This is a genomic window from Embleya sp. NPDC059237, assembly GCF_042754105.1.
Classification (GTDB): Bacteria; Actinomycetota; Actinomycetes; order Streptomycetales; family Streptomycetaceae; genus Embleya.
In genome coordinates this window covers 231,347-289,017 of sequence record NZ_JBHZAE010000004.1, presented here as the reverse complement: position 1 = coordinate 289,017, position 57,671 = coordinate 231,347, and the positions used below count along the sequence as shown (strand labels likewise).

46 protein-coding genes, 2 pseudogenes and 5 riboswitches (2 of these 53 running past the window's edge) are annotated in these 57,671 nt (G+C 71.5%); of the genes and pseudogenes, 22 read left to right on the top strand and 26 right to left on the bottom strand.

Translation table 11 applies throughout. The annotated features are described in order from the left end of the window. On the bottom strand, positions 1-227 hold the beginning of the coding sequence (locus ACFXKZ_RS15320) for a hypothetical protein (protein ID WP_380000474.1). The gene continues 229 nt to the left of window position 1, outside the view; 227 of the gene's 456 nt are visible here — the first part of the coding sequence; its start codon is at positions 225-227; the stop codon falls past the left edge of the window. Between the two features lie 137 nt (positions 228-364). On the opposite strand from ACFXKZ_RS15320, the gene ACFXKZ_RS15315 reads away from it, so the two are divergent. The 6 genes from ACFXKZ_RS15315 to ACFXKZ_RS15290 all read left to right on the top strand — a co-directional run bounded on the left by ACFXKZ_RS15315 (position 365) and on the right by ACFXKZ_RS15290 (position 5,962). Continuing rightward, a complete protein-coding gene (locus ACFXKZ_RS15315) occupies positions 365-973 on the top strand; it encodes a PadR family transcriptional regulator (protein WP_380000471.1) in 609 nt (202 codons plus the stop codon). Positions 974-1,098: 125 nt separating this feature from the next. After that, complete coding sequence (locus tag ACFXKZ_RS15310; protein ID WP_380000469.1) at positions 1,099-1,416, top strand: peptidylprolyl isomerase; 318 nt, start codon at positions 1,099-1,101, stop codon at positions 1,414-1,416. A gap of 134 nt (positions 1,417-1,550) precedes the next feature. Next, on the top strand, positions 1,551-2,342 hold the full coding sequence (locus ACFXKZ_RS15305; protein ID WP_380000467.1) for a S1 family peptidase: 792 nt from the start codon (positions 1,551-1,553) through the stop codon (positions 2,340-2,342). Between the two features lie 97 nt (positions 2,343-2,439). Further along, on the top strand, positions 2,440-2,964 hold the full coding sequence (locus ACFXKZ_RS15300; RefSeq protein WP_380000465.1) for a PadR family transcriptional regulator: 525 nt from the start codon (positions 2,440-2,442) through the stop codon (positions 2,962-2,964). Then, the gene (locus ACFXKZ_RS15295) at positions 2,961-3,641 is read left to right on the top strand and encodes an ABC transporter ATP-binding protein (protein ID WP_380000463.1); all 681 of its coding nucleotides are present in this window, start codon (positions 2,961-2,963) and stop codon (positions 3,639-3,641) included. Before ACFXKZ_RS15300 ends, ACFXKZ_RS15295 begins: the two co-directional genes overlap by 4 nt. 20 nt (positions 3,642-3,661) lie before the next feature. Then, on the top strand, positions 3,662-5,962 hold the full coding sequence (locus ACFXKZ_RS15290; protein WP_380001129.1) for an FtsX-like permease family protein: 2,301 nt from the start codon (positions 3,662-3,664) through the stop codon (positions 5,960-5,962). A 120-nt stretch (positions 5,963-6,082) separates the two neighbouring features. On the opposite strand, the gene ACFXKZ_RS15285 is transcribed toward ACFXKZ_RS15290, so the two are convergent. Beyond that, the gene (locus ACFXKZ_RS15285; protein WP_380000461.1) at positions 6,083-6,895 is read right to left on the bottom strand and encodes an SAM-dependent methyltransferase; all 813 of its coding nucleotides are present in this window, start codon (positions 6,893-6,895) and stop codon (positions 6,083-6,085) included. A 507-nt stretch (positions 6,896-7,402) separates the two neighbouring features. Further along, positions 7,403-8,500 carry a peptidase gene (locus ACFXKZ_RS15280; protein WP_380000459.1) on the bottom strand — a complete coding sequence of 366 codons (1,098 nt, stop codon included), beginning with the start codon at positions 8,498-8,500 and terminating at the stop codon, positions 7,403-7,405. Between the two features lie 129 nt (positions 8,501-8,629). After that, positions 8,630-8,765: riboswitch (cobalamin riboswitch) on the bottom strand. 376 nt (positions 8,766-9,141) lie between these two features. Beyond that, positions 9,142-9,323: riboswitch (cobalamin riboswitch) on the top strand. A 40-nt stretch (positions 9,324-9,363) separates the two neighbouring features. Here ACFXKZ_RS15280 and ACFXKZ_RS15275 point away from each other — a divergent pair. Next, a complete protein-coding gene (locus ACFXKZ_RS15275) occupies positions 9,364-9,957 on the top strand; it encodes a cob(I)yrinic acid a,c-diamide adenosyltransferase (RefSeq protein WP_380000457.1) in 594 nt (197 codons plus the stop codon). 136 nt (positions 9,958-10,093) lie between these two features. After that, positions 10,094-10,480 (top strand): annotated as a pseudogene (locus ACFXKZ_RS15270) (enoyl-CoA hydratase/isomerase family protein); the annotation flags it as partial. A gap of 214 nt (positions 10,481-10,694) precedes the next feature. Here the strand turns inward: ACFXKZ_RS15270 and ACFXKZ_RS15265 are convergent. From ACFXKZ_RS15265 to ACFXKZ_RS15205, 13 genes and pseudogenes are all read right to left on the bottom strand, one after another. After that, the gene (locus tag ACFXKZ_RS15265; RefSeq protein ID WP_380000455.1) at positions 10,695-11,591 is read right to left on the bottom strand and encodes an ECF transporter S component; all 897 of its coding nucleotides are present in this window, start codon (positions 11,589-11,591) and stop codon (positions 10,695-10,697) included. Next, the gene (locus tag ACFXKZ_RS15260) at positions 11,588-13,288 is read right to left on the bottom strand and encodes an ABC transporter ATP-binding protein (RefSeq protein ID WP_380000453.1); all 1,701 of its coding nucleotides are present in this window, start codon (positions 13,286-13,288) and stop codon (positions 11,588-11,590) included. Before ACFXKZ_RS15260 ends, ACFXKZ_RS15265 begins: the two co-directional genes overlap by 4 nt. Further along, positions 13,285-14,520 carry a CbiQ family ECF transporter T component gene (locus ACFXKZ_RS15255; RefSeq protein WP_380000451.1) on the bottom strand — a complete coding sequence of 412 codons (1,236 nt, stop codon included), beginning with the start codon at positions 14,518-14,520 and terminating at the stop codon, positions 13,285-13,287. Before ACFXKZ_RS15255 ends, ACFXKZ_RS15260 begins: the two co-directional genes overlap by 4 nt. Continuing rightward, a complete protein-coding gene (locus ACFXKZ_RS15250) occupies positions 14,517-15,557 on the bottom strand; it encodes a hypothetical protein (protein ID WP_380000449.1) in 1,041 nt (346 codons plus the stop codon). The genes ACFXKZ_RS15255 and ACFXKZ_RS15250 overlap by 4 nt, the downstream gene beginning before the upstream one ends. Beyond that, positions 15,554-17,050, bottom strand: a complete 1,497-nt coding sequence (locus ACFXKZ_RS15245; RefSeq protein ID WP_380000447.1) for a prenyltransferase/squalene oxidase repeat-containing protein — start codon at positions 17,048-17,050, stop codon at positions 15,554-15,556. Before ACFXKZ_RS15245 ends, ACFXKZ_RS15250 begins: the two co-directional genes overlap by 4 nt. 123 nt (positions 17,051-17,173) lie before the next feature. Next, positions 17,174-17,248: riboswitch (cobalamin riboswitch) on the bottom strand. A gap of 811 nt (positions 17,249-18,059) precedes the next feature. Next, positions 18,060-18,593: pseudogene (locus tag ACFXKZ_RS15240) on the bottom strand (5-methyltetrahydropteroyltriglutamate--homocysteine S-methyltransferase); the annotation flags it as partial. Continuing rightward, positions 18,551-18,688: riboswitch (cobalamin riboswitch) on the bottom strand. Its footprint overlaps the pseudogene before it by 43 nt. 273 nt (positions 18,689-18,961) lie before the next feature. Further along, a complete protein-coding gene (locus ACFXKZ_RS15235) occupies positions 18,962-19,495 on the bottom strand; it encodes a flagellar hook-length control protein FliK (RefSeq protein ID WP_380000445.1) in 534 nt (177 codons plus the stop codon). Positions 19,496-19,656: 161 nt separating this feature from the next. Then, positions 19,657-19,811: riboswitch (cobalamin riboswitch) on the bottom strand. Between the two features lie 435 nt (positions 19,812-20,246). Then, positions 20,247-20,783: a hypothetical protein gene (locus tag ACFXKZ_RS15230; RefSeq protein WP_380000443.1), complete on the bottom strand. Its 537-nt coding sequence runs from the start codon at positions 20,781-20,783 to the stop codon at positions 20,247-20,249. A gap of 109 nt (positions 20,784-20,892) precedes the next feature. Beyond that, the gene (locus tag ACFXKZ_RS15225; RefSeq protein WP_380000441.1) at positions 20,893-21,396 is read right to left on the bottom strand and encodes a hypothetical protein; all 504 of its coding nucleotides are present in this window, start codon (positions 21,394-21,396) and stop codon (positions 20,893-20,895) included. Positions 21,397-21,581: 185 nt separating this feature from the next. Next, positions 21,582-22,307, bottom strand: coding sequence for a hypothetical protein (locus ACFXKZ_RS15220; RefSeq protein WP_380000440.1), 726 nt, complete (start codon positions 22,305-22,307; stop codon positions 21,582-21,584). A 65-nt stretch (positions 22,308-22,372) separates the two neighbouring features. Beyond that, entirely contained in the window at positions 22,373-22,759 is a 387-nt protein-coding gene (locus ACFXKZ_RS15215; RefSeq protein WP_380000438.1) for a DUF5955 family protein, read from the bottom strand. Between the two features lie 54 nt (positions 22,760-22,813). Beyond that, positions 22,814-24,184: a hypothetical protein gene (locus ACFXKZ_RS15210; protein ID WP_380000436.1), complete on the bottom strand. Its 1,371-nt coding sequence runs from the start codon at positions 24,182-24,184 to the stop codon at positions 22,814-22,816. 1,342 nt (positions 24,185-25,526) lie between these two features. Next, positions 25,527-26,261, bottom strand: a complete 735-nt coding sequence (locus ACFXKZ_RS15205; RefSeq protein ID WP_380000434.1) for a DUF4232 domain-containing protein — start codon at positions 26,259-26,261, stop codon at positions 25,527-25,529. Positions 26,262-27,838: 1,577 nt separating this feature from the next. Between ACFXKZ_RS15205 and ACFXKZ_RS15200 the strand changes: the two genes are divergently transcribed. The 3 genes from ACFXKZ_RS15200 (at position 27,839) to ACFXKZ_RS15190 (ending at position 30,506) form a co-directional block, all read left to right on the top strand. Next, a complete protein-coding gene (locus tag ACFXKZ_RS15200; RefSeq protein ID WP_380000432.1) occupies positions 27,839-28,867 on the top strand; it encodes a helix-turn-helix domain-containing protein in 1,029 nt (342 codons plus the stop codon). After that, positions 28,857-29,495 carry a hypothetical protein gene (locus tag ACFXKZ_RS15195; RefSeq protein WP_380000430.1) on the top strand — a complete coding sequence of 213 codons (639 nt, stop codon included), beginning with the start codon at positions 28,857-28,859 and terminating at the stop codon, positions 29,493-29,495. Before ACFXKZ_RS15200 ends, ACFXKZ_RS15195 begins: the two co-directional genes overlap by 11 nt. A gap of 198 nt (positions 29,496-29,693) precedes the next feature. After that, positions 29,694-30,506 carry an SAM-dependent methyltransferase gene (locus tag ACFXKZ_RS15190; RefSeq protein ID WP_380000428.1) on the top strand — a complete coding sequence of 271 codons (813 nt, stop codon included), beginning with the start codon at positions 29,694-29,696 and terminating at the stop codon, positions 30,504-30,506. Positions 30,507-30,539: 33 nt separating this feature from the next. On the opposite strand, the gene ACFXKZ_RS15185 is transcribed toward ACFXKZ_RS15190, so the two are convergent. Further along, positions 30,540-31,466, bottom strand: a complete 927-nt coding sequence (locus tag ACFXKZ_RS15185) for a helix-turn-helix domain-containing protein (RefSeq protein WP_380000426.1) — start codon at positions 31,464-31,466, stop codon at positions 30,540-30,542. Between the two features lie 121 nt (positions 31,467-31,587). Then, the gene (locus ACFXKZ_RS15180; protein ID WP_380000424.1) at positions 31,588-31,821 is read right to left on the bottom strand and encodes a DUF397 domain-containing protein; all 234 of its coding nucleotides are present in this window, start codon (positions 31,819-31,821) and stop codon (positions 31,588-31,590) included. 525 nt (positions 31,822-32,346) lie between these two features. Between ACFXKZ_RS15180 and ACFXKZ_RS15175 the strand changes: the two genes are divergently transcribed. Beyond that, positions 32,347-35,265, top strand: a complete 2,919-nt coding sequence (locus tag ACFXKZ_RS15175) for a LuxR C-terminal-related transcriptional regulator (RefSeq protein WP_380000422.1) — start codon at positions 32,347-32,349, stop codon at positions 35,263-35,265. A 43-nt stretch (positions 35,266-35,308) separates the two neighbouring features. Here the strand turns inward: ACFXKZ_RS15175 and ACFXKZ_RS15170 are convergent, their stop codons facing one another. From ACFXKZ_RS15170 to ACFXKZ_RS15140, 7 genes are all read right to left on the bottom strand, one after another. Further along, complete coding sequence (locus ACFXKZ_RS15170; RefSeq protein WP_380000420.1) at positions 35,309-36,145, bottom strand: class I SAM-dependent methyltransferase; 837 nt, start codon at positions 36,143-36,145, stop codon at positions 35,309-35,311. Beyond that, entirely contained in the window at positions 36,142-37,572 is a 1,431-nt protein-coding gene (locus tag ACFXKZ_RS15165; RefSeq protein ID WP_380000418.1) for a cytochrome P450, read from the bottom strand. The genes ACFXKZ_RS15170 and ACFXKZ_RS15165 overlap by 4 nt, the downstream gene beginning before the upstream one ends. Positions 37,573-37,651: 79 nt before the next feature. Next, complete coding sequence (locus tag ACFXKZ_RS15160) at positions 37,652-40,639, bottom strand: NHLP bacteriocin export ABC transporter permease/ATPase subunit (RefSeq protein ID WP_380000415.1); 2,988 nt, start codon at positions 40,637-40,639, stop codon at positions 37,652-37,654. A gap of 96 nt (positions 40,640-40,735) precedes the next feature. Next, positions 40,736-42,997 carry an NHLP family bacteriocin export ABC transporter peptidase/permease/ATPase subunit gene (locus ACFXKZ_RS15155; protein ID WP_380000413.1) on the bottom strand — a complete coding sequence of 754 codons (2,262 nt, stop codon included), beginning with the start codon at positions 42,995-42,997 and terminating at the stop codon, positions 40,736-40,738. Then, positions 42,994-43,809 carry an HlyD family efflux transporter periplasmic adaptor subunit gene (locus ACFXKZ_RS15150; RefSeq protein WP_078978916.1) on the bottom strand — a complete coding sequence of 272 codons (816 nt, stop codon included), beginning with the start codon at positions 43,807-43,809 and terminating at the stop codon, positions 42,994-42,996. Before ACFXKZ_RS15150 ends, ACFXKZ_RS15155 begins: the two co-directional genes overlap by 4 nt. Then, positions 43,806-45,272: a SagB family peptide dehydrogenase gene (locus tag ACFXKZ_RS15145; RefSeq protein ID WP_380000411.1), complete on the bottom strand. Its 1,467-nt coding sequence runs from the start codon at positions 45,270-45,272 to the stop codon at positions 43,806-43,808. Before ACFXKZ_RS15145 ends, ACFXKZ_RS15150 begins: the two co-directional genes overlap by 4 nt. 176 nt (positions 45,273-45,448) lie before the next feature. Beyond that, a complete protein-coding gene (locus ACFXKZ_RS15140) occupies positions 45,449-47,749 on the bottom strand; it encodes a TOMM precursor leader peptide-binding protein (RefSeq protein ID WP_380000409.1) in 2,301 nt (766 codons plus the stop codon). A gap of 468 nt (positions 47,750-48,217) precedes the next feature. Between ACFXKZ_RS15140 and ACFXKZ_RS15135 the strand changes: the two genes are divergently transcribed. From ACFXKZ_RS15135 to ACFXKZ_RS15090, 10 genes are all read left to right on the top strand, one after another. After that, complete coding sequence (locus tag ACFXKZ_RS15135) at positions 48,218-48,598, top strand: hypothetical protein (protein WP_380000406.1); 381 nt, start codon at positions 48,218-48,220, stop codon at positions 48,596-48,598. A 37-nt stretch (positions 48,599-48,635) separates the two neighbouring features. Further along, complete coding sequence (locus ACFXKZ_RS15130) at positions 48,636-48,995, top strand: hypothetical protein (protein WP_380000404.1); 360 nt, start codon at positions 48,636-48,638, stop codon at positions 48,993-48,995. Between the two features lie 131 nt (positions 48,996-49,126). Then, positions 49,127-50,242, top strand: coding sequence for a hypothetical protein (locus ACFXKZ_RS15125; RefSeq protein ID WP_380000402.1), 1,116 nt, complete (start codon positions 49,127-49,129; stop codon positions 50,240-50,242). Between the two features lie 78 nt (positions 50,243-50,320). Beyond that, complete coding sequence (locus ACFXKZ_RS15120) at positions 50,321-52,390, top strand: radical SAM protein (RefSeq protein WP_380000400.1); 2,070 nt, start codon at positions 50,321-50,323, stop codon at positions 52,388-52,390. A 9-nt stretch (positions 52,391-52,399) separates the two neighbouring features. Further along, entirely contained in the window at positions 52,400-52,549 is a 150-nt protein-coding gene (locus tag ACFXKZ_RS15115; protein WP_380000398.1) for a hypothetical protein, read from the top strand. A 105-nt stretch (positions 52,550-52,654) separates the two neighbouring features. Then, positions 52,655-53,386: a response regulator transcription factor gene (locus ACFXKZ_RS15110; RefSeq protein ID WP_380000396.1), complete on the top strand. Its 732-nt coding sequence runs from the start codon at positions 52,655-52,657 to the stop codon at positions 53,384-53,386. Next, positions 53,383-54,279: a sensor histidine kinase gene (locus tag ACFXKZ_RS15105; protein WP_380000394.1), complete on the top strand. Its 897-nt coding sequence runs from the start codon at positions 53,383-53,385 to the stop codon at positions 54,277-54,279. The genes ACFXKZ_RS15110 and ACFXKZ_RS15105 overlap by 4 nt, the downstream gene beginning before the upstream one ends. 141 nt (positions 54,280-54,420) lie before the next feature. Next, the gene (locus ACFXKZ_RS15100) at positions 54,421-54,954 is read left to right on the top strand and encodes a DUF3060 domain-containing protein (RefSeq protein ID WP_380000392.1); all 534 of its coding nucleotides are present in this window, start codon (positions 54,421-54,423) and stop codon (positions 54,952-54,954) included. 82 nt (positions 54,955-55,036) lie between these two features. After that, a complete protein-coding gene (locus tag ACFXKZ_RS15095) occupies positions 55,037-55,546 on the top strand; it encodes a GNAT family N-acetyltransferase (RefSeq protein ID WP_380000390.1) in 510 nt (169 codons plus the stop codon). 451 nt (positions 55,547-55,997) lie between these two features. After that, entirely contained in the window at positions 55,998-56,726 is a 729-nt protein-coding gene (locus ACFXKZ_RS15090; protein WP_380000387.1) for a polysaccharide deacetylase family protein, read from the top strand. Between the two features lie 87 nt (positions 56,727-56,813). Here the strand turns inward: ACFXKZ_RS15090 and ACFXKZ_RS15085 are convergent, their stop codons facing one another. Next, a protein-coding gene (locus tag ACFXKZ_RS15085; RefSeq protein WP_380000385.1) for an MFS transporter crosses the window boundary here: on the bottom strand, positions 56,814-57,671 show its 3' portion. Its footprint extends 708 nt past the window's final position; only the last 858 of its 1,566 coding nucleotides appear in the window; its start codon lies beyond the right edge, outside the window; it ends in the stop codon at positions 56,814-56,816.

The following is a 57,671-nucleotide window of genomic DNA, read 5'->3' as shown; positions in this document are numbered from 1 at the left end:
CCGCTCTGCTCGATCACCGCGTCGTCGGGGACCAAGAGCTTGAGCATCGCGTGGTCCAGGTCGACCCGGATCTCGATGTCGCCCTCCTCGATCCGCGGCGAGCGCAGGTCGAGCACGGCGGCGGCCCGCCGTTCGCGGACCTCGAAGGTGGTCGCGGTGGTCCAGTGGCCCAGGTGCTTGGTGGTGGCGTGGTCGGCGTGGATGCGGACCGGGGTGGTGGTGCTCATCGGGAGGCTCCTTCGGATCGGTGCGGGGCTTCGGGATCGGTGTGGGGCTTCGATGAATCAATAGTTGCATGGCGACTAGTGTTCTGGCAACTAGTGCTGCCGAGGCTAGTTGCCGGGAATCCAGTAGGGTTGGCCGTATGACGACGACTTTCCGCAGGTCACCGCTGGCGCTGGCGCTGCTGGGCCTGCTCTACCGCGACCCGATGCACCCGTATGCGATCCAGCAGCGGATCAAGCAGTGGGGCAAGGACAAGGTCGTCAACGTGGGCCAGCGCGCGTCGCTGTACAAGACGATCAATCGGCTGCGCGAGGCCGGGTTGATCGCGGTGCGCGAGACCGAGCGCGATCAGCAGTATCCGGAGCGGACCGTCTACGAGATCACCGAGGCGGGCCGCGTCGCGTGCCACGCCTGGATGGCGGAGATGGTGGGTACGCCGCGCAACGAGTTCCCCGAATTCCCGGCCGCGCTGTCCTTCCTGGCGCTGGTCACCCCGGAAACGGCACGCGAGTTGTTGACCCGGCGTCGGGAGGCGCTGGTCGCCCGGCTCGCCGATCTGGATGCGGAGGCGGCGCAGACCACGCGGATGAACCTGCCGCGTGTGGTGGTGTTGGAAGACGAATACCTGCGCGCGATGACCGACGCGGAACTGCGCTGGGTGGACGCGGTATCGGCCGATCTGGCGGCGGGTCGGCTGGCCTGGGACCAGGCGTCGTTGGCCGCCTTCGTCGACGCGACGGCGGAGTAGCCGCCGCACGCACCGTCGGCGCCTCCCCGGGGTGCTTGTGCGGCGGCCGTATCATCCACCTGATCGACAACTCGGTGACCGCGCTCGGCCCGGGCGCGCCGGGTGGCGACGACCCGGGAGCGACCTTGTCCGACGCACTGGAATACCACGTCCTGCACATCGCGGTGGAGACGGAGAGCGAGGGGCGCGCGATCCTCGACGAACTGGCCCAACACCCCGGCCGGTTCGGTGAAATCGCGCGCAAACGCTCGAAGGATCCGCTGTCCGCGGCCAAGGGCGGCGACCTGGGCTGGGGGCAGGAGGACGACTACGCCGACGCGTTCGCCGAGGCCCTGGTGGCGCTGCGCCCCGGGCAGGTGAGCGACCTGGTTCCGGCCCAGTACGGCTTTCACATCATCAAGCTGGTGAACACCCGACCGGCCCGCTACGTCGACGAGGACTGAGTCGGCGCCCGTTCGGGTGACGGATCCCGCGCGGATGCATCCGGGCGGCGACGGTGTGCGTCCATGGGGCAGGAGCGTCGTCGTGCGGCGGGAACCCCCGTTGCGCCGGCGTGCGATCGAAAGGGGTACCCGGGATGACTCGTACTCGGCACACGTCGGACACCCGCCGGCCCGGCACGGCGAAGGTGTTCGGCGCGGCGGTCGTCGCCCTGGCCGCCGTCGGACTCTGCGCGCCGTCCGCCTCGGCGGTGCGCAACGGTACCGACGCGCCGGTCGGAGCCGCGCCGTACGCCGTCGCGCTGTACACCGCCGACGGCGAACTGCTGTGCGGCGGAACGCTGGTGGCCCCGACCAAGGTGCTCACCGCGGCGCACTGCGCCACGGCGGTGGACGACCCGACCGGCATCACCGTGGTCGCCGGCAAGGTGGAGTTGACCGCGCCCGGCGGTCGGACCCGGAAGGTGACCGGCGCGCGCGTGCACTCGAAGTACACCCAGGGCACGCTCACGTACGACGCAGCCGTACTGACGCTCGACCGGTCGCTCAAGGATCCGACGCTGCCGATCGCCGGCGCCAAGGACGGCGCGCTCTACACCCTCGGCAAGTCCGCGACCGTCTACGGCTGGGGCAAGCGTGACGGCGGCGTGCCCACCACGCGGCAGCAGCGGACCACGCTGGTGTTGTCGCCGGTGGCGTCCTGCGACCCGTACACCTTCCCCGGGGACACCACCGCCACCAAGGTGTGCGGCCTGCCGCCGGCCGCCAACCCGGGAACCAGTATCTGCCGGGGCGACTCGGGCGGGCCGCTGGTGGCCGGCGGCAAGCTGATCGGCATCGTGTCGTCGGGCAACAAGTACTGCGACGGCGCCCAGCCGCGCTCGGTCTTCACCCGCGCGAGCGCGGTCACCAAGGACCTGGGGCTCTAGCGCTTTCTCCGCCCGTGGGCCCGTCACCGCATGCGGTGACGGGCCCACGGCACCCCGCTATACACACGAGGTATACCTGGTGCGTATAGTGCTCGGCATGTCCATCGGTCACACCCTGCTCGGGCTCCTGGAGTCCGGACCCTGCCACGGCTACGACCTCAAGCGCAGCTTCGACGAGCGCTTCGGACGCGACCGTACCCTCGCCTACGGCCAGGTCTACTCGACCATGTCGCGGCTGTTGAAGAACGGCCTCGTCGAGATAGACGGGCTCGAATCCGGCGGTGGTCCCGAGCGCAAGCGCTACGCGATCACCGACGCCGGTGTCACCGACGTCGAACAGTGGCTCGGCCGGCCGGAGACGCCGGAGCCCTATCTCCAGTCGACGCTCTACACGAAGGTCGTCCTCGCACTGCTGACCGGCCGCGACGCCGCGGACATCCTCGACACCCAGCGTGCCGAACACCTGACCATGATGCGCGAGCTGACCCGGCGCAAGATCGACGGCGATCTCAGTGACCGACTGATCTGCGACCACGCGCTGTTCCACCTCGAGGCGGACCTGCGCTGGCTCGAACTCACCGCCGCCCGGCTCGGCGAACTCACCCTGGAGATCCGCAAGTGACCGACTCCCTGCTCAGCGGCCACGACCTGCACAAGACCTACGGATCGACGCCCGCCCTCGCCGGCGCGGAGTTCACCATCCGCTCGGGCGAGGTGGTGGCCATCATGGGCCCGTCCGGATCGGGCAAGTCGACCCTGCTGCACTGCCTGGCCGGCATCGTGCGCCCCGACTCCGGCACCATCCGCTACGACGGCCGCGACCTGACCGCCATGTCGGACGGCGGGCGCAGCGCGCTGCGGCGCAGCGACTTGGGCTTCGTCTTCCAGTTCGGCCAACTCGTACCCGAACTGACCTGCCTGGAGAACGTCGCGCTGCCGCTGCGGCTGAATGCGGTCAAGCGCAAGGAGGCCGAGGCCCGGGCGCGGGAGTGGATGGAGCGCCTGGAGGTGGCCGACCTCGCGCGCAAGCGGCCCGGTGAGATCTCCGGCGGCCAGGGCCAGCGCATCGCGGTGGCCCGTGCGCTGGTGATCCGTCCCCGGGTGGTCTTCGCGGACGAGCCGACCGGCGCGCTGGACTCGCTCAACGGCGAACGGGTGATGCACCTGCTGATCGGGGCGGCCAGATCCACCGACGCCGCGATCGTCCTGGTCACCCACGAGTCGCGGATCGCCGCCTACTCCGACCGGGAGATCGTCGTGCGCGACGGCCGGTCCCGAGACATGGCGCGCGCCGCGTGAACGTGTTCCGTGATCTCAGGATGGGCGCCGGATTCGCGGTCACCGGCGGCCGGGAAGGCTGGATCCGCACACTGTTGACCGCGATCGGCGTGGGCCTCGGAGTGGCGCTGCTGCTGCTGACCACCGCGATTCCGAGCGCGCTGTCGGCGCGGGACGAGCGGGGCCGCGATCGCAACGAACAGAGCGGGCAGGCGGCGCAGGCCGGCGACCACACGCTGCTGATCGCCAACGCCGACACCAGCTACAAGGGCGACGAGATCCGGGGCCGGCTCCTGCGGGCGCAGGGCCCGAAGGCGCCGATCCCGCCGGGGCTGGCCAAGGTGCCGGGGCCGGGGGAGATGGTCGTCTCGCCGGCGCTGGCCGACCTGCTCGATTCGAGCCGGGGGCGGCTGCTCCGGGAACGGTTCCCGTACCGCACGGTCGGCACGATCGGCGACAAGGGCCTGATCGGCCCGGACGAACTGGCCTTCTACGCCGGGAACGACACCGTGACCGCGGGCGACCGATGGAGTTCGGTGCAGCGGATCACCGCGTTCGGCAGTTCGTTTCCCGCCGATCCGATGGATCCCCGGCTGGTGTTGCTGGTCGTGGTGATGTTCGTGGTGCTGCTGATGCCGGTCGCGGTGCTGATCGCCACCGCCGTGCGGTTCGGCGGCGAACGGCGGGACCGGCGGCTCGCGGCGCTGCGGCTGGTCGGCGCCGACGCGCGGAGGACTCGGTGGATCGCGGCGGGGGAGGCGCTCGCGGGATCACTGTTCGGCCTGCTGTTCGGGCTCGGCTTCTTTTTGATCGGGCGGCAACTGACCGGCGTGGCCTCCGCGTTCGACCTGAGCATCTTCCCGGCCGACCTGGATCCGAGCGTGCCGCTCGCGGTGCTCGTGGCGCTGGCGGTGCCGTGTTCGGCGGTCGCGGTGACGCTGTTCGCGTTGCGTGCCGTGGTGATCGAACCGCTGGGCGTGGTCCGGGCCGGCACGCCTCCTCGGCGCCGGGTGTGGTGGCGCCTGCTGCTGCCGCTCGCGGGACTGGCCGCGCTGTACCCGCTGATCCGTCAGGGATCGGAGAGCGGGGAGTTCAACCGGGGACAGGTCGTGCTCGGCGTGGTGCTGCTCCTGCTCGGGGTCAACGCGCTGCTGCCCTGGCTCGTGGAGACGGTGGTGGCCCGGCTCGGTGCCGGTCGGGTGCCGTGGCAACTGGCGGTCCGGCGGCTCCAGGTGGGCAGCACTTCGGCGGCCCGGGCGGTCAACGGCATCGCGGTCGCGGTGGCGGGGGCGATCGCGCTCCAGATGCTCTTCCTGGGGATCGAGAACGACTACACCAAGGAGACCGGCGCGGATACGACGCGGGCCCAACTCTCGGTGAGCTCCGACGCGCTGGTGAGCACCGAGGGGATCGAGCGGATCGCCGGGCAGATCCGGGAGACGACGGGGGTGCGCAGCGCGTTTTGGCGATCCTCCACCCGCCTGGCCGAGCCGGGCGACGAGCCCGGTCCGGGCGCGTCGTTGACGATCGGGACATGTGACACGTTGCGCGAGTTGGCCCGGATCGAGGGATGTGCGGACGGGGACACGTTCGTCGTCGACCCGCGCACGTCGAGTTCCGTCGGGAGCATGCGGCCGGTGCCCGGGAAGAACGTGGTCATCGACATGGGCCACGGCCCGCGTGCGACGCCCGTGCTCACGCCGTGGGTGATCCCCGCGGCCGCGCGCACGGTCCCGGGTCGGGCGGACGGGAGCGGGATCGCCCCCGACGGGGTGTTGGCGACGCCCGGCGCGGTGCCGGCGGCCGTGAGCCGGCAGCTGACGTACTCGATGACCTTGGCGCTCGACCCCGCGGTGCGGGACGCGAGCGACCTGGCGCGCAACGCCATGGCCCGGGTGGATCCGTTGGCGCAGGTGTACACGCTGAACGAGACCCACGAGTCCCGGCGGTTCGCGAATGTGCGCACCGCGCTGTTCATCGGCTCGACGGTGGTGCTGCTGATGATCGGCGCGAGCCTGCTGGTGACCATGCTGGAACAGCTGCGCGAGCGGCGGAAGTTGTTGTCGGTCCTGGTTGCGTTCGGCACCAGGCGCAGCACGTTGAGCTGGTCGATCCTGTACCAGACGGCGATCCCGGTCGTGCTCGGCCTGTTCCTCGCGGCGGGCACCGGGGTGGCGTTGGGCGCGGCGCTGCTCGGCATGGCGCAACGTCCGTTCGGGGTGGACTGGGCCGGGCTGGCGTCGATGACCGGTATCGGTGCGGGTGTGGTGCTGTTGGTCACGGCGCTGAGTCTGCCGCCGCTGTGGCGGATGATGCGGCCGGACGGGTTGCGGACGGAGTAGACGGGCGAAGTGGGCGGACGAAGCTGCGCACGGTATGGCTGAACGCGCGGCGGCGTCGGGGTCGGAGACTTCGGGCCCGACGCCGCCGTAGTGTGTTCGTCAAAGCTGCGCGTGACAGGGTCAGGGCTTGCGGGCGACCGCGCCGAACTGCGGGACAATCGGCGGGAGTTCGCCGTCGACGGGGGCGGCTCGCCAGCGGGCGCAGGAGACGATGCCCGGGTCGAGCAGGTCCAGGCCGGCGAAAAAGCGGGTGAACTCGGCGAGGCTGCGGGCGGTGATCGGCGGCGTGGCGTTCTCGTTCCAGAACCGCATGGCCTCGACGTTGCCCTCGCCGCCGAGTTCGGTGGTCGGATGGGTGATCACCAGGTGGCTGCCGGACGGTACGGCGGCCATCAACCGGCCGACGATGTCCACGGCGGTGTCGGTGTCGAGGATGAAGTTGAGGCTGCCGAGCAGCATCACCGCCACCGGGCGGTCGAAGTCCAGTGTCGCCTTCGCGTCCGCGACGATGGCGTCGGGGTGGTGCGCGTCGGCGTGGATGTAATCGGTGGCACCCTCGGGGGTGCTGGTGAGCAGCGCCCGGGCGTGCGCCAGGACGAGCGGGTCGTTGTCCACGTAGACGATCCGCGCGGCGGGATTCACCCGCTGGGCGACCTCGTGCGTGTTGTCGGCGGTGGGCAGCCCGGTACCGATGTCGAGGAACTGGTCCATCCGGGCCTCACCGGCCAGGAAGCGCACCGCGCGACCCAGGAACTCCCGGTCCGCGCGGGCGACTTCGCCGATGCTCGGGAACATGCTCGTGACGTGGTCGCCGACCTTGCGGTCGATCGGGTAGTTGTCCTTGCCGCCCAGCCAGTGATTCCAGACCCGGGCGTTGTGCGCGACGTCGGGCCCCGAGATCGGCTGGCCCTCGGACGGTCGATTCTCGCTCACGACGGTGGTCCCTTTTCCTGTCCGCCGTTCACCCGGTGCATCCCGAACGAAAGGCTGCGCGCCCAAGCGCCTTCGAACCCGTTCCCGAACCATTGTGCCAGGCGCCGACCAATCGGTTCACCGCCACCGACCGTGTCGCCACGCGTGTCGGCGACGCAGTGAGTGTTGTGCGTGCCCATGGAAGGTGGTCGAAATCTGCAAGAGGCGCCGACCTGGGCTTTTGCCCTGGCCGGCGCCTCTTGAACACCGTCGTGCCCCTTGACCCCCAGTGCTCGAACGGGCGTTCCTGCCGTGCCCGTCGGTGCAGAAACCTTGGGCTGGACGCTCTCCTGTCCGAGTGTCATGGGGATTTTCGATGCCGCGTGATTCCCAATGCGTGAGAGGGCCCTGAGAGGGGTGCTGTTGTCGCGACATGCTTGCCGCCTCGGCAGGAGGGCCCCCGGGACCGACACCCGCACCTGTCGAGGCAGCGGCTACCGTGTCGACGGTGGCCGCTGGCTCGTCCGGTCAGGGTGTGGTGGGGCAGTGCAGTGTGGGGGCGTTCCGATGAGCGCCCGCGCTGCTCAGGTCGGCGAAGCCGGCGCCGGCCAGGCCGAGAACCGCCTGAGCGGTGGCCCTGGTGGCGGTGGCGGGGTTGTACCCGCCGGTGTCGTAGGCGATCGCGCCTCGCGTGGCCGTGGATGCCGAGCAACCGACCTGACGTTCGGTCAGGAAGTGCCGGGCGGTCAGGCCCGGTATCACGCGCCAGGACGAGAGCAGGGCCTGGGCGGCCAGGCCGGTGCTGTTGGCGTTCGAGGTGGTGGCGCCCACCGTACCGAAGCCGCCGTCGGAAAGCTGGTGTGAGGCGAGCCAGTTCAGTCCGGCGGCCGCTTCCTGGTGGCGCCCGGTGGCGGCCAGCGCCTGCACGCTCATCGCGGTCGAGTCGGCGTCGCTGGTGCAGGTGGACAGACCGTAGTCGAGGGGGAATCCGCCGTCGGCGCAGTGTGCGTCGGCCAGGAAGTCCACCGCGGCGGCGGGGGCGCCGGCCGCAGTGCGGTCGAGCGCCAGGAGCGCGAGGGACTGGCTGAAGGCGTTGCTGTAGTCGCCCCACGGCGAGGTGTCGGTGAAGCGGCCGGAAGGCTTTTGCAACGAGAGCAGTCGGGCCGGGAGGTCCACGCCGCCGAACGAGGTGGGGTCGACACCGCGCACCTCGGCGGCGAGGAGGATCTTGGCGGTGGCTCCGGCGTAGGCGTTGGTGGTGCCGTCGCCGATGTACCCCGACAGGATCTCCGGGCGGGCGAGCCACGTGGTGGCCTTGGCTCCGTTGTCGTCGGCGACCCCGGCTGCGGCGAATGCGAAGATCGCGTCGATCGTCAGGCCCTGGTCGGGGTAGGTCACTCCGTCGAAGGTGGTCTCGAAGCGTTCGCCGTCGACGAGTTGCCGGGCCAGCCATCCCGCCGCGGCCTGGGTGCGGTTGCCGGAGAGTATGGACACGTTTGCCTGGGGCGTCGTGTCGGTCGTCGGTGGAGCCGCCACGGCGGTGGACGGGATCAGGGCGGCCGTACCGGCGAGGGCCAGTCCGCCGAACAGCGCGGCGATCCGGCGTCCGGGTCGGGTGAGCGTCATCACGGTGCCTTTCCGGGCCCATGGCACGGCGGACCCGGGAGACCCGGCGGCCGAGCGGGCACACCGACGGCGGCACCGTCCCGACGCACGGGTCGCTGGGGCTCCGTCCCGCGGACCACGACGGGGATGGGAGACGAACACTGCGGCGACGGGCATTCGGGCTCGCCGTCGGGAGGGACGGATCACCGCTGCGGGTCAGCGCCGGATTCACACCGGACTTCCCCCGTCGTCGGAGCTACTGCGAGTCGTCACACAAGACGATCGAAACAGATGAAGACGCCCGGAATCGGTACGTCGACTGCTCAGACCTGCAGATCCCGCACTCTACGGATCGCTCACTCCGGAAGGAACTCTCTTTCCGGCCAACAAGATCGCCGGCACCTGAAGGATGGATCCGACACGGAATCCGGAAATCCTCCTTGAGGCTTCAGTAGTCACACGCCGCCTCTTGACCGGGGTCGGTGTGGGGGCGGGCCCGAGGAAGCAGCTCAGCGACCGAGCGGTGTCAGGCGCGGCCCGTGTGTTGGTGGGTGGCGCCGTCTCGGAAACGCTGCACGTGTGTGGTGCGCCCCGGTCGAGCAGGAGTGCGGTTGCCCGTGGCAGGAGGTCCCGGGTCGGGTCTGGTGCCGGCGAGGGCCGCGTGTCATGCTATGGCCTGCTGTGCGACGGCGAAGCCGAGGAAACCGGTGTGATTCCGGTGCGGTCCCGCCACTGTGATCGGGGAGCGACTCCCGTCAAGGCCACGGCCCCGCTTCGGGGTTGGAAGGCCGGGGGAAGTGTTGATCCGAGAGCCAGGAGACTCACGTCGTCGCCACCTCGATACAACCGGGGCGGATTTCCCCGAGAGAGGCCGGTGGTTCGCCATGTCTGTGGTGCTGAGCCGTATCTACACTCGCACGGGCGACGCGGGTACGACCGCGTTGGGCGACAACTCCCGTGTCCGTAAGACCGATCCTCGGATCGTTGCCTATGCCGACACCGACGAGACCAACGCCGCCATCGGTGTGGCGCTGGCGCTGGGTTGCCTGGACGCGGAGCTGCGGAACGTCCTGGAAGGCATCCGGCACGACCTGTTCGACGTGGGCGCGGACCTGTGCGCTCCGATCCGCGACGGGGACGAGCGCCTGCGGGTCCGGGACGAGGACGTATCCCGGCTCGAGCGTTTGTGCGACACGTTCAACGAACGGCTCGAGCCCTTGCGGTCGTTCGTACTGCCGGGCGGTACGCCCGGCGCGGCGCTCCTGCACACGGCGCGGACGGCCGCCCGCCGGGCGGAGCGCTCGGCGTGGGCGCTGATCGAGACGGACACGGAGTTGTCCGGCGGGGAGGCGGCAACGGTGAACCCGGTGTGCGTCCGCTATCTGAACCGTTTGTCGGACCTGCTGTTCATTCTCGCACGGTTGGCCAACGACGGCGGGCGCGGCGACGTGCTGTGGAGTCCCGGCCGCAACCGCTGACATCGCGCCGCCACCGTTCCGCCGGCCGATATCGCACCGGTTCTCGCAGGTGTGGCGGCACGAACGACTCGCTCGGGAGACAACCCGAATTGCGTTCCCGGACTTGCCACCCGGCCGCCGCCGCGGCCGGGTGGCAAGGCTCAACGCCCGCATCGCCCGCTACCCCAAGACCTACGTCGCCGTCATGGACGGCATCGTGATGGGCGGCGGCGTCGGCATCTCCGCGCATGGGAAGGTGCGCATCGTCACCGAGCGCTCGACGATCGCCATGCCCGAGACCGGCATCGGCTTCGTCCCCGACGTCGGCGGCACCGACCTGCTCGCCCGAGCCCCCGGCGAGTCGGGTACGCCCCTGACGCTGACCGGCTCCGCCATCGGCGCGGGCGACGCGATCGCCTGCGGCCTCGCCGACCACTTCGTGCCCTCGCACCGCCTGGACGCGGTGATCGAGGCGTTGGCCACCGGGACGCCGGCCGACGTCCTCGGCCGCTTCGCAGACCCGGCGCCCTTGGGCGAACTCGCCGAGAACGCCGAGCGGTTGCCCAGCCGCCCGCCGTCCCGATCGCATGCCCGCACCGACATCTGCTGTCGATCGCTCGGGAACTGAAACATACGGGGGATGGGAAGGATCCGGAGTCGATGCAGGACGAATGCGGGGATCCCGAATGTCTGCGGTGTCGTCTGCTCCGGGCGGTGGGCGCAAGGCAGAGGCGGTAGGCGCCACATACGGAACGCAGCTATGGGGCGGGCTTCGTCGGCTTGGTGGTCGCGGTGCCGACTTGCGTAAGGCCGTTGTCGGCCGGGGCGGGTTCGAACACGATTGGTGCCTCGAAGGCCGCCTTGCGGGATGCGCGCCGTAGGGCGGCCAGCACCGCCGGGCCGACGAGGACGATCGCGAGGCAGTTGGTGATGGCGCGGCCGGTGTCCCATCCGAAGGTCGAGGTGAGCACGGTGAACACGAAGAACCGGCGCAGGTTGTCCAGGATGCCGTCGCCGGGGACGAAGGCCGGGCCGACCATGGATTCGGAGTCGGCGAGGAACGGCCAGAACCACATGTTCATGAGGAACCCGAACGCGTAGGCGGCGAAGACGCCGTAGCAGGCGAGCATGACGATCTCGCGCCGCCCGCGCACCCGCCGGGGCAACAGGCCCGCGCCGAGTCCGACCCAGGCGGAAGCCAGCATTTGAAACGGCAACCACGGGCCCACGCCGGCGGTGAGCAGGGCGGACGCGAACAGTGAGGTGCAGCCGAGCACGAATCCGAACCCGGGGCCGAACACGCGTCCGGCCAGGACGAGCATGAAGAACACCGTCTCGATCCCGGCGGTGCCGGCGCCCAGCGGACGCAGTGCCGCGTTGATCGCGGAGAGCACGCCGAGCATGGCCAGCGCCTTGGAGTCGAGCCCGCCGCTGGTGAGTTCGGCCAGCACCACCGCGACCACGAACGGCAGGGTGACGGCGAAGATGAGCGGCGCGTCGCCCGAGTGCGCGGCCGATTCGGGGGAGGGGGAGGCGAACAGCGGCCACAGGAACATGGCCAAGCCCGCGATCGAGGCGATGGTGAGCACGATCGCGGTACGCGGGGTGATTCGGATCGCGTTGGTGCGTTTGCGCGTGTCGGTGACGGTCGTCATCGGGTGGGCTCCCTGTCTGCGGCGGATGCGCGAGCGTCGCGTGCGGTCGGGACGCCTTCCTCGGAGGCGGACTCCCGGTCGCTGATGTCCGTATCCGCAAGGGCGTTGCCGACATCGGTGACGGTCAGCCATTCGGCCGGTGCGAGGATCTTGGCCACCTGGGGCGCGAACGCGGGCGAGGAGACTACGACTTCGGCGGTCGGACCGTCGGCGACGATGTCGCCTTCGGCCATCACCACCACGCGGTCGGCGACTTGGGCGACGAATTCGACGTCGTGTGTGGCCAGTACGATCGCCCGCCCGGCGTCGGCGAGTTCGCGCACCACTCGGACGAACCGCCGCTTCGCGTGGTAGTCGAGGCCGCGCGTCGGTTCGTCCAGCAGCACCACCTGTGGCGCAGCGACCAGTTGGATGGCAAGCACCAGGGCGAGGCGCTGCCCCTCGGAGACGTCGCGCGGGTGCAGGGTGCCGTCGATCCCCGGCGCGATGCGATCGAGCAGCGCCCGGCACGCACCGGCTTCGGCGCCGGATTCCCGGTCCGCCTCGACGCATTCGGCGTCCACGGTCTCCAGGTAGAGCAGGTCGCCAGGAGTCTGCGGGACCAGAGCGACCAGCGCGCGAGCCCGCTTCGGCTCGGCCCGGCCCGGATCGGTGCCCGCCACGTCCACGGTGCCGCCCTGGCGGGGACCGGAGCCCTGGAGGGCCCACAGCAGCGAGGATTTGCCGGAGCCGTTGCGGCCCATCAGGGCGGTGACCTGCCCGGCCGGCAACACCAGGTCGAGGCCGCGTACGGCGATCACGTCGCCATAGCGCACGATGATGCGCCGCGCGGTCAGCAGCGGGTCGGCCGAGGAATGGGCCGATCGTGGTCCGGGTGGGGTACAGTCCGCCAACCGCGCCCGCAGTGGTGCGGCCAGTCGGCGGGCGTCGCGGACCGACAGCGGCAGCGGCGACCAGCCGGCGAGCCGCCCGAGTTCGACCACGGGCGGGGCGATGTCGCAGGTCTCCAGGATTTCGGCGGGCGAGCCGTCGCGCACGGTGTGGTCGCCGGGCAGGTGGACGAGTCGGTCGGCGTACTGCACGACCCGTTCCATGCGGTGTTCGGCGACGATCGCGGTGATGCCGAGGTCGTGCACGAGCCGGGTGATCGCGGCCAGGACGTCCTCGGCGGCGGTCGGGTCGAGTGCCGAGGTCGGCTCGTCCAGGACCAGTACACGGGGGTGCGCGGTCAACACCGAGCCGATCGCGACCCGCTGCTGCTGGCCGCCGGAGAGCGTGCGCAGCGGGCGATGGCGCAACTCGGCGATACCGAGCAGGTCCAAGGTTTCCTCGACACGTTTGCGCATCACCGCCGACGGGATAGCCAACTGCTCCATTGCGTAAGCGAGTTCCTCCTCGACCGTATCGGTGACGAAACCGGCGAGCGGATCCTGACCGACCACGCCCACCAGGTGTGCGAACTCGCGCGGTGGCTGTGTGCGGGTGTCGATGCCGTCGACCAGCACGCTGCCGCGCAACGTGCCGCCCGTGAAGTGCGGGACCAGGCCGTTGATCGCCCCCAGCAGGGTGGACTTGCCTGCCCCGGTGCGGCCGACGACCAGACACAACTCCCCTTCGGAGATGGTCAATTGCACGTCGCGCAGGGCGGGGGCCGGTGCGTCGGCATAGGTGATGGTGACGTCGCGGAATTCGATCACCGGACGGACTTCTCCCTGATGGTGGTACCGGTACCGGCTGGACCCGCCTTCGGCGCGACGGCCGACGCATCGGGTGCGGGCACGGTGTCGCCGATGCGAGGTGCGGTGAGCGGAGGTGGCGGTGCCAGCCACGCGGGCAGCACGCCGACGAGCAGCGCGAGGACCGGGAGCGGGGCCAGTTCGGGCCAGGCGAGTGGACTCAGCGACGGGTACAGGTTGCCCGCGTCGATCCGGCTGGTCAGGTAGAGCAGCGCGCCGGTGCCCAGACCGCAGCCGGCGACCGCGAATTCGGCCGGGCGCCAGCGGTCGGGGAGGTAGATGCTCCGGTTGATCCGCCGGCCGGTGAGCACGAAGCCGATGCCGGCGATCAGGAGGCCGCCGGGCAGCATGGTGGCGCCCAAGTAGCGGGGTGTGCTTCCGTCGAGGAGCGCGTAGACGCCGACGCACACGCCGATCAGCCCGACGAGGGTCAGGACGCCGGTCAACAGTCGGATCGCGCGTGGCAGATGCCGATTGCGGCCGTATCCGCGCGAGTCCATCGCGGCAGCCAGTGCCAGTGAACGATCCAGCGCGTCCTGAAGGACCGGGATCGCGATCGACCGCAACGCCCGCATGCCCTTCTGCGCCCCGCCGCGCAGTCGGCGGGCCCGGCGCACCCGCTGCACGCTCTCGACCAACTGCGGCGCGACCGACAGCGCGACGACCACCGCCGCGCCCACCTCGTACAGCGCCGCCGGCACCGCCTTGAGCATGCGCTTGGGACTGGCCAGCGCGTTCGCCGCACCCAGGCACACGATCATCGTGGCCAGCCGCAACCCGTCGTAGAACCCGCCCAGGACGTGTTCGAGCGCGACCGGCCCGAACAGGTGGATGCCCGCCGCCCACGCGGGCAGCGGGATCTCCGGCAGGTCGACGAGCACATGCCCGCTCGCCGCGCCCGCGCCGAAGACGATCCGGAACAGCGCCCGCATCATGACGATGAACAACCCAAGGAACAGGTACATCCGAAACGCCAGGGCCCACGGGGCGTCGCTGCGCCGGTTGGCGACGACGAACCCGGCCACCGCCAGGAGCAACGCGAGCAGCAGGGGGTTGGTGGTTCGGCCGGCGGCGGTGGCCAGCCCCAGGGCCCACAACCACCACGCGCCGGGGTGCACGGTGCGGGGCAGCCGGCCGCCGCCGCGGCGGAACGCCGCGGCGGTCGGCGACGGTTTCGGGTGGGGCACGTTCATCCCGATCCGTCGGCGCGCGTCCGGCGGCGCCACGTGGTGAATCCGGCTGCCGCGCAGATGGCAACGAGCAGGGCGATGCCGACGATGGTCATGGTCGGGATGCCGTCCCGCTTCTTCGTGGCCAACTCCTCGCCGCCGGTCCAGGTCTGGCCCTGCGGGGTGACGCCGGAGGGTTGCACGGACGGCGCGGCCGAGGCGGGCTCGGGCGCCGCGGACCCGGTCGGGGCGGTGGAGGGCACCTCGCTCGCCGGAGCGGCCGGCGGGGGTTCGGGCTCCATCGGATTTCCGGAGACGCCGGGCCCGGGGGCCAGTGGGTCGGTACCCGAGGCGGCGGTCCCGCCGGCCGCGTTCGAGGCGGACCCGGTCGACGCGGTGCCGCCTCCTGTTCCGGCCGGTTTGCCTCCCGATCCCGCCGACGTCGTGCCGTTGCCGGAGTTGCCTCCGTTGCCGGCCGGCGGTTGCGGGTTGTTCGTCCTGGGCGGCGGGTCCTGGGTGGCGGGCGTGGTCGGGCGTGACGGTGCCACGCGCGGCGAGGGGTTGGTGGTCTCGGTCTTGTTCTTGGAGAACGACCAGCCCTCGAAGCTGCCGAGCGGCGGTTTGCGGTTCATCACGCCCCACTGGCTGTACGTCCACGAACCACCGTTGGGGGAGTGCCAGTACGACCAGTAAGCGCTCGCCGGCGGCGTGTCGATGCACGCCTCGGAGTTGGCCCCCGGCTTGCCCTCGATCCGGCAGATGAAGGACTCGCCCCAGCGGGCCACGCCGGCGATCTCGATGCCGGCGTTCTTGAGCGCGGCATGGCCGGTGGCCTGATCGCCACGCGCACAGCGCACGATGGTCGTACCGCCCAGCTCCTGGAAGTCGATCACGACCGTCACGCCGTTGCCGTCCGGGCAGTATCCGGGCGTGCCCTTGGACGTGTCGACCGCGCGCGCGGTCGGTGCGGCGACGGTGAGCTGGGCGGTGGCGGGCAGGGCGAGCAGGGCCAGGGCGGCGACCAGGCGGGCCATTCGGCGTCTGCGGCCGAGGCGCCTCACGTGTGCTGTCCGTTCTTGCGGCGCGCACCCGCGCGGACGGCGAAGCCGGTGCCGACCAGGCCGACCGCGAGCAGCACCAGGCCGCCGATCTCCGCACCGGTACGGGCGAGGCTGCCACCGCCCCCGTTCGCGGTGCCGCCACCGCCGACGGTGCTTCCGCCGCCTGTGCCGGCCTGGTTCGTGTTCGTCGCGGACGCGGACGAAGACGCGGAGATCGACGCGCTAGCGGTCTGGCTGAGCGAGGTGGTGGGCGTCGCCGACGTCGAGGCCGATGGGCTCTCGGACCCGGTGTGGGTGGCCGAGCCGGTGGGCGCGGGAGTGTCGGAACGGGTCGGTACGGGAGTGCTCGTCGCGGTCCCGGTCGGTTCGGTCGGCGCCTTGCCCAGGTCGCCGAGCGGGACGCCCGCGAGCACGAGCAGGGCCTGCGGGGTCGCGCGGCGCCACTGGTCGCGCTGGAAGTCGGGGATGCCCTCCGCCCGAGCCGAGGTCAGCGCCTCCTCGTTGTAGGCGATCGTGCCGACGTTCTTGGTCGCGGCGCCGGCGTCGTCGGCGGTGATCTGGTGCTTGGCCACCCACGCGGCGGCCTTGTCCGCCTCGGCCGAGTAGCCGGCCGCGTGCAGGGCCTGCCCGGCCAGGCCGGTGCTGTTGGTGTTCGAGGCCGCCGTGGGACCCGAGCCGCCGAACGAACCGTCCGCTCGCTGCCGGGACTTCAGCCAGTCCGCGCCCTTCTTCGCGGCCGCCGCAGCGCCGGTCGACCCGTTCTCCGCCGCCGCGGACAGCAGTGCCTGCACGGCCATTCCGGTGGAGTCCGGGTCGAGGACGGTGGTCGGGATGTCCTGGCAGACCGGCCCGGTGCTGCCCAATTGACCCGGGAACAGCCGGAAGCCGCCGCTGGGGCACTGCTGCTTGATCAGGAAGTCCACCGCACTCTGCGGCACTCCGCCACTGCGGGCCAGGCCCAGCACGGCGAGCGACTGCCCGAAGGCGTTGCCGGAGTCCGGGCTGCCGGTGAGCTTGTCCCGGACCCGACCCACGTCGTCGCCCGCGTCCGGGCCGGCGACCAGATCGAGGGTTTCCGCCCGCATGTCCAGCCCGCCGAACGCGGCCGGGTTGCGGCCGGCCACGACCGAGGCGAACAACACCTTCGCGGTCGCCCCGGCGATCCGCGAGCCGGGCATGCCCCACTCCTCGGCGCTGTTGTACTTGCGGATGTTGGCCGCCACGGCGTCGGTCGCGGCCTTGAGCGCCGCGGGCTCCGAACGGGTGGCCGCCAGCGCCATGACGGTGTCGATGGTCAGGCCCCAGTCCGAACCGGAGAACCCGGGTATCCCGCCGTCGACCAGCTCCCCGGCCTGCCACTTCGCCGCCGCGGCGGCCTGCGCGGCATACGGGTTCGCGGCGTCGGCCGACGCGGAGAAGACAGGGGAGACCGCCACCAAAATCGCGCCGCAGACCGCGACCGCGCCGGTCTTTCGCACAGTGAGCCAGGACATCGGTGGAACCCTTCCGAGACCGACGCGTCCCGGGGCTCGCCCACGACACGACGCCGGTCGGGCGGTCCGGGCTTCAGCGTGTAGTCCACGACAGCTGGAGCCGACAAAATTCGTACGCACCCAGGTATTCCGACTCGCGGCGGCCTTGCGGCCACCGCCTACGGTTGCGGGTCAGCGCCGGATTTCGACCGGCTTCCCCTGGGTTTCGAACTATGGAATTGGAATGCCGATACGACTCGGCGTGCGGAGCATACGGAACATTCCGACCGTCGGACAACAGGATGAGCGCGAAATCCCTCGTGCCGTTCGTCACGACGATGGACATCAGACAACGGGACGGGGGCCGGAGGGTCGGCGGCGGCTCCGTACCGGTCTGTGGCGCATCGCCGAACTGCCAACGGGGGTGGTGGTCCCGACCGGCTCACCAGCCACCCCGATGCTCAGTGACGTCGCACGTAGGCACCCTTGCGATTGCCGGGCCGCGCCGAAGACGCCGCCACCGATGCCGAGCAGGATCAGCGATATCAGGACCAGTGTCGGCGCGTTGGTGCCGGTGAAGGCCAAGCCGCCGCCACCATGTCCACGGCCCGACCCGCCGCCGGACGAACCACCCTCACTCGCCGCGGTGTTCGCCGGCGTGGTGGTGCCTCCCGGACCCGGGCCGGGGTTGGTGCGCGGGTCGCGAATCAGCGTCGCGAAGGAGACGCCCACACTGCCGACGACCGCTCGGGTGGTGCTGTGTGGGTCCGACCCGGCTTCGTCCGCCGCGACATCGAAGCCGCCGTCGGCGTTCTGCCGCGTGGCCAGGAACGAACTCCTCCGGCGTCACCAGGATCATGCGTGGCCCCTCGACGACGATCGACCGTGGTTCGTTTCGCTGTGTCATCCGCAGCCTTTCGATCGGTTTGTCGGTGGTCCCCCGCATCGATCCGGTCTGCTGTCCGAGGCTCTCATGCCGCGGCCGAGTCGGCGGGGTGGGAGCACGTGCTCCCACCCCGGCGAGCTCAGGTCAGGAGGTCGTGTTCGGCAGCGTCGCGCGCACCTCCCGGGCCGCCGCGACCAGGTTCTCCAGCGAGGTGCGAACCTCGGGCCGGCCACGGGTCTTGAGGCCGCAGTCGGGGTTGACCCAAAGACGTTCGGCGGGGATTGCGGCAAGTCCCTTGCGGAGCAGGCCCACCACCTCGTCCGTGCTCGGGACGCGTGGGGAGTGGATGTCGTACACGCCGGGGCCGGCTTCGCGCGGGTAGCCATGGGCGGCGAGTTCGCCGGCGACCTGCATGTGCGAGCGGGCCGCCTCCAGGCTGATCACGTCGGCGTCGAGGTCGTCGATGGCCTGCACGATGTCGCCGAACTCGGCGTAGCACATGTGGGTGTGGATCTGGGTGGCCGCGCGTACGCCGGACGTGCTCAGGCGGAATGCCTCGGTGGCCCAGGCCAGGTATTCGGCGTGGTCCACGGCGCGCAGCGGCAGCGTCTCGCGCAGCGCGGGTTCGTCCACCTGGATGACCGAACTCCCGCCCTCCTCCAGGTCGTTGACGCCGTCGCTTCCCGGATCCGACACGGGTCCAGTGCTGTTGACGGCGGTCGTTCCCACTCACCGCTGCGGGGCAGTCCCGGATTCGCACCGGGTTCCCTCTTGCGACGCGCCTACCCGGATGGCAGGGCGAACCGACTGCGTGCGACAGCTTTGACGCACAAGGGGCACCCGGGGGAGAGCGGTGCTCGCGCCTGACGGCGAGAGCACGCCTCGGAGATGTGGACGCAGTCGGCGTCGCTGTGATCGAGTCGGTCCCAGTGCCGCGTTCGTCCCGGGCGGCGTGCCCCCACGGGCGGTGATCCTGTCGGAACGAACGCGGCGGTCGCGACACCGAGGGCGAGGCTGCGTCGGAGTCTTCGGCGGTTCGGCCGGTGCTACGGGCGCGTCGGGGCCACGCGCGGCGGCGGGTTGGTGCTTGTCGTCTTGTCCTTGGAGAACGACCAACCCTCGAAGCTGCCCAGCGGAGGCTTGCGGGCGCTCGCGCCCCACGAACTGTAGGTCCAAGTGCCGTTGCCGGGCGCGTGCCAATAAGACCAGTAGGCGGATGCCGGCGGGGTGTTGACGCACGCTTCGGTGTCCACGCCGGGCTTGCCCTCGATCCGGCAGATGAACGCCTCTCCCCAGCGGTTGGTGCCCTGGATCCGGAAGCCGGCGTTCTTCAGCGCGGCCAAGCCCGTGGCCTGGTCGCCGGGCGCACAGCGGGTGAGCGTGGCCCCGCCGAGTTCCTGGAAGTCGACGATCACGGTCACCCCGTTGGCATCCGGGCAGACACCGGCGGAGCCCTTGGTGGGATCGATGGCGTAGGCGGGCGGGGCGTTCACGGTGATCTGGGCGGTGGCGGGCAGCACAAGCAGGGCGAGCGCCCCGACCAGCCGACCTGTTCGAGCCTTGTTTCCACGAATCTTCACGCGCGGATCCCTTCGGGCGACGGGCGTCGGCACGAGCGGCGAGAGCGACGCCGACCGGGCCGAGCGATGTTCCTCTCGGGACCGCGCACCCCCGGTATCCACCGACAAGACATCGCCTTACGTGAAATCCGGGCCTCAGCGTGCAGTCCACGACAGCTGGAGCCTCAAACTCGTACGAATCCAGGTGTTCCGACTCGCGGTGGCCTGCCGGTCACCGCCTACGGTTGCGGGTCAGCGCCGGACTTCGACCGGCTTCCCCTGGACTTCGAACCATGCGGTTGTCGCCGACTTGAAGAGAGCCGGCTTGCGGAGCGTACGAGACGCCCTGTTCGTCGGACAACGGGTCATACGATGAATCCGCGATGTCGTTCATCACCTTCTTGGGTGCTCAACGCTGGTTTGCACAACGGCGGTTTCGGTCAGCCGGGGCGCACTGGGCCCCACGACAGGGGACCTGGGAAGCACGGCCGGGAGGCGTCCTGCGAACTGCCCACCAGGGAGGTTGGGAGGTTCCCATGCATGGGGGCGTCGCTCGGGTGCCCTGACTCGCGTGATGTGTCCCGCTCGCCGAACCTCCGAACGGCCGGACGGAACACAAAGGGAACCTGAGGACCGAGGAAGCCACTGACATGGTCGCGGCGCTGCCGGTTGCCACGCCCGCGAAGCAGTGCGGCGACCTGGGCCTACCCGAGGAGGACGCCGTCGAGAGTGCGTCCTTCCTGGTTCGTGGGAATCGGGCCGCCGGGATACGTCAGTCGCGATCCCATGCGGACAGGGTGTCGGTGACCATGCGGGTGGCGAAGTCGGGGTCGTCGGTGAGGTGATTGATGTGTGCCGCGAGCAGGAAGGCGGTTGCCTCCAAGGGAGTCATCTCGTCCTCGGTCCAGCTTCCGTACTGTGCGCGCCACAGACTTGGGCTCAGGCCCGTTCCCGCGGCGACGACCAAGCCGGCCATGGTGGGGATGGCTTCGGGGCGGATGCTCACGGGCATCCTGCGCAGCGTGGCCACGAGGTTGGGCACCACACGTTCGATGGCGTCCATGCCATGCTCCGCGTAGGCGACCCGCAACCACTCCATGAACAGAAGGATGAGCGTGCATGCGCCGTCCAACACGGCCGCCGCTCCCTCGGGGCCCAGCGACGCGACGAACCGGTCCGTCAACTCCTGCTGCTCCGGATCGGTGTCGATCCGGTCGCCGTGGATGCTCTTGAGGCGAGAGTCCACCATCATGAGCGCCGCACCGACGTCGCCGACGGGGGCGTGTAAAGGATCGCAGGGTGATGACACGGAACACCTCCTCGCACAGCCATTGGACCTCGAGTGGGGTTCGGACGTCGCGAATCTCGATACCGGCACCGTGGGGAAGCGGTTTTCCGTGACGCGACGCAGGTTGCGTTCAGGTGGCGGTTCGCGGGTTCAGGTAGTCCAGGAACAACGATTGCAGATCCGGGGTCAGGGCGATGACGTCCTCGCTCGTCGGGACCAACGTCAACCCGCCTCCCTTGGGGATGCCGCGGTGAAATGCGGCGTCGACCCTGCGCGCTTCGAGCAGACGCCCATCCGGAGACAGTACGAGGCGGTGTTCGCCGGAGCCGGTCTCCGGTGCGAACGTGGCCAGTTCCCAGCCCTTCCCGACCTCCTCGAAGACCCGCACCACGTGTGTCTTGCGGCCGAACAGGCCGGCCTTCTCCGTGCGCGTGTCGACGTGCAGGAACAGTGATACGAGCTTCCGTGTCGGCAGCCGCCCGGCTACGTCGGCCACGAAGGCGGCGAGCTCGGGAGTCATCCCCACGCCCCGGCGCGACTCGATGCCCGAGAGCCTGAGGCGCTCCCGCTCTTCCGCGAACTCGATCTGTTCGATCTCGTGCTCCTGCCTTCGAGCATCGTCGACCGGCCTCATCCGCCACCCCCACGTCCTTGGTGTCCGGCACGTTAGCCCGCGATGGGCCGTCGTGACTCACGAATGACGAAGAACCACCGCGCGAAGGCGCGGAACCCGGTGGTGGTGTACGCGTGGCCCGCCCGTAGGAGGTCCTGGCCAGGCCGGCCGCGCGCGGACGATTCGCAAGCGTGGTCGGCGCGAGTTCACGGGCGCGTGGTGCCCGTTGCGCGCAGGGTGCCCTTGGCGATGGTGCCGTTTCGTATGGTGTAGGACCCCGCGAAGAGGTGGACGCTGCCGTCGGTGCGCTGTGCGGCGACTCGTACCTGCACGGTGTCGCCGCTGACGGAGTCGACGGACAGCCGGTCGCTGACGGTGTCCGAGAAGCCGGCGACGAACGTGGCGTAGGTCGATCCGAGGTTGCTGCCGCCGAGGGTCCAGGCCGTTGGGTAGTCGCCTCGGTTGATCGCGTCGTAGTAGCGGGCGATGACGGTGGCCGGGTCCGATGCCGGAGTGCTGGTCGGGGCGAGGGCGGTTGTGCCGGCCGGGGCCGGGCGCGTAGGTGAGAACGACGCGCTCGGGGACCGGCCGGTCGAGAACGAGGCGGCTGCCGTCCTCGGCACGAACACCGGGGTCGGCGGGAGTGGCGTGCGAGTTCCGGGGGCGATGGCGGCTTCGGAGGTCGTGGTTGCCGCGGTGGTGGTGTCGGAGCCGGAACCGATCTCCCGGAGCAGAAGAATCGTGACGGCGATGCCGGCCGCGCCGAGGACGGTCAGGACCGCCAGGAGGACGCGCCGATTCCCCGCGTCCGCGGGGGTGCTCGCCGGCGCGGTCGTTTCGGCGTTCCAGGGGCCTACCTCACCGCCGCAGACGGTGCAAAAGCGCAGCGCCGCCGCCGAGAGGGCGGCCCCGCAGTGGGCGCACATGATCATGATGGCTCGCCTCTCGGGGAGTCGATGCCGTGCCGTGGAAGCGGAGTTCGCCCCTCGGCGGTCGGTCAGGACGCGAACAGGGTGTTGATCGCCTGGATGACAAGCGCGATCGCTCCGCTCAATGCGGTGGCGCCGCCCACGGCGTCGCGCAATGAGGTGGCGGTTCGCTTCAGGCGCACGCGACTCGGTGGGGTCAGGGCGAGTTCGTGGCGCAGTTCCTCGGCGTCGGCGAGGGCTTGTTCACGGTCGGGCAGTGTGGTTTCGGTCGCCCGAATGCGGACGATGAGTTCGTCGACCGCCGCCCGCAGCTCCTCCGGGGTCCGGGGTGTCGACGGGGTGGCCGATCCGGTGGTCGTGGTCTGTTCCGCCCGGGCCTTGTGGCCGACGGCGATCGCGGACTCGCTGACGCTCGCGTTCTCGCCGATATCGACCTTGTTTGTTTCCTTGCTCATGTCGACTCCGCTCGTTTCGTATCGGATTTGGTTGCGGTTCGGGTCGGCCGGTTTCTAGGGTTTTCCGTTCGAGGTGGCCGAGGCTCCTCGGCCGACGCTGAATGCCGACCCGGTGACGGTGGCTCCGGCGCCCACCGTGAGGCTGTTGTTGACGATCGTCTCGGCGCGCCGCTTGAGTTCTGCGGGGTCGATGTTCTTTTCTTCGAGGAAGTCGACGAGAGTGTCGAAGATCCTCTTTTCCACGACCTTCGTATACATTTCCTGATCAAGTTTCTGGAAATATCGGTGATAGCCGATCAGGAGCCCGTCCGAGTCGAGGCCGAGTCGGAGGATTGTTCGAATGACCGGGCTCAGCATCGGGTCGAGGACGGGGCCCAGCGAGGGAAAACGGTTCGGGACACGGGAGCGCAGGTCGCTGGCTTCCTGCCGGATGCTCAACAGGGCGCCGTGGTTGAAGGTGAAGCGCCTGGCGACCATCCGCCGTTGACGAGCCTGCTTCCAACGCCGTCGAGGGCCCGCGAAGACCTGCTTGAGGGTGCGTGGGATACAGCGGAACATCAGGCCGAACCAGCGGAATCCACTGGCCACGACGAGCCGCGCGAACTCTCCGAACGTGGGATGCAGCAGCAGGTCGTCGATCTCGTAGTAGCGCCAGTCCAGAGGCGGCAGCAGGGAGTGGTTCACCTCGACGAACAGATGTGAGGAACCGACGGTCACCCGCAGGAAGAGCGTGTACACGAGCTGCCCGCCCCAGCCGACGATCTCCACCACCAGATAGGGGCGGGCCCGATCCTCGGGATGTTCGGTGAGGTATGCGACGACCGCGTCGGAGACGCGGTCGACCGGGCGCGGGTTCCGGCCGGTCAGGAACCGGCTGTCGTGGTGGATGTCGGCACCGTTGATGAACAGCCGGTCGTGCACGCTCAGCCCGGGAAGGTCGAGAAGCGCGATCCGGGATGTGAGCCTTTCGCGCAGCTCGGAGGCCGTGAAGGAGCCGACGGGATCCTCGTCGCGCGCCACCGTCGTGTCCAGGGCGAACGACCAACTGTCCAACGTCCATCCGTGACCGAGGAACGGGTCGAATCCGCTGTACGTGCTCACGTTGCCGGCCGCGTAGGTGGCGACCAGGTCGATCTGGTCCCGCGTCACCTGGAGTTGTGGATCGGGCGCTCGGGAGGCGTCGAACGTCCCGCGCCGCAGCGTTTGCGCGAGGGCTCCCCAGCGGGTGACGTACGCCTCGGCGACGACCACGGCCCAGGACGCCACGACCACGAGCATGCCCGCGACTGCTCCGACGGTCGCGAAATTCACGATGGCCAGGATCAGCAATACGGCCAGGGCCGCGTCGCGGGTCAGATGCCGGGCACGAGCGGCGATGGCGTGCTTCATGACCGCGACGAGGTCCACACCCGGGGAACGCACCACCGCACGGAGCGGCTCCTCGAGGACATCCTCGACGAGTTTCTCGGCCAGCTTGCTGTCCAGGTGAACGGCTGCGCACAGGTAGCGTGTTGCCTCATCCGCCGTTGCGCTCGGTGCGCTCGTTCCGCTCGGTGTACCGGCGGGTTGCCGGGGTCGGTGATGGACCACGCGCGCGGCCGGCGGCGGGGCCGCCTGGCGGGTGGGCATTCGCACGGACGGAGTCGCGGTGTCGTTTCGGTCCGCCGGCTGCGGTGGCACGTAGTCCGCGCGCTTTATCTGTAGACCGCAACTACCGCAGAAATCTGCTCCCTCGGGATTCTCGTGACCACACGAATTACAACGCACACCCCATCGCCCCCCACGCTCCGGATCCGGAGAATGCCCCTGGGTGCGACATTACTCGCCTGGAGCGTGCGAGGGCGGAATAGTCGGGATGTTCGTCGAAGCGATGAGAATCGTTGTCAGGAGAGAGAATCCGACCTTCCGGTTCGCTGTCATTCGATCGTTCGTGGCTTCTCGCAGGCAAACTGCGGAGAAGCGGAAGAGCGACGAGAATCCAAGCCCCGTCTCCGTCCCATGTCGGGCGCCGGCGACCACCGGCCGCGCAGTCGATGGCGAGCCTGGGCGTCGACCCTCGTCTGCACCGCAATGCCGAGCACGCTCAGCCTGTTCACGGCATCCACAGCGCATGCCGCCACGGACGTATCATCCGTGGCCGTCACCGCCGACGGTGCGGGCTACGTGGCAATGCGCAATGGTGGCAACGGAGTTCATGACTTCGGCACGGTGCCCGCGCTGGGCAGCCCGTCCGCCTGTTCAGGCTCGCCAACTCGTTGCAGCACCTTCGCGGGGCGCGATGCCCACGGCATGCCCGTCATCAACACCACCTTCGGCGGCAGCCGCTGGAGCTCGAGTTCGTCTCCTCGGCGACGAGGCCGGGGGACGCACCGCGGTTTGCGGGAAGCAGTGGTGGACACGTCCGTCGCCGTCGTTCGCCGAGATGACCGGACGTCTGGAGGAGTTTGCCCCCGTGTACGAACTCCTTGCGAGTGATGGCAGGTTGGGCGAGCGCGACCACGATCGCGCCCGATTGTGGATCGGCACGGCGCCGAGCAAGGCCGGGCGGTACGAACGCGCCATCGAGGAGATGGCCGAGGCCACGCGTCGTCCACGGCATCGCAGGCGGCCGGTACGTGGACTTCGCAGTCTTCGAGACCGAGCACGTGCCGACCCGCCCGGCTGGGCTCCACGGGCGGATCGGGTCGACGGACGAAGACCTCGGACGTCGATGTCCTGTTCGGCATCGCTGCCCGAGGTCTTCACCGGTCCGGCGCATCGTGGGGGGTCAGTTGCCTTGGCCGGCGCTGCCGATGGGGCCGACGTCGACGGGGGAGCCGGCGCCGTCGATGACGGGCAGGGTGGGGGTGCCGGGCCAGTTCAGGGTGATGGTCTTGGTTTCTCCGGGCGGGGTGACCTCGATGCCGGTGATCTTGACGCCGTAGGGGCCGGTGGCGCCGCTGGGGTAGGTGATGCCGAAGGACACGGAGGTGTCGCTCTTGAGGGTGAACGGGTCTGCCGGGGTGCCGATGCGTTTGGCGGACAGGGGTCCATTGGTGGTTTGGAGGTCGACGCCGGCGAAGCCGGACATCGTGCAGTTGTGGCCGATGTTCTTGAACGTCACGGCGACGGTGAGTGCGTCGTCGCCGCTGATGGTGGCGTCCTGGGCGGTGGCCCGCAGGTCGTCGGTGCGGTACTTGCCGATCGAGGTGTTGTCACCGGCTCCGCCGCCTCCGCCGGCGGCGGTCGTGCCCGATCCGGTGGAACTCTTCCCGGCGGAGTCCTTCGCGAGGGAGCTCTTCCCGGCGGGTTCGCTCCCGCCACCACCTCCACTGCCTCCCGGGTTGCCGCCTGCGTTGCCGCCGGTGGTCGAGGCCCCGGGCGGGGCGGCCGGCGGGGCGACGGGCGAGGGGCCCTGCGCGGCCCCCGCGTTCGAGTCCGATCCCTGGCACGCCGTCATCGACATCGCGCCGCCGAGGACGGCCGCGGAAACGAGGAGGGCGGTGCGACGGTTGCGGAACATGAACGACCCCTTGATAGCTGGTGGTTGAAGCCGAAGCACTCTCGGCTCCTCGGTGCCTGCCCAACCACCATGGCGGGGCCGCCGGGCCGGGCGATACCCCGGTCGTCGCACCACGACGCCGCTGTCGCAGACCGGTGACAAGGTCACGAGAAGGAACGAGAACCACCTCGAACCACCCCACCCGACACTCCGACGACACCACGTTTGCCCTGGTCGCAGCCATCAGAGGTTGCTCCGAAGGACAGTGTTACAACAGCCCCGTCCGCCGGTGACCCGGACGCCGCCCCGGCCCGAACGGCACCCGCATCGGATTCGACCGCGACGGCCTGGCGGACATCTGCGCCGCGTCGCTGCGCCACGTGCCGACCGCGGGCACTCCTTGGCGCGGACCCGGAGCGCGGTCCTGCGACTCCGGACGAGCCGGCCGTGTCCGGCATCGGTCGTGGCGCCGACGCCCGTGTGTTCGACAGGCCGGCCGGCGGCGACGACAACTACCCACCCGGATGACCCGACGGGCCCGGCCGTTCTCCACGTCGCGGTCTCCGCCGGGGCCGTCGTGCGGAACTCGCAGGCGTTCGCGCGTTGCATCCTGGACCTCGGCTGCGGCGTCCCCACCCGGCCCTACATCGTTGATGCGTATCGCCGACATCGCCGATCTTCTCGGCGGGGGTGCGGTCGCCGTACCGGCGACGGCGGTTCGGAAGCGCCTCCGACGTTCGGCGACCTTCATGCGCGACCTTGTCCGCCGACTGCCGGTCGGCTCGTATGTGGTCGACAGCGATCGGTCGGGTGGCCGCTGCGCGATCACCGACGCCATGCACGCCATCCGACGAGGCCGTGTGTTGTCGGCCGGGCTTGAGGTGCTGCCGCCCCGGACCGGGCGACGTTGCGTCGTGGGGGACCGACGACATCGGTTCCCCCCCGGACCGGTCACCAGGGAGGTTGGGGAGTTCGCATGTTGGCCGGTGTTCGTGCGTGATGGGGATTGTGGCGGCGGTGTCGGGCGTGCTGGTTCGGCGGGGGATTTTTTTGGTGGGGGCGATGGGTGATTCCTTTGCATATGCAATTGCATGGGTGTCACTCGCAGGGGTGGATTCGTGGTCGGGGTGGGCTTTGGGGCGGTGGATCGGAGAAATCGGGACGTTCCTTCGTGGTGACGTCTTCCGATCGGGTTGCTCCCGGTCGTGGTCGGGTTGTGCGGCGCGACCTGCGCTTCTTTGGGCACTGTGGGATCGTTGTCGGCGGATTCGACGGGGTTCGAGGGGGCTTCGCGGCGTCGGGATGCGCGGCCGTGCATTTGCATTTCTTGGGTTTCCTTGGCGTTTCGGAAACTCTAGGGGTAGCTTCCGGAGCGTCGGACGATCCGGATCGACGGTCGTCGCCCCGGGGCCGCGAGGGAACAACGATCAAGGAATCGACATGGTGGACGACTTATCCGCCGGAGGAGTTTCGGACGATCTCCGGCGATTCCCGAGAACGGCATTCCCTGCTTTCCGTTCGGGGAAAGCATTCGGCAGGCGGGGACGGCGGCCGGCCGGCTCCGGGGCCACGCCCGGGACCGGAGGGAGAGACACGGGATGAACGCCCGCAGGGGCATCACCACGTGCGCCGCGTGCGGTCGACGCTTCGCGCGGCGCGACACGGGTGACCGCAAGCGGCGCTACTGCGCCCCCGGTTGCCGGCGGCGGGCGCGCACGGCGCGGGAGCGGGAGACGCCGCCGGCTGCCGACCCTCGGGGGTTGGAGGCGGGCATCGTGGCGATTCTGCGTCGGGTGGCCTGTGCGCTGGAGGAGGCCGAACGTACGCGTGAGCCGTTGCGGGTCCGGCTGGCCTACGCGGACCGGCTGAGCGGGGAGACCCAACGATATCGCGCCGTGGTGGGGGAGGCCCGGCCAGGCACGGCGGTACGGCTGCGCCCGGAGTGGTCCGCGCAGTTGGCCGCGCGTCTGGGGGCCCGGTCGCATCCGGGCGACGACGCGCGTGGGGACGCGGACCTGTCGGCGTCCCAGCACGCCGGCGAGCGGCTGGCGGCGGCGTTGCGCGAACTGCGCCGTACCGCCGGGGTCACCGTCGCGGACCTGGCCTGGCAGGCCGGGATCAGTGAGGAGTTCCTGGCCCGGATCCTGGCCGGGGAGGTGTTCGCGTCCTGGCCGGTGGTGGAGACGTTGGCCGGGAAGCTGGGTGGCGAGGCGGCGGAGCTGCGTGCCCTGTGGGAGTGCTCGCGCGGGGTCGACCACGGCATCCGGCGCGAACTGCCGGCCCTGGCCGCGTTGTTGACCGCGATGGTGCGCGGCCTGTGGCTGGCCGCCGGGCGACCCGCGCCGGCTCGGATCGGCGGCGATCCGTTGTGCCCCGGCACGGTCGAGCGGGTCCTGGCCGGTGAACTGATCCCGGACCGGGCCGGCGCCGAGCTGCTGGTGGAGCGACTGGGCGCGCATCCGGACGTGATCCGGCGGTTGTGGAAGCAGGTGCACTACGGCGTGCTGATCCGCCTCGGCGACGCCGGATTCCCGGCCGGAGGACTGCCGCTCGCCGCCCTGCCGGGGGCCGGGTGGCGCTCGGACCCGGTGACCGGGACGCACATCGGCGACGGCGATGTCGGCTGACCGGGGCGCGCCGGCGCGCGCGGCCGTCCGGACCCGGCCGCCGGCGCCGGTATCCGCCGCGCGGCGCCCGGTGGCGCCGACGGCCGTCGAGCCGGAGCCGGATCGCGCCGATGGCGAGCCGGTCGGGCCCGGTGGATCGGTCGGGGCGCCGATCGACTTCGCCGCGTTCTGTCTGCTGCATCGGGCGCGGTGGGCGCAGTACGCCCGGCACCGCGTGGGCGATCCCGTCCGCGGTGAGCGGGCCGTGCGGTCGGCCGTGGCCGAACTCGCCGGCACCTGGGCCGACATGTTGCGCGGGCCCAACCCGACCGCCGGGGCTTGGCGCATCCTGCGCCGGGCCGTCACCGCCTCGCACACCCCCGCCCGGGGCACCCTGTACGACGCCCTGCCGTGGCCGCAGGCGGACGCGGTGGTGCTGCACTACCGGCTCGGCATGACCCTGACCGCCGCGGCCGACCTGATGGGCACCGATCCGCCCGAGGTGGCCGCCCAACTGGTCCTGGCCGAGCGCAGCCTGCCCACCGCCGTGGTCAGGACCCTCGAACGCCGTCCCGACGCCGCGCCGCGTCCGGACGGCCGCGACGCCCCGATCCACGCCCGCGGTCCCGACGGCCCGGGCGGCGGATGAGGGCGTGCGGGTCGTGCGCAACCCGTGCCGCGCGACCCGCTTTTCCCCACCGTGCCTTTTCGCGCCGCGTGCGGACCACCGACTTCCCGATCCGAGTGCCCGCCCCGGCGCACGTCACGCCCTAGCATGGTCCGCGCACGGGCGGCGACCGGAAGACCGCGGTGGGTTCCGGCGAGCGTGGACGCACGAGGGGGCGCGATGGGGAACGCGGACGGACCGATGCCCGAGATCGACGTGGACACACCGAGTGCCGCACGGATGTACGACTGGTATCTCGGCGGCACCGACAACTACCCGGCCGATCGCGCGGCTTGCGAGGAGCTGCTCAAGATCGTCCCCAGTACGCGCGAACTGGCGCTGAACAACCGGGCGTTCCTGCGCCGGGTGGTCCGGGTGCTGGCCGCCGAGTACGGCGTACGGCAGTTCCTGGACCACGGATCCGGGCTGCCCACCCGGGACAACGTTCATCAGGTGGCGCAGCGCGTGGACCCCGCGTCCCGGGTGGTCTACGTCGACAACGACCCCATCGTGCTCGCGCACGGGCGGATGTTGCTGGAGGAGAACGAGAACACCGCCGTCGTCCAGGCCGACATGACCGATACCGACGGCATCTTCGGGCGCCCCGAGGTCGAGCGGCTGATCCGGCTCGACGAACCGGTCGCGGCGCTGTTCGTCTCGGTCCTGCACTGCCTGCCCGAGTCCGCCGAGCCCGGGGCGATGATTCGCCGGGTCGCCGACCGGCTGCCCCCGGGCAGCTTCATGGTGATCTGCCAACTGGTCAGCGAGGACCCGGCGATCCGGGACGGGGTGAGCGACTTCATGGACCAGGCCACCGGCGGCAACTGGGGTCGGGTGCGCGATCGTGCCCAGGTGAACGACTACTTCACCGGGCTGACCGTGCTCGAACCCGGGCTGGTGGAGGTGTCCACCTGGCGCCCCGACTCGCAGGTCGCCGCGCGTCAACAGACCGACGAGTGGATCGAGTACGGCGGCCTGGCCCGGGTACCCTGACCCGGGTGCCCCGGCGGGGCGCGATCCGGCGGGTCAGCTCTCGGCGGCCACGGTGAAGTGGCGTTCGGCGTCGCGCAACATACGCTCGCTGGAGGCCCGATTCTCGGCCGCCGCCCACAGGCGCAGCAGGATCTCCCGATAGGCGTCGATGTCCGCGCGCCTGCTCAGGTACGTCGCGCTGTTGGCCTGCTCCAGGTAGATCATCTCGCTCGGCCCGCCCGAGGCGAAGCGGAGATACGTCATCGGCGACGGTGGGGCGACACCGGCGGCGCGATCGAAGCGCACCACGCGGATGTTGATCCGCTCCCGTGCCGACTCGGCCAACAGGTGCCGCATCTGCGCTGCCATCACCGCCGGACCCCCGACAGGTCGGCGCAGGATGCCCTCGTCCAACAGCGCGGTCAGATCCGGGCGATGCTCGTCCGCGAGCAACGCCTGGCGCTGGAGCCGCAGTTCGATGCGGCGCTCGACCTCCTCGGGCGCGGCACGGGGCAGCCCCGAGCGCACCACGGCGCGGATGTACTCGGGCACTTGGAGCAGGCCCGGCACCACGTGCACTTCGTAGGTGTCGATCTTGGTCGCCGAGTCCTCCATCCCGATCAACCGGGCCAGCCAGCCCGGCATCACGTCGCTGTAGTGGCTCCACCAGGCGCGCTCCAGCGCCTTCTTCAGCAACTCCTCTATCTCGGACAGGGATTCCTCGTCCCGGACCCCGTAGTAGCGGACCAGATCGAAGACGTCCCGGGGGCGCGGCGGGCTCTCGCCGCGCTCCAGTCGGCTGATCTTGGACATCGACGCCCGGATCGCCTCGGCCGCGTCCTTCAGCCCCCGGCCGTTGTCCAGCCGCAACTTGCGCAGCGTCGCGCCGAGCACCTTGACGGCCGCGGCCGGACTGGTCTGCTGGGTGAGGGACACCACGGGTGCGATCGACGGCGCGCGGGCCGGGTGTTCGGCGGACATGGGAACTCCAAGGGGCAGACGGACGTCCGCCATTATCCCGAGACGGGATCCCGCGTGTCCGTCGATTGGGCGACCGCGCCGCGGTCCCCGGGTCGGTTGGGCGACCGCGCCGCGGTCCGGGTCAGTCGATCGGCCCGGCGTACCCCCGGAGTCCGGGGTTCGCGACGAAGCCGGCGAGGCTCGCCCGGGAGTAGACCAGAGCCGGTCCCCGTGCCCGCCGCGAGTCGCGGACCGCGATCGCGCCGCCGGGCAGCAGCGCCACCTCCACACAATTGCCCTCGGCCGTACTCGCACTGCTCTTCACCCAGGTCACCGACCCGAACGAGTCCGCCACATCCCCGTTGCCGGCACGCATCGTCATCACCTTCCCGCTTCCGTCCGATCACTGCCCCGGATGGCGCGACCACGGACGGTTTTGCCGTTCGTGCAAAACCAGGTGCATTCGCATCATGGAACCGATGGCGGGCGCAGTCACGGGAATCGCCGAACCGAGTGGCCCCAATTCCCGGCGTCAAGGGGCGATTTCGGCCCGGATCGGCGGGTTTTACGCCGTGTCGGATCGTGTTGAAATGCGTTCAACGGACGGTCACAAGATCCTTGCGTAGAGTTGGAGATCGGGTCTTGTGGCACGCCACCGCAATGGCGTAACAAGGAACCCGCTGCTGGAGACACAGTTGATCGGCGTGCCCCACATCCCGATTTCGGGCCGCCGTGCACCGCGTCGGACCGGGGGGCCCGCGCGGCAGGAACGGAACCGCAAGCGCACGGCCGACCCCGGGGGGACGGTGGTCGAGAACGTACGTGTCCTACCGCTGCGGCCCCGCGGGGAGCCGTCGGCGGCGTTCCCGACGACAATCGGGCTGCCCGGTCTCCCCGCAGGGTGTCGCGGTGCGGGCCGCGCTGGGGGGAAGGGGTCGCTTCAGTGGAACCGGAGCGGGTATCCGAACTTTCCGATCTGCTGGCGCACGCACGCGCCTCGCGGACCGGAGCCGGCGGACGGGCCGTGATCATCCGTACCGCGTCGGGAATGTGGTGCCGCGAACTGCTCGTCGAGTTCACCGAGCGCCAACGCCGCGCGGGCGCCGCTCCCGTGCTGGTCTCGTGCCAACACCGCGACGCCCGCGAACCCTTCGCCGCGTTGCGCCAGTTGCTCGCCGGACTCGGCGACGCGGCGCAGCCGACCGGGGACGACCGGTTCGACGAACTGCGCCGCGCGCTCCCGCACACCGTGCCCGAGGACCACGGGCGGCCGCTGTTCGACGAGTTGTACGAGGTGCTGCTGCCGGCCGTCCGGCGCTGCCCCCGCGTGATCGTCGTCGACCACGCGCAATGGATGGACGATGCCTCGCTGCGGTGGTTCGCGCACCTGGTGCGCCGATTGACCCGACTGCCGCTGCTCGTGGTGCTCGGCGTGCGCGTGGACGACGACCTACCCGCGCGCGACGCGCTCGACGACATCGGCGCGCAGGCCGCCTGCCACGAGAGCACGCTGCGCCCGCTGTCCGTGCACAGCGCACGGGAGTTGGTGCAACGCGCCTACGCCGGTCGAGTCCCCGACGATCCGTTCGTGCGCCTGTGTCATCACGTCACCGGCGGGGTGCCGGCGTATCTGGTCCGGTTGATCGACACCCAGCTCCAGGCCGGACTGCCGCCGGAGTTGGGCCCGATCCGCTCCGGGGTACACCTCGACGGGCGGCCCCGGCAGACCAGGGCCGACCACATCCGCCGGATCGCCGCCCGGATCGAGGCGGCGGCGGTGACCACCCGCCTGGCCCGACAACCCGAGCGGGTCCGGGCGTTGGGGCAGACGGTCGCACTGTTCGGCGACGGCGCCGACCTGGACATCGTGGCCGACCTGCTGGGCACCGGGCCGGACCGGCTGGACGGGCCACTGGCCGAACTCGTCCGGGTCGGCGTGCTGCGCGGTACACCCCCGGGCGGCCGGTTGTCGTTCCGCACCCCCGAATTGCGCGACGCCGTGCACGACACCATCCCCGAGACGCTGCTGCGCGATCGGCATGTGCGGGCCGCCCGCCGGCTCGGCGACTACGGCGCGCCGCCGACGCGCGTCGCCGAACACCTGTTGCGGATCGACACGTTGCACGTGGACGAGCACGCGTGGGCGGGCGCCGTGCTCTACGAGGCGGGCCGGGCCGCGCTGGAGGCGGGCGCGACGTTGCGCTGCGCCGAATACGCCCGGCGCGCGCTGCGCGACGACCCGGCGGCCGAACACCGGGCGCGCCTGCTCGTGTTACTGGGCCGGGCCGAGGTGCCCACCGCGCCCGAGGCGGCTGCACGGCACCTGGAGGAGGCGCTGCGGCTGCTCACCGATCCCGGCGAACGGGCCGAGGCAGTGCTGGAGTTGTGCCACGCGCAGGTGCTGCGCCAGGGGGACAGTGTGGAGGCGGTGATGCGGCCCGCCCGGGACGCGGCGGCGCGGCTCGGCGAAGTGGCCGAGCGGGACTGCCCCGACCCGGACGTGCGGCTGCGGCTGCGGGCCATCGCGCACCTGGGCGGACCGACCGCCGAGGCCCGATCCGACCGGGAGGCCCGCTCCGGCCTCGACCGCGCCGCCGTCGAGGTCACCGGGGTCACCGCGGGCGAGCGCGAACTGCTCGCCGCGTTCGCGTCGGACAGCGCATGCCGGGCCGAGCCCAGCGGCATCGCGCTGGACCTGATCGAACGCGCGCTGGCGGGCGAACCGCCCCGGGGCAGCGCGTCGGCGCTGCTCCTGCTGCGCAGCGTGGTGGTGCTCGCCTGGGCCGGCCGGCTGGACGAGGCCCGCACGTGGGCGGGCAGCCTGACCGCGGCGATCCCGATCGGCCCGGCCCACTCGCGGATCGGCCTGCCCACCGTGGTCGCGCACTGCCTGTGCGCGGACATCGCGCTGCGTGCCGGGAACCTGGCCGAGGCGCTGGCCGAGGCACGCACCGCCGGCCGGCTCGCGCGCGGCCCCGAACTGTCCGCGCTCACCCAGCTGACCAGGGTGCAACTGGCGCGCATCCGGGTGGTATTGGGCCAGTACGACGCGGCGACCACGATGTTGCGCGGGGCCCTGGGCGTGCCGCGCGCACGGGCCACCGCGCTGGGTGTGCGGGCCCGATGTAGGTACGCGGCCGGGGACCCGCGCGGGGCCCTGGCCGACCACCTCGAATGCGGCCGACGGCTGACCGAACTGGGCATCGTCAACCCGGCGCTGAGCGACTGGCGCGGCGGCGCCGGCCTGGCCCTGGTGGACCTGGACCGGCGGGCCGAGGCGGCGCCGCTGTTCGAGGAGGGCCTGGAGATCGCCCGCCGCTGGGGTGCGCCCGCCCCGATCGGCGAGGCGTTGCGCAACCGGGCGCGGATCGAGGGTCCGCGCGGCGCCATCCGGCTCCTGGAGGAGTCGGTGGCGATCCTTGAGCACTCCGGTGCCCGGCTGCAACTGGCGGAATCCCTGGTCGAGTCGGGCCGGGTGTACGCGCTGGCCGGTCAACCGGCGGCGGCCCGCGTGGCGTTGCGGCGCGGCATGGGGCTGGCCCAGGAGTGCGGTTGGGATCTGCTGGTGGAGCGGGCGCACAAGGATCTGCTCGCCTGCGGCGGCCGGTTGCGCCGGACCAGCCTGTCCGGCCCCGGCTCGCTGACCCCCTCGGAACGGCAGATCGCGGAACTGGCCGCGGCGGGGCACACCAACCGGGCGATCGCCGAGTCGTTGTGCGTCACGCGCGGCACGGTGGAGGTGCATCTGACGCACGTCTACCGGAAGTTGGGCATCTCGGGCCGCACCGCGCTGTCCACGAGACTGGCCTCGACGCAGTGACGGTGACGCGCGTCACCCGACGCCCCCGCAGGGCGAACCTCCCTTACGACGTGGGTATTCGGCCGACCACCGCGAAGCCGAGGAGCAGGGTGAAGCCGTCGGCGGCGACGAAGCGCTCCCACGCCGCCATCGCCCGCGCGTAGGTCCCCAGGCCCAGCGCGCCCCGCTCGACCAGCGGAAGCAGGCGCTCGGGGGACAACTGCGGGGCGAGCGCGGCCGCGCCGCCGACCTCGTCGCTGGTGTACGCGAACGGGCGCACGGTGATCCCGGTCAGGCCCGCGCGGCGCAGGATCCGGGGCAGCCGGCGGGCCACCAGGCGATCCCCGCCGTCGGCGGCCTGGGCGGTGCCGAGCGCACGGTAGGCGTCGGCGGACAGGGCCGACAGGTCCGGGTCCGCGCAGCCCCACAGCCCGGCGTCCACGTCGATCACGGCCAGCACGCCGCCGGGCCGCAGCAGCGCGGCCAGTGCCCGGGCGGCGCCTACCGGGTCGGCCAGGTGCTGGAACACGTAGCGGGCCAGCACCAGGTCGAACGAGCCCGCCGGCAGCGGTGGTTCGGCCAGATCGCCCGCCACGTAGTCGATCCCCGCCTCGGGCGCCTCGGCCCGGGCCACCGCCAGCAGCCGCTCGTCCGCGTCCAGACCCACCAACCGGGTTCTTGGATCGGCCAGTTCGGCGCGCAGTCGGCGGGTGACCGCCCCGGTTCCGCAACCGGCGTCCAGCACCGCGCCGGCGACCGTGGGGGCCGTGTCCCGCAACACCCGCCACTCGTGTGCCCAGCTCAGCTCGGCCTGGATCTCCAACCGGCGCACCTCGGCCGGCACCCCGCCGAGTTCGGCCTGCGGCCGATAGCTGCCCCCGGGGCGGGCCGGGCCGATCACGGCCGACCACCGGTGGTGAGCGGGTGTGCGGTCATCAGCAGGCCGTCCCTGGGCCGCAGGGTCACCAGCGCCTCGGGCACCACCGGATGCCCGGCCACGCCGCGCAACTCCAGCCGCTGCAACACCGTGGCCAGCACCAGGACCGCCTCGGTCAGGGCGAACGACTGGCCGATGCACACCCGGGGCCCGCCGCCGAACGGTACGTAGGCGTGCGCGGGCCGGGCCGCCCGGGCGGTCGCGGTGAAGCGTTCCGGCCGGAAGAGTTCGGGGTCCTCCCACACCGCGGGGTGCCGGTGCAGGGTCCACGGGCTGATGCACACGAGGGTGCCCTCGGGCACGTGGCGGCCGTCGAGCACGTCGTCGGCCGCGGCCCGCCGGGAGATCAGCCACACCGGCGGATACAGCCGGATCGCCTCCTCCAGGCAGCGCCGGGTCAGCTCCAGGCGGGGCAGGTCCGCGGCCCGGGGCGGCCGGCCGGCCAGTACCCCGGCCAACTCGGCTCGGACCGCCGCCGCGGCTTCCGGATGGCGGTCGAGCAGGTGCACGGTCCAACTCAGCGCCTTGGCCGTGGTCTCGTGCCCGGCCATCACCATGGTCAGCACCTGGTCGTGCAGTTCGCGGTCGCTCAGCGCGTCCCCGTGCGCGTCCCGGGCGCCGAGCATCGCGTCGAGCAGGTCGGCGGGCCGATCCGTCGGCGGGCCGGTGTAGCGCCGGGCGGCGACGAGCATGCCGACGACGCGGGCCAGGAAGGTCTGCGCGGCGGTGTACCGCCGGCGCAGCAGCGCCAGGTCCGCGTCCGCGACGGTCGGCGTGCCCGGTTCGCCGTCGAAGTGGCCGATGAAGCGGTTGATGTCGTCCACCGCACGGCCGAACCCCTGTCCCGCCGCGGCCAGATCGGCGCCGAGCAGCGCGTCCGCGACGATCCGCAGAGTGAGTGCGGTGAAGTCGTGGTCGACGCGGATGGTCCGCCCCTCCTCGGCGGCCCGCTCCCACGCGTCGGCCAGGTCCACGGCCGCGTCGGTCATCAGCGTGTCGAACTCCTCCACCCGACGCGGCCGAAACGCCGGCGCGCACAACCGCCGTTGCCGCTCCCAGGCGGGGCCGTCGCTGGTCAGCAGGCCCTTGCCGAGCAGCGGGGTGAGCATGAAGTCGTCCGGGGTGCCGGCCTTCGTCCATGCGGTGTAGTTGTCCTTGAGGATGTGCCGGACCAGGTCGGGGCGATTGACGAACCACACCACCTCGCCGCGCGTGCGATGGCTGCACAGGTCGCCGAACTCGGCGGCGAGCGTGGTGAGGAAGGCGAGCGGGTCGACCCGGATGTCGGCCAGGTCGAGGTCGTCGGCGGGGCCGGGCGGCCGGGCGTGGACGGGTGATCCGAGCGGTCCGGGTGATCCTGGGGGACCGGAGTGGAGGGGCGATCCGGGCACGAGGGCCTCCTGGGTGCGATAGCGGCCGAACTCGCGGGCGTGGTCGGGTGCCGTGGCGGTGAACCCACCGCCCGCGGCCTCACGTCATCTGACGCTGGACGAGCTGGTGGAACAGACCGTCCTCGTCGGCAAGCAACTGGTCCGGCGGCCCGGACTGGACCACGCGCCCGGCGTCGAGCACCACGATGCGATCGGCCTGCATCACCGTCGACAACCGGTGCGCGATGATGATCCGGGTGGCGTTCAGCCGCCGAGTGCTCTGGGTGACCACCTCCTGGGTGCGGTTGTCCAGCGCGCTGGTCGCCTCGTCGAAGAACAGGATGCGCGGCCGGCCGATCAACGCCCGGGCGATCATCAGCCGTTGCCGCTGGCCGGCCGACAGGGTCACCGCGCCGTCGGAGAGCACGGTGTGCATGCCCATCGGCATCCGGCCCAGGTCCTGATCCAGTCCGGCCATCTCGGCCGCCTCCCAGGCCTCGTCCAGGGTGTAGTTGCGCAGTCCGCAGATGTTGTGGAGCACGCTGCCGGCGAACAGTTGCCCGTTCTGCAACACCACGCCGAACTGCCGCCGCACCGCCGCCACGTCCAGCGACGCGAGGTCCTGGCCGTCGTAGAGCACCGAGCCGGTGGTCGGCTGCTCGAAGCCGATCAGCAGCCGCAGCAGGGTGGACTTGCCGCAGCCGGTGGGCCCGACGATGGCGACGAACTCCCCGGGCCGGGCCCGCAGGTTCACGTCGTCCAGCACCGGTGGGGCGTCCGGCGCGTAGCGGAAGGACAGCCGGCTGACCTCGATGCCGCCGTACAGATCGCCCGGCGGCTGCTTGGACTCCAGCACCTCGGGCAACTCGGCGAGCACCGGCTGCACCCCCTCGAACAGCGGTACCGCCGCCGCCATCATCGTGATGCTCGCGGTCATCTGCAGCATCGAGCCGAGCATCAGGGCGTAGGCCACGCTGAACGACAGGAACCCGCCGACGTCCAACTCCCCGTCGGCGGGGCCGGAGACCATCGCGAACAGGAGCAGCGTGCACAGCAGCAGATAGCCCGAGTTGAACACCGTGACCGTGTTCTGCAGCCGCCGGGTGCGCACCGACAACGCCCGGCTGCGGGCGAAGCCCATCGCCCAGAACGCGAAGGCCCGGTCCTCGGCCGCCGCCACCCGCAGTTTGGGCAGCCCGATGAGCAGTTGGAACATCCGGCCGGACAACTCGTGCTCCTCGGCCATCAGTTCGCGCTGGCGGCGCATCTGGCGCAGCCCGGCGACCGCGCACACCGCGCCGCCCAGGGCGGCGAGCAGCAGGGCGAGCAGCGCCAGCGGCACGCTGTAGAAGAACAGCAGGCCCAGGTTGACCAGGAAGATCAGACACGCCGGCACGAACAGCGCGGTGACCCCGCTGAGGATCTCGCGCAGCGCGCTGATGCCCAGCGCGGCGCTGCTCAACGACCCGGAGGAGACGGACGCGAAGAACCCGGTCGGCAGGCGCAACAGCCGATCCCACACGGCGGCCTGGGCGATCGCCTCGAACCGCCCCTCGACCCGCAGCAGCGAGAGGTTCTGCACCGCGGACAACACCGCCGCCAAGAGCGCCGAGGCGAGCAGCACCACGCACATCTGGGTGACCAGGACCCGGTCGCCCTGCGGAACGAACACGCCGAGCACCTTCCCCGTCAACACCGGTACCGCCAGCCCGAGCAGCGCGGCGCCCAGGCCGCAGGCGAACAGCACGAGCACGTCGACCGTGCTGCCGCGCAGGCCGAAGCGCAGCAGGGTGCGGGCGCCGCCGGGGCGTTCGGGCAGGGCCGGATAGAACATGGTTGCCCGGTGCTCCAAGCGGGCCGCCCGGGCGCGGTCCACCGGCGTCCAGTCGGTGCCGGTGGGGTCGAGCACGTGATAGCGCCGACGCCGCCACATCAGGGCCACCGGACGGCGGGCGTCGGGGTCCCCGTCCGCCGGGCGGATGTGCCCGACCAGCGGGCCGGAGTCGGTACGCCACCAGCGACCCGTGAGCGCCACGTCGCGCACCCGGAAGCCGGAGGAGACGGCGATCCGCTCCAGCGGGTCCAGCCGGGCGTCGGCGGCCTCCGAGGTGCCGCCCCGGGTGATCGCCACCCCGCTCGCCTGCCCGACCACCCGGGCCACCGCGAGGTAGTCGTCCTGGTCGGCCGCGTCTAGGCCGACTCGGTGCACCGGCCGGTAGGGGTCCAGGACCGCGCCGAGGGCGCGCGAGGAGCGGCGCAGCGCGTCGGCATCGACCTCGCGGCGCGCGTCCAGCTCCCGGCAGGCGTTGCCGCGCCGGCCGCGCAGGCGTTCGTCCACGCGCTGCATCAGGGTGTGCTGGTGGTGGGCGAGGTCGTTGGCGAACGGGGCCTCGGTGAGCACGTCCAGGGTGCGGACGACGTGCACGAGCGCGCCGCCGACCGAGTACAGCCAGTCGGCCGCGCCGATCGCCAGCCGGCCGCCGAAGCCGACCGTGGCGCCCGCGTCGGGGATGTCGTCGGCCGGGGCGTCCCCGTCGGCCTCGTCCGGCCCGCCGATGGTCACCGACCCGGACAACACCCGCACCCACAGCGTGCCGGCAACCGAGCGGGCCGCGCCGTCGGCGGGCAACTCGGCGCCCTCGCCCGCCTCCAGGGCGGTGAAGGTACGCGGCGGCAGGCCCATCCGGACCGCGTCGGCCAGCGCGCCCAGGCCCCGGTCCAGGCCCGCCGCGAAGCGGCCCGCGAACGCCGCGTCGGCCGCGGCGGCGGCCAGTACGTCGGCCAGCGGCGCGGCCCGCACCGTCCCGCCGGGCAGCGGTTTGCCCAACATCGCGGTACCGCCGGCCGGCGCCCCGCACAGCACCGTCCCGGCCCCCACCCGGCACAGGAACTGCCAACGCCCGCCCTCCTCCCGGGTGGTGGCGAACACGTCCACCATGCCGGCGGTGACGAACCAGACCTGGAGGGCGCCGTCCAGTGCGCAGGCCCCGGCGAGTTCGGGGCCGAGCGCGGCACCGAGCGCGTGCAGGTCCGGCGGCGCGTCGTCGGGCGGCTCGGCGGGCTCGAAGCCCTGCGTGGGCGCGGTCATCCTTCCTCCTCTTTTCCGTGGGGGACGCCCGGTTCGTGGGGAGCGCGGTCCGCGTCGGGGGTGCTCGGACGGTCGGTGGGCGTGCGGCGCGCCGGGCTACAGGTCGCGGATCAGTTCGGCGTACGGGCCGGGGATGCCCGCCAGCGTGTGGTGGTCGCCGCGCTGGGCGACCCGGCCCTGTTCGAGCACCACGATCTCGTCGCTGTCGCGCACCGTGGACAGCCGATGCGCGATGATCACGCACGCGCAGCCGCGTCGGCGCAGGTTGTCGTCGATGGTCGCCTCGGTCTGCGCGTCGAGTGCGCTGGTGGCTTCGTCCAGGACCAGCACGCTGGGGTTGCGGACCAGGGCGCGGGCGATCTCCAGGCGTTGGCGCTGGCCGCCGGAGAAGTTCTTGCCGCTCTCCGCGACCGCGCTGTGGATGGTGCCGGGCCGGGCCGCGACCACGTCGTACACGGCCGCGTCGCGCAGCGCCGCGACCACCGTCTCGTCCGGGATCGAATCGTCCCACAGCGTGACGTTGTCCCGCACGGTGCCCTCGAACAGGAAGATGTCCTGGTCCACGAATGCCACCGCGGTGCCCATCACGTCGCGCGGATAGTCCCGGCGCGGCCGGCCGTCGAACAACAGCTCGCCGCTCCACGGTTCGTACAGCCCGGCGATCAACCGGCTCACCGTCGACTTGCCGCTGCCCGAGCCGCCGACCAGGGCGACCCGCCGCCCGGGGCCCACCCGCAGCGAGAAGTCGTCGAGGAGCGGTTTGCCCAACGGGCTGTAGCCGAAGGTGACATGGGACAACTCGACCCGGCCGGCGAGCACCGTGGCCGGCTCCTCGGCGCCGGAGCCGGCCCGACGGTCGCGCTCGTCGTCGAGGAACTCGGGCGCGGGCGGGAACTTCTCGATGTCCTTGAGCCGATTGAGGTCGGCGGTCACGTCCTGCAACCTCGGCCCCAAGTTGGTGAGTTGGGCCACGGGCCGGCTGAACGAGTTGACCAGGGTCTGGAAGGCGACCAGCAGGCCGATCGACATGTGCCCGTCGATCGCCCGCAGGCCCCCGATCCACAACAGCAGACCGCTGTCCACGGCGGCGAGCAGCGGCGGTACCACGGCCAGGATCGAGGTGGGCGCGCCCAGTGCCTGCTGTCCGGAGACCACCCGCGCCTGGAATCCGGCCCAGCGCTTGAAGTAGTCGCCCTCGGCGCCGGAAGCCTTCAGCGTCTCGATCAATTGCAGGCCGTTGAACGACGCCGACACCAGGCCCGAGCGGTCCGCGCGCAGCCGGGCCACGGTGTCGGTGCGCATCCGCGAGACCAGTTTGAGCACCACGATGTTGAGCATCGCCACGCCGACCCCGACCAGGGTCAACTGCGCGTCGTACGTCCACAGCAGGCCCGCGTAGACCACCACCAGCAGCATGCTGACCACCGTGGTGGCCACGTCGCGGGACAGGATCTGCGCGATGGTGTTGTTGGCGGAGACCCGCTTGCTGATCTCGGCCGGGTTGCGCTGGGTGAAGAACACCACGGGCAGCCGCAGCAGATGGCGCACCACGCGGACCGAACTGCGGATCGAGGAGGCGGATTCGACCCGCAGCAGATGGGTCTGTTGCAGCATGGTCAGCGCGATGGTCACCGCCGCCGCCAACCCCATGGAGGCGAGCAGCGCGGGCAGGAAGGAATGGTCCGCGCCGGTGAGCACCCGGTCGATGAACACCCGGGTGAACGCGGGCGCGGCCAGGCCGGGCAGGATCAGCAACAGGCTGGCCAGGAGCGCGAGCAGCAGCGCGCCGCCGCTGCTGCGATAGCGCGCGCGCAGATCGGCGAGCAGCCGGGGCGGGTGCCCGCCGCGCCGGAACTGCGGGCCCGGCTCGAAGGTGAGCACGATGCCGGTGAACGCGACGTCGAACTCCTCGGTGGTGACCGACCGGCGGCCCTGCGCGGGGTCGTTGAGCCGCACCATCGGCCGCCCGAGCCGGCGCGTCATGCCCTCGTAGACGACGAAGTGATTGAACTTCCAGAACAGGATGGCCGGCGGCCGGTTCCGGGCCAGTGCCGCGGTCTCCATCTGCATGCCGCGCGCGATCAGTCCGTACGAGCGCGCCGCGCGCAGCAGGTTCGCCGCCTTGGCACCGTCCCGGGAGACCCCGCACGCGTGTCGCAACTCCTCCAGCGGGACGAAGCGGCCGTGGTGGGCGAGCACCATGGCCAGCGCGGCGGCGCCGCACTCGACGCCCTCCAGCTGGATGACCGTGGGCGTGCGTACCGACATCCGGCGCTCGGCGGACTCGCGGCGGCGGCGACCGCGCTCGGGCGGGGCGGGCGGTGCGCCGGCGGGCGGTGGCGAACTGGTGGTGGTCATCCAGGAAGCAGCCAATCGAGCGGGCGCTCGCCGGGCAGGCGGGCGAAGCCGGTGATGGGGGTCTGCGAGTCGATCCGGAACGGCGGGCCCGACTTGTTGGTCCAGCGGTAGCCGCTGAGCGTGCGCGGGTCGGTCTCCAGGTCGACGGTGACCCGGACCGCGCCGCCGGCGGACAGCAGCCGGCCCGCGGCCTGTTGGTCGCCGCCGAGGAAGTCGGCCACCTGCTGGGCGGTGTACGGGAACTGGTCGATCGCGGTGATCCGGCCGCGCAGCAGCCCGAACGCCTGGGAGGGGGCGGACTGTACGGACACGTCCACCTGGGTGCCCGGGCGCAACATGCCCGCGCTGCGCGGGGATACGAACAGCGTGGCCAGGAGCCGGTCGTCGTTGGCGTCGGTGCGCTCGACGGTCATGAACGTGGTGCCGACAGAGATGTATTGGCCGCTGGAGACGAGCAGGCCGATCACCCGGCCGGCGAACGGCGCCCGGACGATCTGCGTGGCGCCCTGCGCGTCGACCACGGACAGCACCGGGGTGCCCTTGGGCACGAGCGTGGCCGAGTCGACGAACAGGTTGGACACCAGGCCGGTTTGCGGGCTCTGCACACGGGAGACGCCGAGCGGATGGGTGAGGATGCCGGGCACCTCGACCTTGCGTGGCAGGGTGCCGCCCGCCGACCAGGCTGCGGTGGCGCCGAGGAGCAGGGCCAGGGCGAGCAGCAGCGCCCAGGCACGGGTGCGGACCAGGCGGATGGGCGCGTCGAGTTCCTCGGGGGCCTTCAGTCCCTCCAGGGCCTCGCGACGGAAGTTCATGGCCGTCCCCCTCCGGGCCCGCCCGGCACGGCGGTGTTCGACTCCGGGCCGATCGTGCCGAGCAGGAACTCGCCGACGGTGCCCTCGCGTTCCCATCGGTTGCCGGTGGCGAGGGCGAACAGGTCGGAGTCGCCGCCGCCGAGCCCGCACCCGCCCAGGCCCATCGCGGTCGCGACCAGGTACATCGTCTGGTAGAGCACCCCGACGTGTTTGAGCACGAGCGCGTAGCCCATCGTCTGGTACTTCCACATCACCCGCCCGAACCGCGCGCTCACCAGCAGCACGACCTGCGGCGGTGTGCTCATCAGCGCGGTGGCCCGGGCGATCTCGGACAAGCGGCCGACCGCCGGGCCGGGGTCGGCGACGTGTTCGAGGCGATGATCGCGAGGGTCGTAGTGGTACAGGCCCGGGGGCACCCCGACCACGTTGTTCACCAGCGGATACAGCTCCAGTTCGTGACAGCGCCCGCCCGACGGGTAGGGCCGGTCGCCGACCTCCTGGCGGTCCTCGTGCAGCACGGCGCGATTGCGTGCCGTGCGGTACAGGAACTCGCCCAGCTGCGCGAGGGTCAGCGGCTTCGTGTCGTCGTGCGCGCGCACCGAACGGCGGCCCTCCAGCACCTCGGTCAGCGGCGGGTCGGCCCGGCGGACCGCGTCCGGGTCGGGGCGGGGCAGGTCGACGGTCGGTCCGTCGAACGCCGGGCGAACCACCGGCAGGGGCGGCTCGGCGGCGGCCCGCCAGTAGGTGCCGCCGTAGGGCAGGTCGTGCCGGCCGGCCCGGGTGCGCCCGTGGAACCACAACTCGTGCGGCGACCACCGGGCCCGGTCCGGATCGGCGTCCTCCTGCTCCGGATCGACCAACAGGCCGTGCCGGGCCAGCAGTTCGAGGGCGCGCGCAGCGCCGGGCGGCAGCGCGCCGGCATCGTGGTGCGGCAGCGCGGCCACCAGCCCGGCCAACGCCGGGTCGAGCAGGTCGGCGGCGACCGGGGACAACGGCGACTCCAGGACGGTGTGTTCGCCCTCGCGGCGGAGCACCGCGAAGCGGGACAACCGCCGGGTCGCCGGATCGGGGGCGCTCGCGCCGCGGGCGAGCGGGGCCGGTGGGGCGAGCGGACGCAGCGCGAGGACGGGTCGGCCGGCCACCTCCAGCGTGGTGCCCAGCCACCCGCCGGCGCGCAACCGCTGGAGCAGCGCGGGCAGTTTCAGCAGGGCGCCCTCGCCGTCGCGGTCGAGCACGGCCCGGTGCAGGTCGTCCTCGCTGCTCGGGCGGTCGGCGAGCAGCGCGACGGCCGCGGCGACCCCCGGGGTCAACACGCCCAGGGACAGACCGCGCGGCCCGAGGAAGAGCAGGGTGGCGCCGGCGTCGTTGGTGCTCGCCCGCGCGTTCGGATGCAGGGCGATGCGTTCCACCGGCACCGTCGTCGCGGCGCCGGCCGCGGTCGGCGGGATACCGAGGCTGGTCATGGAACCTCCGGGGCAGGTCGGGCCGGGCCGGATCGGTTACGCGGCGGGAGCGGCCCGGACGGAGCGGGCGGAGCAGGCGGTGCGGGCGGAGCGGTGCGGGGCCGGCCCGGCCGAGCCGACCGGGCGCGAGCGCGCCGACGGTCGGCCCGGACCCGGGCCATGGGCACGGGAGGTGCTCAGAAGAAGACGCTGTACGGGTTGAGGTCGGCCTCGGGCACCGGCGCGGCCAGCCAGCCCAGCCGCACGGGCGTGTCGTACATCCGCCCCGGACCCAACCGGCGCCAGAAGTGCCGCAGCCCGGGGACCATCACCTTGGCCACGTTCAACTCCAGGTCGGGCAGGGTCTGGTCGAGCACGATCACCTCCAGGTCGACCGCGCGCAATCGCTCCACCGTGCCGCGGATGTCGCGCGCGATGTCGCCGCTGTGCAGGATGCCGTAGCCCTCCAGCGTGGTCTGCGGCAGATGCCGCGCGGGCAGCGCCCACGGCTCCGCCTCGGCGGTGGCGGTGTGCAGCCAGGCCAGGGTGTGTGGGTCGTCCTCCCAGTAGGCGGTGCTGCCGTCCGGATTGCGGTTGATCACCGCGGGCAGGAACTGGTTCACCTCGGTGAGCGCGCGCAACACCGCGATCCGCACGTCCAGGTGGGCGCCGAAGCCGAGGAGGATGTCCTCCACCGGGTGGTCGGTGCGCCGGGAGACCGCGGCGAACGTGGGCACGCCCAGGTCGGTGGTGATGTCGACGACCTCCAGGGTGCGCTGCATCCCGGCGTAGAAGTCGCGCAGGCTGTCCACGTACGGCTCGTGCAGTGAGTCCAGGTCGAAGCCCGGGCGCAGTGCCCGGTTGTACCACCACAGGCCGACCGCGTCCCGCTCGCAACTCTCGAACAGGCCCTGCATGATCGCCTCTTCGAGGGTGTTCCCCGAGGCGTTGCCGTTGCCGTCGCTGAAGCAGTAGAAGTGCTCGTTCAGGTCGGGGTGGCCGAACCAGGAGTAGCCGGCCGGCACCAGGCGGGGCCGGTCCTCGGTCAGCGACCAGGCCCGGGTCCAGTTCAGCCGGCGCTTCTCGTCGAATCGTTCCGGCACGATGTGCAGGCGCCCGGCCGACTCGCGGTTCCACTCCTCGCGCGTCTCGTACTGGGTGTCGGAGTAGAGCAGCAGGTCGTACGGGTGCACGGCCAGGTCGGCGCCCAACTCCTCGAACGAACCCGGCTCGGTGCGGCGGTCGCCGCGCCACACCCCCGAGTAGCGCTCGATCGCCTCACACACCCCGCTGACCCGGGCCTGGACGTCGCTGCGGCCCTTGCCGCCGCTCTGGCCGCGCAGGTTGCGGCGCAACATGCCGATGTTGGGTCCGGGTACGGCGAAGTTGTGGCTGGCCGAGTAGCTGAAGGTGACGCCGTTGTCCACGTCGTTGAGCAGGCGCAGCGCGCTGACCGCGCCGAGCAGTCGGCTGATGTGCTTCTCCAGCCGCTTGAACGTGTCGTCGGGGCGCATCGTACGATGCCCGCCCTCGTCGTCGAACCGCACCGCCTGGTCCACGAGTTCGACCCGCGGGTCGCGGTCCAGGAGCAGCGTGGGATCGCCGCACGCGGGGCACTGCGGCTGCCGGATCAACCGGTGTTGCTCCAGCCGCCGGCTGGGTACGTGCAGCGACACCAGCACACCCTCGTAGCCGGAACGCCCCTCCGCCGCCAGGAGTTCGGCCGCGGCGGCGGCGACCAGGTGCGCGGACAGGCCCACCGACCAGGCGGTGGCGGCTATGGAGGTGCGGATCGGCTCGTCGTCGACGGTGCCGTCGGGGCGCCGCCGCAGGAAGGTCTCCACCTGCTGGTTGCCCGCCAGGCGGTGGGCCAGACAGTGCCAACAACCGGTGCGCCCGGGGACCAGGTAGGGGCCGGTCCACACATCCGCCCCGGTCGGCTTCGCCAGCAGCCAGGGCAGCCCGGAGGCCCGCAACCGGGCGTCCATCGCGGCCAGTCGCGGATCGAGGTAGTCGTCGGTGAGCACCACCGTCAGGTCCGGCCCGCCCTCGGCGGGCGCCGCGCCGGTCTCCGCCGCGGTCACCGGGGACACCGCCGCGCCGATCTCGCGCAGCGCCGCCACCACGGCGGCGGCGTCCACCGCGCCGAGTGCGGCCACCTCGATCCGCGCCCCCCGCAGCCGATGGGCCGCCTCGACCGCGTCCAGGCCCAGGCTCTCCCAGGCCGCGGCCCCGGCCCGGTCGTCGCTCGCCGCGCCGTCCACGAGGTGGCCGAAGCGCTGGAACTTCGAGATCGCGAACACCACTTCGCCCATCGTGAAACGCTCGGCGAGCTTCTCGGTGATCTCGGCGATGGTGTGCGTGCCGTCGAGATACGGCAACACGGCCGCGACCGCCTTGCCCTGGACGAGGTAGTGGCCCTCCTCGCACAGGAGGAAGACCCGATCCGTACCGAAGGGGCGAGGGACGAGATGTGCCTTGAGTCGAGGCAGGTCCACGAATTCTCTCCCGGCGTAGTCGAATTTCCGGCAGCTTTCCGGCAGCGGTGCCCTGCGGCCGTCGCCCGGTAATTGTTAGCGGCGTCCCGGGCGCCTGGACAAGGTCGTTCCGGCGAAATTCCGCTGTTTCTCCGGTGTGTTCGTATTGGGCCAGGGGGGTGCCCGGGTGAGCTCTATCGGAGGTGCCCGCCTAACGTTGGGGGGTACCCCGTTTGTCCTGCCGGTAGGCGGTGTTGGGCTACGGGAGGCGGGACGCAGTGCTTGGGGCAGGGGCGCCGAAATCCTGGGACCCGGCAATTAGGAGTTCGGGCATTGACGGTTCCTCGGCGCGCTCCGCATGCTTCCGGTATTGCAGCCGAACCGATCCGGACCCGATCCGAACGTGCCTCGAATCCATTGTGAATCCGAAGGCCGAGCGGGCGGAATTCGCTGCAGATCCCGAAGTCGGACCCAACGAGGGAGACTCAGATGGAGCCCAGGGACAGGGCCGCGTTCGTCAGGTCCTACACGAAGGTGCTCACCGCCGCGTGGTCGGACGACGAGTACGCGAGCCGGCTGGAGAACGACCCGCGCGCCGCGCTCGCCGAACACGGCCTCGAACTGCCCGCCGGCGCCTCGGTGCGCATCATCCGCAACGTCGAGGGTGAGCCCGACCTCGACGGCCAGGTCACCCTGTGGGAGGCCGGCACCGTCTCCGGCACGTACGAGCTGCGCGTGCCCAACTCGCCGCAGATCGAACTGCGCGAACTGTCCGAGGCCGACCTCGAATCGGTCGCCGGCGGCACCATCGAAACGCGCGACGACACCACGTACTGCTGCTGCTGTTCCCCGTGCTGCTGCTGCACCTGACGGCGCGCCGCGGCACGGCGTAGCGAGAGGACGGCTCATGGAGCCCAGGGAAAGGGCCGCGTTCGTCAGTTTCTACGCCAAGGTGTTGACCGCGGCGTGGTCGGACGACGAGTACGCGGCCCGGTTGGAATCGGACCCGCGAGCCGCCCTCGCGGAGATGGGCTTCGAACTGCCCGCAGGCGCCACGGTGCGCATCACGCGTGAGGCCGGAGGAGAACCCGACCTCGAGGCGCAGGTGCACGCGTGGGCCGAGGGCACGAAGACCGGTCGGTACGAACTGTGGGTCCTGGACTCGCCGTTGCTGGAGACGCGCGAGCTGTCCGAAGCCGATCTCGACTCGGTGGCGGGCGGCGACGCGTACAGCTGCTCCTGCTCACCGTGCTGCACCAGCACCTGATCGACCCGGCCCGGCGGCTCCGGTGCGCGGGAGACCCCGTCCTCCCGCGCACCGGAGCCGCCCCACGCGCCGGCCCGGGGACGTCCCGCCACCCCGGAACTCGACCGGCCACTGACCCGAGGTGGAGACCCATGCCCGGACCGACCGCGCCGGAGGCGCGCGCACCGCACCCCTTCGGGGCACGCGTGATCCACCCGCCCGTCGGCCCCCGCCGCCGGGCGACTTCGGCCGTTCGCCGCCGGGCGGCCACGCTCGCCTGTGCCCTGCTCGTGGCCGGCGCCGCACTGGCCGGATGCGGGGACGGCACCGCCGACCCCAAACCCGCGGCGCCCCAGGCCGACGCGCCCCCCGTGGGCGTGGAACAGGCCACTCGCCTGCTCCAGGAGTACTCCGCGGCCAACACGCGGATCAACACCGCCCTGGACCCCGCCGGGGTCGACGCGATCGAGATGCCGCCCGCCTCCACCGGCAGCAAGGCGGGCCTGCAGGTGGCCAAGACCCAGGCGGTCGCGGTGCCGACGACGGGATACGTGCATCCGCGCTTCGTCTTCCCGCGCCAGAGCGGATACCCGAAGTTCTTCGTGGCGATCACCCAACTGCTGCAATCCGACACGGTCTCCCCGTCACCCAAATACCTGCTGTTCGTCCAGGAGCGCGACGGCGCGCCGTGGAAGGTCGCCTACTACCCGTTCGTCACCGACCGTTCGGAGATCCCGGACCTGGACCAGGACGCCGCCGGCGGCGCCCCCGCCGTCACCGACGGCGCCGGACTGCTCGCCGACCCCGCCGCCCTCGGCCGCGCCTACCAGGACTACGCCCAGGGCAAACGCGACCCCAAGGTGCCGCTGTCGCCCACCAAGACGCTCACCGGACAACTCACCGGCGGATGGACCGCCGGCGTCCAGGCGCTGCGCGCCAAGGGCGGCATCCTGGAGCGCGCCATCGCGCCCGACGCACCCCAATACCCGACGTATCTGCTGCGCACCCGCGACGGCGGCGTGCTGGCCTTCACCGCCGTCCAGGTCCGGGACACGATGACCTCCTCGGGCGGCAAGGACGGTGTGCCGCTGGACGCGGGCAGCCGGGAGGCGGCGCTGGCCGGCAGCCCCGAAGGAGCCCGGGCGGCGCAGTACGTGATCACCCGCCTGATCGTCTCGCTCAGCCACATCCCACCCGCCTCGGCGCCGGGCACCGGCGTGCAGCTGATCGCCTACGGCGACTACGCCCTGTCGGTCGCGGCCGGCTGAGCCCCGACACGGATCCCGAGCCCCCGTCCCGCACGCCGCAGCGCGCCCCCATCCACCACGCCGCAGAGAGGACCCCGGATGTCGTCGCCCGCCGCACCGGCCCGCCGCCGTGAGGTCCACCTGGTCGAGCTGACCGTGATGCCGGGCGTGCGCTACAGCGCCGTGCTCGGCCAACTGCACGCGGCGGCCCGGGCGGACCCGGAACTGGCCGCCGCGGTGACCTTCCACAAGCACGTACACCTCCAGCGCGGCGCCGACGATCGGGACCGCGTCGCGCACGCGGTCCTGGACCGGCTCGACGACCCGCTCGTGATCGCCTTCACCGTCTACTTCTGGAACCGGGCGCGCACCCTGGAACTGGCCCACCGGGTCAAGCAACGCTGGCCGCGCTGCCGGGTCGTGGTCGGCGGCAACGACGTCACCCACCAGCAGCGCGCGCTGTTCGCCGAGGCGCCGTGGGTGGACGTACTGGTGCACGGCGAGGGCGAGTTGCGCTTCCGGGACCTGCTTCGGCACTTCGTCGCACACCCCGACGCCCCACTCACCGACCCCGCCCTGCGGGCCGCGCTCGGCGAGGTGCCCGGGATCAGCCTGCGCGGCCCCGACGGCGCGCCGATCGACACCGCGGATGCGCCGCGCGTGAGCGACCTGGACGCGCTGCCGTCGCCGCTGCTCGACCCCGAGGTGTGGTCGGACCGGGATTTGGCCGCCTCGCGGATGATCGTCTACGAGACCAACCGCGGCTGCCCGTACTCCTGCGCGTTCTGCTACTGGGGCGGCGCGACCAACTCCAAGGTGCGCCAATACTCCCTGGACCGCATCCGGGCCGAACTGGAACGGATCGTCACCCACGCCGGCAACGGCACCCAACTGTTCATCGCCGACGCCAACTTCGGCATCCTGCCGCGCGACACCGAAATCGCCCGGCTCCTGGTCGAGTTGTGCGCGAGCCGGCGCAAACGCCTGCTCGTGATGACCAACTGGGCCAAGAACACCAACGGCCGCGTGGTCGAGATCGCCACGATCCTGCACCGCGCCGGCCTGACCGGCGCCATCACGCTGTCGGCGCAGTCCTTCGACGCCGAGGTGCTGCAACTCGCCAACCGGACCAACATCCGGGTGGACAACTACCGGCGCATGCAACGGCAGTTCCGCGATCGCGGGATCCCCACCTACACCGATCTGATCTGGGGCATGCCCGGCGAATCGTTGGCCACTCACCTGGACGGTGTCGAGGAGGCGGTCGCCTCCGGCGGGTCCCCGGTGGTGTATCCGCTCCTGCTGCTGAACAACACCGACTACACCCACGCCCGCTTCCGCGACGAGCATGCGCTGACCACCCGCCGCATGCCGTGCGATCCCGGCAATACCGACCTGATCGCCGACGTGGTCACCGGACACTCCCGGATGGACTTCGCCGACTGGCTGCGCGGCATGGAACTGCGCATCCCGCTCACGCTGTTCCACAAGTGCCTGCTCCGCTGCACGCTGCGGGTGCTGGCCCGGGCCGCCGGCGCCCGCACCGTCGACCTGGTCGCCACGCTCGGCGAACACCTGCGCGCCGGTGGCCCGGACCCGATCGCCGCCTTCTGGTACGCCGACTACACCCGCTCGTGGCGCGAGCCGGACCGCTTCCCGCGCGAGGCGCTGTACGCCGAACTGGGCACCGAGCCGATCCACGAGGAGGTGCACTATCAGGTGATCCTGCACCGGATGGTGCGTACCCCCGAGCGCGCCCGCCGGCACGCGCACGCCGCCGTCGACGTGCTGTACGAACACCTGGGCGCCGCCGCGCTGCCCGACCGGGCCGACCTGGACGCGGTGATCGACCTCGACCTCGCCGCCGCCGCGGTCTTCCGGGCCGGCATCCACCAGGTGGCCGAGACCCACGAGTTCGCGGTGCCCGCCGCGCTGTGGGCGATCCTGCGCGAGTACGGCGACGTGCCCGAGGCGACCGGCGAGGAGAGCGCCGGCGACCTCGGCGCGGACGTGGTCCGCGGCACCGTCACCGTCCCGGCGTTTCGCACCCACTACCCGTTCAGCCCCTACGCCCTGTCGGTCTGGCACGGCAGCGGACGCCCGATCCACGACTGCACGACCACCGCCGTCGCCACCCCCGCCGAGGCCGTCGAGCCCGCGCGCCACTGAGGGATCGCCATGACCCGCAACGTCCGTGCCGCCCTACCGATGATCTACGCCGTCGCCATCGTGGTCGGCTTCCTGATCGACACCCGGGTCGGGATCGCCGTCTGCATCGTCGGCGGCATGCTCGTCGGCCTCGCCTACACCATGCTGCGCCGCTCCTGAGCCCCTGCGGCCGTCGACCCGGAGTATGTGACCCACGACCGCCGGAATGCCGTCGCCCGCACCGCCGCGTCGCCTATCCTCGTCCCGGATACGGGGGTGGGCGCGGTGACAGTGGACGAGACGAAGCGGCCCGCGGTGCTGCTGGCCGACGACGATGTCGCCATCACCGCGCAACTGGGGCCGCTGTTGGAACGCTCCGGATTCGACGTCCGGATCGTGCACGACGGCGCGGCGGCGCTCACCGCCGCCGGCACCGCACCGGTCCCGGACGTGATCGTCCTGGACGTGCTGATGCCGCTCCTGGACGGGCGCGAGGTGCTGCGCCGCATTCGGCGCTCCGGCGCGTGGATCCCGGTCATCCTGCTGACCCAGGTCGGCGAGTCCACCGAGCGTGCCATGGCCCTGGAGGAAGGGGCCGACGACTACCTCAACAAACCGTTCGACCCGTACGAACTGGTGGCCCGCATGCGGGCGTTGTTGCGCCGCTCCGGACGCGGACTGCCACCCCTCGCCGGCGCGCGCACACTCCGGGCCGGCGCGTTGCGGGTGGACCGGACCGCCCGCCGGGCCTGGCTGGGCGAGCGGGAGCTGACGCTCACCCCCAAGGCCGGTGCGTTGCTGGACTACCTGGTCACCCACCCCGACGAACTGCTCTCCCGCGAACGGCTGATGGAGGTGCTGTGGGGCTGGGAATCGGCCAGCACGACGCGGGCGGTGGACAACCGGGTGGCGGAACTGCGGCGGGTGCTCGGCGACGACACCGCGGCGCCGCGCTGGATCGAGACGGTCACCGGCGAGGGATACCGCTTCGTCGCGCGCGTCGAGGCGGCCGGGTGAGCCGCCGCCGACGGATCGTCCTGCTCGGCGCGGCGGCGGCGGCCTACCTGGCCGCCGTGACGGCCGCCGCCGTCTTCGCCGGTGACCTGCGCGTCTACGTACGCTTCGCCCCCGTCCTGGGCGTGGCCGTGCTCGGTCTGCTCGCCGCCGGCGCCGGCGTGCTGGTGATCGGGGCCCGCCGGCGGGTTGCCGAGGCCGCGGAGCGCGCCCGCGCCGCCGCGGCGGCCGAACACCACCGCTTCCTGCGCCGGTTGGACCACGAACTGAAGAATCCGCTCACCGCGATGCGCCTGGGCCTGGCGAATCTCGCCGCCGACAAGGACACCGGCCCCGACGGTCCGCTCGCCGGCGTGGGGGAGCAGGTCGCCCGGCTCGCCCGGATCACCGGCGACCTGCGCAAGCTCGCCGACATCGAATCCCGCCCACTGGAGCGGGTGGCGGTGGACGTGGCCGTACTCCTCGACGCCGCCGGCGAGACCGGCCGCGACCTGCCCGGCGGCGCCGACCGGCGGATCACCGTCTCGGTACCGCGCGTGCCGTGGCCGCTGCCCACCCTGGCCGGCGACCCCGACCTGCTCGAACTGGCGTTGGAGAACCTGGTCGGCAACGCGGTCAAGTACAGCGACCCGGGCTGCGCGATCGAACTGCGCGCGTTCGAGGAGGACGGCTACGTGGTGGTCGAGGTCGCGGACACCGGACGCGGCATCCGCGCCGACGAACTCCCCAACGTATGGGAGGAGTTGGTCCGAGGCAGCGACGCGCGCGGCACCCCGGGCAGTGGCCTGGGGCTGGCCCTTGTGCAGGCCGTCGTGCTGCGCCACGGTGGTCGTACCGAACTGCGCAGCCTGCCCGAGTCGGGCACCGTGGTGCGCCTTCGGCTGCCCACGTCGTGAGGGTGTATCGGAACCGGGTACCCGTGTCGCAGATCCGGTAGACGGTTGCCACACCGCTGCGACGGACGGTCTCTACCGTAGTGAGCACAGGCCGAACCGGCCCTTCGGAACCGGCCTTTCCACATGGGGGAGAGAACCGAGATGCGTATTCGTACCGTGCTGCCCGCGATCGTGCTGACCGCCGGCGTCGTCGTCGGCGCCACCGCCTGCGAGGCGGGTGTGGAGAAGAAGGACAAGGCCGCGCCGGCCACCACCGCGCAGGGCACCGGGTCGCCGGCGCCGACCTCGGCGAGCGAGCGGCCGAGCACCTCGACCACGCCGAGCACGCCGGTCGCGCCGCAGACCGGTAAGACCGCCCCCTCGACGCCGGCGGCGCCGGTCACGCCGAAGGGGAACGACACGATCGTGTTCACCGGCAGCGGCGAGAAGCCGACCACCGACTGCACGGGTCGTGACGTGCGGATCGAGGGCTCCACGATCGCGCTCACGCTCACCGGCTTCTGCAAGAGCCTGACGGTCACCGGCGGCGACGGCGACAGCATCGAGGTGGCCTGGTTCGACAAGATCACCGTCTCCGGCACGAACCACCTGGTGATGTACGGCACGAAGCCGGACGGCAGCGTGCCGCAGATCAACGACAACGGGTTGAGCAACCGGATCACCAGCAGGGGATGAGACGACGGGCGGCCGCGACGGTGGGGGACGGCCGCCCGTCCCGGAAGGGGTTCGGCTCGGCGCGTGTGATTCGCTGTTCGTCATGAGCATCACCTGGATCACGCGCGTCGAGACCGACGCCGACATCGCCGCCGTCCGAGCCATCGTGCGGGCCGCGTTCGGGTCACCCGCCGAAGCCGATCTGGTCGATGCGCTGCGAAGCGATCCGGCCTGGATCCCGGGCCTGTCGGTGGTCGCCGTCGACGGCGACAACCGGCCGGTGGCGCATGCGCTGCTCACCCGCTGCCACATCGACGACCGGCCGGCGCTGTGCCTGGCGCCGGTGGCGGTGTCGCCCGAATACCAGAAGTCCGGCGCCGGCTCGGCGGTCGTGCGCGCGGCGCTCGCGGCGGCGAAGGAGCTGGGCGAGCGGCACGTGGTCGTGCTGGGGCACCCGGAGTACTACCCGAGGTTCGGGTTCACTCGGGCATCGGAGCACGGCATCGGTCTGACCATCGAGGTCCCGGACGATGCCCTGATGGCGCTGACGTTGGACGCCGACGACCCGCTGCCCGGCGGGACCGTCCACTACGCGGGGCCGTTCGGGATCTGATCGGTCTTCGATCGGTCTTCGATCGGTCTTCGCCGTATTCGGCGCCCTCTCTTCGGAGGGGGCGCCGTTTCGTCTTTTCGGGGGTATTTCGCTTTTTGATTTCCTGGGGAAATGGTGAGGAAACGTTTCTCTTAATGATCGATACAGTCGATTGATGTTCGATCATGCACGATTATGAACGATGCATGATTGCCTGGTCAAGGCTATGAACAGGTGGAATACCGCACAGTCAGAGATCGAACACATACAGCTACGCTGAATCCAGGCCGCCGGTGTCGGAACCGAAAGGCTCTGCCCTGTGTGTGTTCCGGATGGATTCCGTTCACGGACGGTTCATTCCGTCGATTCCGCACCCATGCGGTTCCGCTATTCCGCCGCGGCGATATCCCGGCCGGAAAAAACGTCACTGCTGCACGACGATCCACGCTCCATCGAAAGGAACGACCCCGCGATGCGTAGTCTCCACACCGGTCACCCCCGAGTACGCCGTCGTCGCCTGGCGACCCTCACCGCGTTACTCGTGTGCGTGGCCACCGCCTGGATCGGTTCCCCGGCCGCCACGGCGGCCCCCGCTGCCGGGCCGGTGAGCCCGGCCCTGGTCACCACGACCGCCCACCCCGGCAACCAGGTGGCGCTCACCTTCGACGACGGGCCCAGCCCGCAGTACACCCCCCAACTGCTCCAGGTGCTGAGGAAGCACCAGGTCAAGGCGGTGTTCTGCCTGGTCGGCGAGCAGGTCGAGTGGCAGCAGGCGCAGGTGCGCGCGATCGTCGCCGACGGCCACACCCTGTGCAACCACACCTACCGCCACCGCGACCTCACCACGGTCTCCCCGGCCGAGATCGAGGCGGACATCAAGCAGACCGACGCGCAGATTCGCGCCGCCGTGCCCGGTGTGGAGATCCCGTACTTCCGGGCGCCGTACGGCAATTGGGGCCAGTCGCCGGCCGTCGCCGCGAACCTCGGCCTGCGTCCGCTGAGTTGGACCCTGATGCCCGGCGACTGGGAACTGCCCGGCACCGACGTGCTCCTTCAGCGACTGCGGGACGGCATCGCCCCGACCGGGGTGGTCACCCTCCACGACGCGGGCGGCGACCGGCAGCAGACGGTCGACGCGGTGGACCGGCTGATCCCCGAATTCAAGGCCAAGGGCTGGAACTTCGACCTGCCGGCGCGCTGATCGCCACCCCTTCCAAGGCCCGGTCCGGCGTCGAGCGTGAGCGGGCACGCTCGGCGCCGAACCGCCGCCCGCCGCCGATCCGGGCGCTCAACCTGCGGCGCGGTCCGCCGTCGTCCGGATCCGCAGCGCCGTCGGGACGGCGATCAGCGCCAGCAGGGCGGTGAGGCCGAACGTGACGCCGAGGGCGGTACCCAGGCCCGCGCCGTGCGTGTGGGCGAGGGCGACCGCGCCGCCGCCGAGGCCGCTGAGCACGGCGACGGCGAACGTCTGGGACAACTGCAACGCCGCGCCGGTGCGGCCCTGTTGGTCCGCCGGGGCCTGGGCGAGCACGGCGGCGGAAGACGCGTTGTACGCCACGCCCATGCCGAACCCGCCGATCGCCCAGCCCACTACGGCCACCTGCGGCGGGATCGCGTCCACCAGAACGGCGCACGCCAACAGCGCGATGCCCGCGCACAACACGATGCTGCCCAGCACGGCGTGGGCCGGGCGCAGCCGGGCCCCGTGCCGGTCGTCCCAGCGGGCCTGGAGGGCCGATCCGGCGACCCAGGTCAGCGCACCCGCCGACAGCCCCAGGCCCGCTTCGACGGTGCCAAGCCCGCGCAACTCGGTCAGCCCGAGCGGTAGGAAGGTGTCGGCGCCGAAGTAGGCCCCCGCCAGCAACCAGCGCATGGCGACGCCCGCCGGCAGCCCGCGCCCGGCACGAATGGTCCCCGGCGGGGTGAGGGCGCGATAGGCGAGCACGGCGACGACGGCGCCCAGTACCGCGAGCACGATCACCGGGACCAACGCCGCGAACTCGAACGCCGCGATCATGATCCCGGTCCCGGCCGCGAGCACCAGGCTCAGGGCGAGATCGGGCAGCCGTCGCAATCCGCGCCCCCGCGCCGCGCCGTCGGCCGCACCCGCGGTTTTCGCCGGTTCGTTCCCGGACCCGCCCAACCC

Excerpts from the sequence above, each read along its gene's own strand:
- ACFXKZ_RS15195 (WP_380000430.1), top strand. The coding sequence starts at position 28,857 with ATGTCGGCTGACCGGGGCGCGCCGGCGCGCGCGGCCGTCCGGACCCGG.
- ACFXKZ_RS15200 (WP_380000432.1), top strand. The coding sequence starts at position 27,839 with ATGAACGCCCGCAGGGGCATCACCACGTGCGCCGCGTGCGGTCGACGC.
- ACFXKZ_RS15305 (WP_380000467.1), top strand. The coding sequence starts at position 1,551 with ATGACTCGTACTCGGCACACGTCGGACACCCGCCGGCCCGGCACGGCG.
- ACFXKZ_RS15125 (WP_380000402.1), top strand. The coding sequence starts at position 49,127 with ATGCCCGGACCGACCGCGCCGGAGGCGCGCGCACCGCACCCCTTCGGG.
- ACFXKZ_RS15090 (WP_380000387.1), top strand. The coding sequence starts at position 55,998 with ATGCGTAGTCTCCACACCGGTCACCCCCGAGTACGCCGTCGTCGCCTG.
- ACFXKZ_RS15095 (WP_380000390.1), top strand. The coding sequence starts at position 55,037 with ATGAGCATCACCTGGATCACGCGCGTCGAGACCGACGCCGACATCGCC.
- ACFXKZ_RS15180 (WP_380000424.1), bottom strand. The coding sequence starts at position 31,821 with ATGCGTGCCGGCAACGGGGATGTGGCGGACTCGTTCGGGTCGGTGACC.
- ACFXKZ_RS15225 (WP_380000441.1), bottom strand. The coding sequence starts at position 21,396 with ATGAGGCCGGTCGACGATGCTCGAAGGCAGGAGCACGAGATCGAACAG.
- ACFXKZ_RS15130 (WP_380000404.1), top strand. The coding sequence starts at position 48,636 with ATGGAGCCCAGGGAAAGGGCCGCGTTCGTCAGTTTCTACGCCAAGGTG.
- ACFXKZ_RS15215 (WP_380000438.1), bottom strand. The coding sequence starts at position 22,759 with ATGAGCAAGGAAACAAACAAGGTCGATATCGGCGAGAACGCGAGCGTC.
- ACFXKZ_RS15135 (WP_380000406.1), top strand. The coding sequence starts at position 48,218 with ATGGAGCCCAGGGACAGGGCCGCGTTCGTCAGGTCCTACACGAAGGTG.
- ACFXKZ_RS15160 (WP_380000415.1), bottom strand. The coding sequence starts at position 40,639 with ATGACCGCGCCCACGCAGGGCTTCGAGCCCGCCGAGCCGCCCGACGAC.
- ACFXKZ_RS15190 (WP_380000428.1), top strand. The coding sequence starts at position 29,694 with ATGGGGAACGCGGACGGACCGATGCCCGAGATCGACGTGGACACACCG.
- ACFXKZ_RS15280 (WP_380000459.1), bottom strand. The coding sequence starts at position 8,500 with ATGACGCTCACCCGACCCGGACGCCGGATCGCCGCGCTGTTCGGCGGA.
- ACFXKZ_RS15205 (WP_380000434.1), bottom strand. The coding sequence starts at position 26,261 with ATGTTCCGCAACCGTCGCACCGCCCTCCTCGTTTCCGCGGCCGTCCTC.
- ACFXKZ_RS15315 (WP_380000471.1), top strand. The coding sequence starts at position 365 with ATGACGACGACTTTCCGCAGGTCACCGCTGGCGCTGGCGCTGCTGGGC.
- ACFXKZ_RS15255 (WP_380000451.1), bottom strand. The coding sequence starts at position 14,520 with ATGAACGTGCCCCACCCGAAACCGTCGCCGACCGCCGCGGCGTTCCGC.
- ACFXKZ_RS15290 (WP_380001129.1), top strand. The coding sequence starts at position 3,662 with ATGGGCGCCGGATTCGCGGTCACCGGCGGCCGGGAAGGCTGGATCCGC.
- ACFXKZ_RS15115 (WP_380000398.1), top strand. The coding sequence starts at position 52,400 with ATGACCCGCAACGTCCGTGCCGCCCTACCGATGATCTACGCCGTCGCC.
- ACFXKZ_RS15150 (WP_078978916.1), bottom strand. The coding sequence starts at position 43,809 with ATGAACTTCCGTCGCGAGGCCCTGGAGGGACTGAAGGCCCCCGAGGAA.
- ACFXKZ_RS15185 (WP_380000426.1), bottom strand. The coding sequence starts at position 31,466 with ATGTCCGCCGAACACCCGGCCCGCGCGCCGTCGATCGCACCCGTGGTG.
- ACFXKZ_RS15155 (WP_380000413.1), bottom strand. The coding sequence starts at position 42,997 with ATGACCACCACCAGTTCGCCACCGCCCGCCGGCGCACCGCCCGCCCCG.
- ACFXKZ_RS15220 (WP_380000440.1), bottom strand. The coding sequence starts at position 22,307 with ATGATCATGTGCGCCCACTGCGGGGCCGCCCTCTCGGCGGCGGCGCTG.
- ACFXKZ_RS15100 (WP_380000392.1), top strand. The coding sequence starts at position 54,421 with ATGCGTATTCGTACCGTGCTGCCCGCGATCGTGCTGACCGCCGGCGTC.
- ACFXKZ_RS15245 (WP_380000447.1), bottom strand. The coding sequence starts at position 17,050 with ATGTCCTGGCTCACTGTGCGAAAGACCGGCGCGGTCGCGGTCTGCGGC.
- ACFXKZ_RS15300 (WP_380000465.1), top strand. The coding sequence starts at position 2,440 with ATGTCCATCGGTCACACCCTGCTCGGGCTCCTGGAGTCCGGACCCTGC.
- ACFXKZ_RS15120 (WP_380000400.1), top strand. The coding sequence starts at position 50,321 with ATGTCGTCGCCCGCCGCACCGGCCCGCCGCCGTGAGGTCCACCTGGTC.
- ACFXKZ_RS15275 (WP_380000457.1), top strand. The coding sequence starts at position 9,364 with ATGTCTGTGGTGCTGAGCCGTATCTACACTCGCACGGGCGACGCGGGT.
- ACFXKZ_RS15145 (WP_380000411.1), bottom strand. The coding sequence starts at position 45,272 with ATGACCAGCCTCGGTATCCCGCCGACCGCGGCCGGCGCCGCGACGACG.
- ACFXKZ_RS15265 (WP_380000455.1), bottom strand. The coding sequence starts at position 11,591 with ATGACGACCGTCACCGACACGCGCAAACGCACCAACGCGATCCGAATC.